Origin of the sequence: Rhodanobacter sp. C05, assembly GCF_002001165.1 — a bacterium.
GTDB lineage: Bacteria > Pseudomonadota > Gammaproteobacteria > Xanthomonadales > Rhodanobacteraceae > Rhodanobacter.
This window is the reverse complement of sequence record NZ_MUNQ01000005.1, coordinates 228,753-286,423: the sequence shown is the minus strand read 5'-3', so window position 1 is coordinate 286,423 and position 57,671 is coordinate 228,753. Positions and strand designations below refer to the sequence as shown.

Below are 57,671 nucleotides of genomic sequence, written 5' to 3'. Positions count from 1 at the left end.
CTTTGCGTTCATCGCGTTCGGGCACATTGCCGTAGGATTGCTGTCAGTGGCATTTATCAAGAGAGTCGACGCCACCAAGCGCGCCCTTTTAGTATGAATGAGTCTTTCCGTACAAGCTTTAGACGTCCTGTCGTCCCCGCCCCGTGGCGGCGAGGTATGAAAGCCGGCATTGTCAACCCGTCCGGCAACGCTGCTGTCATACATGGGAACAGGCTATCCACCGGGATCCTGCACCTTGCAGAGGACTTAGGCGGCGGCGTGTTGTGCACTGTTCCCGATCAGCCATTTAACTCTTACCGCGCCCTCAGTCCACAGGCGGCGGCCAACGAGCTTCATGGGTATTTCAAACGCGCCGACGTGGCACTTATCTTATGCAGCATAGGTGGGTTCACTACCAACGCCGTTCTCAAGTACATTGACTGGGATATTCTTCGCGCTTCGCCCAAACATATCTGTGGCTACAGCGATGCGACTGCATTATTGCTTGCCATAAAGGCTATGACCAATCAGGTCGTGCTAATGGGGCCCGCTTTGATGCCTCAGTGGGGAGATCCTCGTGGCCCTATGCCGTTCACGCGCCAGAGTTTCATGAATGCCATTACTCTGAGCGGCGGGTCGTGGTTGTCGCGGCCGTCTAGCGAATGGGTAGATCCGAGAATTCCTTGGGATGGTAATCCACCGGAAAGCATTCACGAGCTAATCAAGCGACCTACATCGTGGCGCGCACTCAGAAGCGGCACTGCCACTGGACAGCTTGTGGGAGGTAACGTCGAGACGTTGAACATGTTGATCGGCACGCCCTACCTTCCGAGCTTCCGGCAGTCTTTGCTTTTCCTTGAGGCGACGGGAGCGGAGGCGCACCCACCGCGGTTCCATCGCGCACTCGTTCATATGAGGGATGCAGGACTGCTGGACGACGTTCGGGCTGTTTTGCTGGGCAGATCGCCAGAGTTAACCGTCGATGGCGTTGACCTTGTGGAATCCATTCTACTCGACGTTTTCCCGAGCCAAGATGTTCCCGTGGTGATCGATGTTGATTTTGGGCACACCGAGCCCGCCCTCACCATCCCGTTCGGTCTCGTCGGGACGATTACATGCGGCAAAAACAGATCGGAATTGATGATTCATGCTGTCTAATGCCGGTTGCAATAATGTATCCGACAACCAGACAGATGCTTATGCGTTGGCCTTGGTTCGGGCGCTGATCGCACGATTCGGGACGCTGGTCGCTTGCGTGCCTCGTTTCTTCTGCGTCCCGACAATGGCCTGGTCTTCACCAGTCGTCACTACACGCGGCTCGTACGCAGCTACGGTTTGCAGCAGGAATCCATCACGCCGCACTGCCCGCAGCAGAGTGGCATGGTGGAGCATGTGATCCACGCCTTGAAAGAGCGACGCGGGCATCGGCATCGCTTCGAAACTCAGCAACACGCACTCGCGTGCTCCGCCGTGTGTCGCGTCCGCGATTCGCACGTTTCCATGACCTTCGCCCCGTCTGGCTTCTCCGCAACAGTCGCGCAAAGTTTCCCATTTTCGCCGTTGCTTTTTGTCTGGAAGTCGATAAAGCTACAGCGAATGCATGGCCCATGTTCTTACGGCGGGAATTAACTGACTTGCAGGCAACTGAGTAGTCGTTGTATCGTGAAAATTGGAAGGCGTCCTAATCGCAAATATTCTTCGTCGCGAAGCGCTGCGTGTTTCGATCCATGTGATGAACGAAGTTGCAGGACATTGCGATGAGCGGGGGCTTCGCGCAATAGAACCGATTACGCACACAACCTGGAAGGCACAGCTCTGGAAGGCACAGCAATGGCAAATCGGTTGAACGGACGTGCCGCGCTCGTGACGAGCCGAAGATTGGGCGCCGCGGTTATGTTCGCTTGGTTGCCCAAGAATGCAGCATCGCCGTACATTACAAATACGAACGGGGCTGCGTCTAACTAAAATGTTGGTACTTTTCCATCTACCAGAACGTATCTAATAATCCATTGGCAAATCTGCAAAGGGAGTCTCATGAATACGGACCAGTCGGTGTCATCATTTCTGCCGAAAAGTTGGTACAACGTTATCCCCGAACTCGATTTCGAGATTCCGAAGCCGCTGCATCCAGTCGAGGACCGCCCCGCAACCGTTGAAGAGTTCAATTGGTTATGGTCGTCGGAAGCGCTGAGAATTGAATTCCTCCAGGGCGAATATGCATCCAACCCTTGGATCGATATACCGCAACCGATACTTGAAGCCTATTCGCAGTACCGACCGACTCAGTTGTATCGCGCACATGCGCTCGAAAAGTATACCGGTACCAAAGCTGAAATCTATCTGAAACGAGAAGATCAGAATCCCGCAGGCAGCCATAAGCTAAATACGGCTCTGCCGCAGGCATTCTATGCGAAGAACGACGAGGGAGTTTCCACTCTGGTCACCGATACGGGAGCAGGGCAGTGGGGATCCGCGCTGTCAATGGCTTCTAGCAGGTTTGACTTGGCGACGAAAATATTCATGACTCGGAAGAGTTATGATGACAAGCCGTATCGGCGCTACATGATGCGCATGACAGGCGCAGAAGTTTATCCTTCGCCGAGCACTCTGACTCAGATCGGTCGCGATCTGCTCAAAGAAGATCCGAATCAGCCTGGTAGCTTGGGTATCGGAATGAGCGAGGCCATCGAGCTAGTGCGCTCTTCCCCAGACCATCGACTTGCTCTCGGATGCATGTCTTATTACGCGGTGTTGCATCAGACGGTCATTGGTATCGAGACAAAGATGCAGCTTGAAGCGCTTTCACGGCGTCCGACTCATCTCGTCGGATGTGTAGGCGGAGGGAGCAACTTCGCCGGTTTCATCGGTCCGTTTGTCAAAGAAAAGGTAACCGGATCAAAGATGAAGTTCGTGGCCTGCGAGCCGGATAATATTGCGACCTTGTCAAGCGGCGACTATCGTTATGACTGGGCTGACTACGGCAAGTTTACGCCGCGCATCTCAATGTATACGTTGGGTCATGATTTCCAACCTCCTAAAATTCACTCTGGAGGACTGCGCTATCATGGCAAAACGCCAGTATTGTCGGCGTTAGTCAAAAACAAGATCGTTGAAACGCAGACCGTTTCGCAACCAAGAGTGTTTGAGGCCGGCCAGATATTGCTCAAGACAGAAGGCATTCTGCCGGCGCCTGAGAGCGCCCATGCGATCAGGGTTGCACTAGACATCGCTTCCAACGCGAACGCGGGAGATGTGATCGTAGTGTGCCTCTCAGGTAACGGCTACCTGGACCTCAAGGGATATGCGGACGAGTTGTCGCTTGAGTAGCGTTATGGAAATTAGTACGCCAGCGAGGATTCATATCGATCTGATCGATATGTCCGGCGGGTTGAGCCGTATCAATGGAAGTGTCGGCTTTGCGGTGGATCATCCGCGTCTTCATTTGCGAATCGCCGCGGCGCCTGAACTAACGATCGTAGGAACCGAACCGGACGAATACTCTTACATTCGGCGCGAACTTGAGTATGCGGCCAGCAAGCTCGGGCTGCCGGATATGAATTTGCGACTCGAAGTATTGAGCTCGATCCCTCGGCACGCTGGTCTAGGGTCAGGCACTCAGTGGCAGCTTGCATTGTTGGCTTTACTGGGCCGGTTTTGCGATAAACAGGTGTCCGTGGAAGAGACTGCGTTCTATTCAACGAGAGGGCGTACGTCTGGAATCGGGGTTCACACGTTTCATAATGGCGGATTCATTGTTGACGGCGGTCGTCGCATCGAATCATCACGCCCCGCGTTTAAGCCCAGTAGCTTTGCAGATCCAGGAAAGCTCCCACCGCTGCTCTTTCATAGTGCGTTTCCAAGCAATTGGGGGGTTGTGGTGTTTATTCCTGACGGCTTTCGAGGTCTTTCAGGCGAAGAAGAGCGGTCATTCATGGAGCGCAACACGCCTATCGCAAGCGAAGAAGTAGCACAGGTCTGTCATTCGCTCTTGATGGAAGCTATGCCGGCAGTTGTCGAGATGGATCTCGACAGCTTCTGCAACAGCGTCACACGGCTTCAGAACGTGGGTTGGAAGGCAAGACACTGGGGCAGGAGCGATCTGGAAGGGCTAAAGGACGTCGCGGAGTCGCTGGTGCGGCTTGGCATCCGGGGCGTGGGGTTGTCCTCGACCGGTCCGGCACTTTTCGGCTTCTACTGCAAGACGGAGTTTCCAGACCGGGAACACGTGCGATCCAGGCTGGTTGACGGCCTGCGCTCTGTGGCACCGGGTGATTTGTATGTCACCGACGGAGCAAACCAAGGCGCGAACCTGACACAACGAGTCCGCTCATAGGGAGTGACATCAACGTATGGAAGCTATCGGACTGTTTGGAGGGACTTTCGACCCTATCCACTGCGGACATTTGCGGACTGCGCTTGAAATCTCACAAATTGGCTCCCTAAGCGAAGTTCGATTCCTGCCCTGGCCGACACACGCATTGCGCGAGGCGCCATCGGTCGGTGGGACGTTACGTCTGGACATGGTAAGAGCTGCGGTGTCGTGCCACCCGACTTTCAAAGCGGACGATCGCGCGTTTTCAAGAGAACTGCCGGTCTACACATACGATGTTCTCGCTGAGATACGAAGTGAACATCCCTTGGCCTCTTTATGCTTTCTATCAGGAACAGACTCGTTCGCACGCATAGAAAAGTGGCATCGCTGGCGGGAGATCCTGGATCTCGTGCATATTGTCGTCGCGCACCGGCCCGGCAGTGATCTGCCTCGGTCGGGGGCAGCGTACGACTTGTTGCAAGAACGTGGTGTCTGTACCCCTGATGCTTTGCGAACATCCAGGTCCGGGCATATTTTCGTTGCATCGGTAACGCCGTTGGAAATCTCGGCTACTGCTCTCCGGCAAACGATAAAGGCGGGTGTCGATCCACGCTTTCTTGTGCCCGAGCCTGTACGCGACATCATTATCGAGAAATCTTGCTACGGTTGATGAAACGCTCTTAGTTCAGTGTTCTCACACAGCAATCTGCTGGACGTCCTTACAGAACGGATGCATCGGAGGGAAATCGTGCTAAACCTCGATACTGTTGAACGTGATTACGTGCGCTGGTACCCGACCGCCCTCGAAGCCTTCGGGGAGGAAGATGTACAGCGGGCCACGCCCATCAAGCCCTTCTCCACCGGGCTATATGTTCACATACCGTACTGCGATAAAAAGTGTTCATTCTGCAACTACAACGTGCAGATAAAGAACAGGAACGACGCTTCGACGCGTGAAACCGTTCGCACGTACATTCGTGCACTCAAGGATCATGCTCTTCACTGCAAGAAGCTGGGGTGGCACGAGAATGTGCGTATCGACAGCCTGTATATGGGAGGTGGGACGCCCTCCTTCCTCAACGCGGAAGAGCTTTACGATCTGATCAAGTTTTTTCGCGCCGAGTTCGACTTTGTCGACGGCGCCGAGATCTCGATAGAGGGCAACCCGATATCCCTTGATTCAGAGAAGGTTGACGCTCTTGCCAAGGCGGGGACGACCAGACTGAGTCTCGGAGTGCAGTCCTTTGAACCGAGGTTGCTTGAGATTCTCGGTCGAGGGGTCACTCTCGAGGAGAATATCGAAGCCCTCAGATTGGCGAAGGCCTCGAGCATTCCGATCTTGAATATCGACCTCATTTACCGCAATCCTTCGCAGAGCACCGAGGAGCTCATCGACTCGATTCGCATCGCACACGAACTCGGCGTTAACCAGGTGTCTCTTTACCCGCTTTGGGTTCGGCCAAAGACTGAGTTTCACAACGCCTTTGTCAAACAAAAGCTAAGCTTACCGACCGAAGACGATGAGTTCCGCCAGCTCGTTTCCGCTCAAGCTGAATTCAAGCAACGTGGCTACGAGCAGTACAACGTTTTCGACTTCGTCGACCGCCGCGCCAACACCTGCGTCAACACGTTCTTGCAATGGCAAGATGGAGAGTGGATCGGCATCGGTCCAGGCGCAACTTCGTACTTTCGAGGCTCATTCTTCATCCACACATACGATACCGCCGAGTACGTAAAGAAGATCCAGCGTGGGGAGGATACCGTTAACACGGGCCTGACGTTGACCCGGCAGGAGCGCATGGAGCGCACGATGATATTCGGTCTGAGAATGTTTCCTTTCCTGAAGGAAAGATTCTTCGGTCAGTATGGAGAACGGGTTGAATCGGTCTTTGGCGATAAGTTGAAATGGCTCGAGGACCAGGGTCTGCTAGAGCAGAGCGCACGTGAGATTCGATTGACTGCGCGCGGCATCTTCCACATCAACGGCATCAGTAAGCTGTTCTATTCGCCGTCAAGAAAGGGATCCTTGCAGCCACTGGGACGAAAGAAGGACGGCACACTCATACTCGAAAGGGATCTGTGAGGTGAGCACATCCCGATATAGGGTTTTGATTTTCGACTTCGATTACACCCTGTTTAACACGTCGGCAGGCGTCGTCGAATGCATGAAGCGCGCTTTTGCCGAGTTCAACAAAGAGATCCCGGACGACGCATCGATACGAGAGACAATCGGTCTTCCGCTTCCGCGTGCCATTCCATCGTTGAGTGCCGCTTTGTCCAAAGCTGAGATCGATGGAATAGAACAGCAGTTTCTTCGATTTGCTGATCTGTACATGGTAGAGAAGACGGTACCGATTCCCCCTGTGCCTACCCTTCTGCCGGAACTAGCGAGCGAAGGATTCCATCTGGCTCTCCTGACCGGAAAATACAGAGCCAGAGTGGCCCGAACATTGGAGGCGCATAGCCTACTGGACTGCTTTGATTCGATCGTCTGCGGCGACGAGGTTCGAGGCAAACCCGATCCCGAAGGCCTATCGAGAATCTTTGAAAAATGGAAGGACTACCCGCGCGACGAGTTTGTCATGATTGGTGACCACTACCTAGACATCTTGACAGCAAAGAACGGTCATATCGACTGCATCGCGGTCAGTTCAGGCAAAACCTCGCCGCAAGTGCTGTCCAGCTACGAGCCGCTCGCCGTCATCCCTGATCTGGGCGGCTTGCGAGCGGCGCTTTCGGGATCGACGTCAGCGCGCAGGGATCCAGCCTGAATATCCCTAAAGAAACATCTCCGGCTGCTGCACGGGTGGCGACGCTATGTATCAATTCTCAAACTGAGGTCGAACGCGGTCACAGAGTGCGTAAGGCTACCCATTGAGATGCGGTGCACGCCTGTACTTGCATAGCCAAGAACGTTTTCGGAGGTGATGTTGCCCGATGCCTCCAACTGCAGCTCAGCGCCGAGCTTTCTGATCAGCTGTACCGCCTCTTCAACGTCGACCTCCGAGAAGTTGTCCAGCATGATGTAATCGGCCCCGCTACGGACCGCATCTAGAAACTCGCCCTTCGTTTCGACCTCGACCTCAATGCGAATCGACCTGCCAACATCGTGCATCCGTTCCTTTACCCGTCGGACCGCGTTGCTGATGCCGCCGGCGAGGGCCACGTGGTTCTCCTTGATGAGCGCCATGTCATAAAGGCCGGATCGGTGGTTGCATCCGCCGCCCTTCGTCACCGAGTATTTATCCAGCGCACGAAGCCCTGGTGCGGTCTTTCGGGTGTCCAGAATTTGCACATCGCAGTGCGAAACGATATCGCAGATCTTCCGTGTGTGTGTTGCGATCCCGCTCATCCTCTGCAGGAAATTCAGCGCAACACGTTCCCCGGTGACAATGCTGCGGGCTCGGCCGCGAAGCTCAATGATCGTATCGCCCGGAGCGACTCGCTCCCCGTCCTCGCGGAGAGTCTGGATTTCAAGCTGGGGGTCTACGAGTTTGAATACCTGTTCCGCTACCCAGCCACCGCAGATGGTACCGGCCTCTTTCGACACAATACGCGCATGTGCCTGTTGGCTATCGTCGACGGTCGCCTCGGTTGTGAGGTCGCCCGATCCAATATCCTCACGGAGCGCCGTTTCGATCGTTGCTATCAGCCATTGAGAATCGATCTGAGCAGGGATCGCCATTACTTTTCCTATATCAGGTCAGATTTGTCGCGTGATCGACCGCCATGCCAGGCTCGACCTCTATTGAAACGTCCGTGATCTTAGCTACAGTGATCTCCGGAATACATTCCCTGAAACCGGATGCAATAGGGTAGCGCCGCTCCCGACCAAATGCGCGCTCGGTAATCTTCACCCCCGGAGCGCCCTGGCGTCGTTTGAATTCGTTCCGGTAAATCTTGGAAATAACGTTGCCAACGACCTCGGCCGAGAAACCTTCGCCGACAATGTCTTCTGCGCTTTGGTCCAACTCGACATACCTCTCGATGATCGGGTCCAGTATGTCGTAGGGCGGCCTCGAGTCCGAATCCAGCTGATTGGGCCTGAGCTCGGCGCTGGGCAGGCGGTCAATCATTCGTTGCGGAATTATCTGATCTTTCGAGTTCCGCCAGCACGCGAGCTCGTACACAAGCGTTTTTGAAACATCTTTCAAGGGTGCAAAGCCGCCGGCCATATCGCCATATATCGCCGCAGCACCCACCGCCATCTCGCTCTTGTTGCTGGTTGTAAGGAGCAGCTTGCCTGTTTTATTCGAAATCGCCATCAACAACACCCCGCGACACCTGGCCTGAATGCTCTCCTCAGTCGTGTCCACAGGTAGACCCATGAACAACGTTGACAGCGCGTCGGTGAACGCTGCGAAGGGTTTCTCGATCGGAATAATGTGATGAGGAACCCCAAGTGTTTCCGCCATAGCTATCGCATCCAGGGTGCTCATGTCTGCGGTATAGCGTGAAGGCATGAGAAGAACACTGACGTTCTCGGTGCCAAGGGCGTCAACCGCGATAGCCGTAGTCAAAGCGGAATCTATTCCCCCCGACAGGCCTACGATCACACCTTCAAATCCACTCTTTCGAACATAGTCTCTGACTCCCAAGGTGAGACATCTATAGATACTACTCAGGGTCGACCGCTTTTCAGCAGACTCCGTTCTTGAGTGGAATTTCAAACCATCAACCGATTCAGAGATCTCGATGAGGTACTGACCCTCCTCGAAGTCGGGCGCTTGGAAAACAGGTAGACCATGGTCATCGACGACCATTGATCCCCCGTCGAATACGAGCTCATCCTGTCCGCCAACGAGATTGACGTAAAGGATGGCCAAGCCCGTCTCTACCGCTCGCGTCCTCAGAAGCTCTTTCCGTTGTTCGGAAACATTCGTCCGAAAAGGGGATGCATTCACACTTATCAGCAACTTTGCACCCGCGTCGCGCGCTGAGCGTGCATGCTCCGGCTCCCATAAATCTTCGCAGATGCACAAGGCTATCGGCATGGGCCCGAGGACTATTGTCTTGGTTTCACTTCCGGGGGCGAAGTAACGTTTCTCGTCAAATACACCATAATTTGGCAGGTGCTTCTTGTCGTACGTTTCTTGAACCTCACCGTCGCGAAGGTAACTCAGGCTATTGAACAGCTGCCCTTCCCTGACTCGCGTATGGCCAATCACGACGCCGATGCGCACTGCGTGATTGGCAATTTGTGCCAGCGCGCGATTCGCCTGGTCCAGGAACGCTGGCCTCAATAGCAGGTCTTCAGGCGGGTAGCCTGTAATCGCCATCTCCGGAAATACAATGAGGTCGGCAGAGTCTTCGCGGGCTTTAGTGATGCAACTAATTATCTTGCGCGTATTGGATTCAATATTTCCAACGTGAAGGTTGAGCTGTGCAATCGATACGAGCATTCCGCTTAGACCTCTCGTCAGACCAGTCTTCGGTGAGCGTTGCAAATCGTCGAGAACTGACCAGGTATTTTCGTTGGAAGTTAACCAAGGGGGGGGCGGCGGAGTGCCGCTCAGCTATGGACAAGCATACCTCCTGCATGGCCGAAATTTTTGGCAAGGCATCCGCGTTGGCGCTGTCGACTCCATTCCGCGTACATCCACTTGCTTGCTGTGCTCGGATTCTAGGTCGTGCAGGCGGCGTACGTCGGCCTGCCCCTCCAGATAACCGTACGGCGCAACGACGCCAATCCATCTGACAAGCCCCGGAAAAGCTTCGATTACAGCGGTGGCGTCAGCCGGAACGCCAACGGTCATTTCAGTCTGAATTCCCCAAATATAGGGTAATGATGGCTCGTCTCTTTGAACAGGAGATACTCATCATCGACTACTGCATAATAATCTCTATCGTCCTCTCGTCCGGAATGCCGCGTCTGCTCACCAACCAAGTCCGTTTCGTGTAGCTTGTAGGTGACCACACACTTTCCCTGCGCAGACGCAGTTGGCTTTTGCGCACAGCCTCGGTCGTCCCTTGTAAAGTCCGGATAGATCACCTTTCCCTGAAGAACCTCGATATTCTTCGAAACAATTATATAATCGAGAACCAAGCGCAACGGATCTGGTGCGAAGTGAGGCGCTTCATTCGTAAAGGTAATGTCGTCGGCACTCATCCACGAACGCGACTTTTCCATGATTCTCTTCAGAACATGGCTTCCTTCACAATCCCGATTGTTAATGTCGACGTTGAGATCGCCAGCGATTATATAGTAGCTCCCCGCCGGCAACGGGGACGTGCCGGCAATGTCGACCCCGTACTCCGTGCTGCCTGATACGTACCACTCCAGGAACCTCAACTGCTCGGCATTCCTGAAGCCGTTGATAGATCTTGGGTTTCCGAAGTGGTGGGAGGGCGTGGTGTGCAAGAGGATGAGATGGAGCTTCTTCTCCTCAACGTCCAGCGTTATATCGGAGAAGCTTTTGTCGAACAATTTCATATTTTCAGGAAAGTCAGCCCCACCGGGGGTTTTAAAGGGGCTCAAATCCACCCCTGAATTGAATGCTTTCCATATAAGGTCCGTATAGACCTTCCGATCCAAAACTCTGTAATTGAACGCCGCGCCTGTTGAGAGCTGACCGGGTACCGTTGCAAAGTTCAGATCGTCAGCGTGAGCCAGCGCCTCCGGCCCGTAGGTGTTGATAGAGTAACAACCATCGGCTCCTGGCTTCGCTCCCATTCCCAGGTTGGAAGGCGTGAAGAAGTGATCTTCAAAACTCAAGTTCCACTTTTCGAGTAGCTTGCCAAGGTTCAAGCCAGTCGTCTTGAAGCACTTGGTTGGAACATTCTCGAAGTCGTACTGAATCCCATTCAGAGACAATATGTCGACTTTGTACTTCTTGATTATTTCAGCTGCAGTCCGTATCTGCTTTGCGTCGTTGCAGATCTTGACGCTGTCAAGATTTGTCAGGTAGTAATGAAGCATTCGGAATGTATGATCATGTGTCACTGGCAGCTCCCCCTGAAAGATTTTCCTCGCGGGGCCGGACCCCTCTGATACCCGTACCAGGCTGGACCGGTTCGGCTAACTCACAGGCAAGATGCGGCGCGCGTCGTCCCCGGCCGGTAACGTTCCATAGTCGTCGCCTCGACAGGCTGGGGCTTCGTGGGGAAGCGAAATGATCGGTGTCAAACGATGGCTTCCCATCTCCGGACAGCTGGCCGCTCTTTAAAGGTGGCATTTCTGATCTTCCTTGTATGGATCTACATTCACTGCCATTGCGCTCGAGACTGCCGACACTCACGTGCGATCGTCGGCCCGCGTCACGCGAAGTAAACCTCATGCCACGCGCAGCCGTCCAGCGACGGGTACGCAAGGAAGGCGAGGTCGGTCCGCCATCGTTTGACGCTGCCCACAATCGAATACATCGCCGGGACCATCGGCTATCCCGACGGTTGCCATCGGCAGCCGGACAGGCGAGTTAACCCGACACCCTCGCTAGCCTATTGTGGATCGCCGGTCGTTGTAGCATCGTTGTACGCTGGGGACTGCGCGTTGCTCTGGCTGTGATCGCCGCACTTTATTCCGCTACAAGGAGGAGCAGTATTGGAATCGATAGTATTCCCGACAAGTACGGCGGATCCTGCCGACTTGTGGCTGAAAGACAGTTACGTCGTTGCGGAGGACGCCGGCCTCGTCGCTTTGGTTCCCGAATTCGTCCGTGTGCCGGGTTCCGTCATCATCGTCCCGCGCAGCAACGCACGCTGCGTCATGGAGCTGACGGAAACGGAGATGGGAGCACTCGCCCGTCTTATCCCTGCGATGGCACGCAGAATAGAAGCGGCATTCGATCCCGATGGCTTGAACGTCTGGTGGGCTACGGGGCAGCTTGCCGGGCAGCTCGAACCCCGAGCACTTGCTGAACTCGTGCCCAGATACAAGGACGCTGCATATCAATACACAGATTCTACAGCCCTGCCGAGAGCCGACGCAGCATCCCGTTCGCGAATACTTGAAGCGCTCTCGGTCACTGCAGGCTAAGGCCAGGCCGATGAAGTTTGGCGAGCGCACTGACAAGAGCGATGGCGTCGATCCCGATCGAGAGAATTTGCTCATCGAGCAATCGAACAGAGAGTTATCCGGCTGGCCCGCTTGCTCCCCACGGCACGTTCCAGTTCCGCTGCCGTCTTGTACATGAGTATTCTCAGAGTCAGCACTGTCTAGCGAGCATACAAACCACGCCACAGGGAATTGACGCATATGTATCAAGAGTCTGAAGTCGCGACTGCGCGTAGCCATGTTAAGCCGGTAACGTGGGACCATCCGAATCGCTTTATCTCCATCATTAGCGACCCGTTGTATCGACTCCTGATCAAGCTACAGCATCGCACCTCGATTTCGACATTCGCGTTCTGGGAAAAAAAGCACTGCCAGACGCTCCACCTGCCGATCACGACAAACGCGGTGTCCAGCCCGATGGGCCTTGGCAGTGACTCGCTCCCGGTTTCCGTCGATTTATTCGGGCAACCCACTTACCTGGCAGACTCGATGCAGTTCATGCTCGAGTACGGGTGTCGCTTTAACGAAGCGGGTTGCTTCTATCTGATGCCGTCGTTTCGCGGCGAGGATACGGACACTACGCACCTGTCTCAGTTCTACCACAGCGAAGTCGAACTACAAGGCGATCTGGTAGATGCGATGGACGTGGCCGACGAGTACTTTCGGCATGTGGTACGCGACGTCCTCAGTCACTGTCGTTCGGACTTGGAACAATTGGTAGGAACCTGTGAACACTTGGACGCTGTCCTCGCCATCGAGACGTATCCAAGGATCACTTTTGAACAGGCGGATAGCATCCTTGGGCACAATCCAGAGCACATCAAGGACAATGGCAAGTGGCGCACGCTCACGAGGCCCGGTGAACTTGCACTGATCCAGCATTTCCAAAGCCCGCTCTGGGTAACGCATTGGGACCACCTATCTGTGCCGTTCTACCAAGCCTACGCCGACGAGGACGGCTACACTGCCTGCAATGCGGACTTCCTCCTAGGCTTCGGAGAAGTGATAGGGCTCGGCGAACGCCATGAGTCCGAGGCGGAAGTAAGAAGGGCGCTGGCGCAGCACGATGTTGCCGCGGATCCGTACCAGTGGTACCTGGATATGAAGAAGCACTATCCGATGAAGACGGCGGGGTTCGGCATGGGTGTCGAGAGATTCCTGCTCTGGGTTCTCGATCACGGTGACATCCGTGACCTGCAACTGCTTCCAAGAGCAAATGGCAGAAACATCATTCCCTGAGTTGTTTCCTGAATCTGTCAACGTAACCGTCGTGAGGTAATCGAATGCTGGTCGGATTAGATTGCGAGACAACCGGCTCAATAGCGAGCCGCCACAGTCTGGTTCAGATAGGAATTTACCTGCCGGATGGCCAACAGTTCTTCGCCCAAGTAGGCTGGGACGCGTTCGAGGCAGATCCTGAATCCTTGGAAGTCATTCGCATGTCTGAGGATGATATTCGGCGAGGTCCGGCCGCGTCGGATGTTGAACGGGATTTGCTTGCGTGGTGTGAAGGGCACGGTATAGGTGATAAGGCCTTAGTCCCGGTGGGGTGGGGTGTTTCAACCTTTGACCTTCCTTTCGTAACAAAAACCTTCCCGGAGTTCAGGAAACGGTACCTGTCTCATCGCACGGTGGAGCTGAACGCGCTCTGCTACGCTCTCGCCGGTGTCAAGACTTATAACGACGAGCTGAGGGACTTCGACTTTTGGAAGCGCACCGCAAAATGGGCAGCTGAATTCGAAGCCACGGCCAGCATGAGGATTACGCCCGACTGGCACAATGCCGGCTACGATGCAGTAACTTCCTTGTTGGCGTTCGAATGGCTTCGCAAGATTATGGGCCATCCCGCACCATCAAGCGCCAAGTTCGTGCTGCCGCACAACGGCCCATGAGAGCGCTCCGCGTACTTGGCGAAGCCGCTGTGGCACGGCTCAACTCACAACAGCTGATGATGCTCGAAGCCGTCACCGTGGGCGTGAAGGCCTACGGCTCCAGCACACTGCTGGTGACCGGTAGCGTCGTGGCGGGAGGGGTCGATCAGTACTCCGACTTGGATCTTATTGTTGTCTCGGAATCGCCGTCCGACTGCGCGACCACCGTTCGCGCCGCGATCGAGGAAGCCGGCGAGTTGATCTCCTGCTTCACAACGGATCACTTGGTGACACACCAAAGTTCGATCTACTACATTGCAGTTGAACGATCCCTTGTCAAACTCGACATCGTCTACGAGGACAGCACCAAGTCTTTCGAGATTCCGGCTACCGCAGAAATAGTGAGTGGCGATATACATAACCTTGAGCGAGCGACCTTCCATTCGAACGCCGGATTGCCTGAATCCGCCTTGGAATTGTCCGCAGCGAAGCTTGCAGCGTGGCTTTGGTTTACGTACGCGCGCGCTGCGCGAGGAGAATTCTTTGCGGCCGCCCGCTCAATCGATTTTTCCAGGGAGAATGCTCTTCTTCCTCTTATGCTTCACCGACTTCGACTGCCCCAAGACGGTCACCGGAAACTGGAAAGCCGTTTACCCAAGTCGTTGTTGCACGACCTGGCGCTGACTCACCCGTCCGATCTGAATTTTGAATCCATATTCGATGCGTTGGTGGCTATGCGATCCATTTTTATGAAGGAGCTTAGTCTCTCCTCTCTGCCTCTCAAGAACGAGATCTCGGAGACGGCGAACAAGGTGTGGGATTTGGTGCTCGAGGACAAGCTGCGATCGCGCTCGTGACTTGGACCGAAAGATAGCGAACTAGAGGGATTCCATTCGATGCCATACATATACCCAAAGCGAGAGCTATGTCCGCTGTGCGAGTACATGGAGGGAAGGCTATCTTGCAGTAAGATTTTCAGAGGCAAGCACGTGTCTGCCTTCATGAATCTGCGGCAGCGCAGCGTTGGCTCAGTGCTTGTCGCACCTCATCGCCATGTGCAGTCGCTCACGATGCTAAACCCGGACGAAGCTCATGAACTGATCAGTCTGAGCAATCGGATAGGACGAGCGATCGTTGATGTGTTAAAGCCGCAAGGGCTTCATTCCTGGTGCAACGTCGGTGAGCCTGCCGGCCAGTCCCTGCCGCATCTGCACTTCCAGATAGTTCCACGGTACGAGGATGTACCATATACGTTCGTTGGAAGTGCGGAACTTACAATCACCCCTCCTGCCGACCTCGATGTGCTTGCCGCAAGGATGGCGGGGTCTCTGAATGGCTTCGACTCAGTATTCGTGGGCGGTTAGCCGCTGGAATTCGCGTCAGTTGCGTCGAACATCGTTGGCGCTATGCCGGCCAGATGTTCTGCGTCATTTCGGCGAGCACCTTTCCAGAATCCCATCGCCCCTGCTTTCCTATTCGGTTCCGAGGTTTTGTCGGAAGTTTTTGCTAGCCGTCTTCAAGGGCGGCGCGCGTTTCCTTGACCATGACGTCGTGCGCGCCACCTTCATGAATGGTGACCGCTGACACTGCCGTAATGCGTGCGGTACGCTGCAACTCGGAAATGCTCAGGGCACCGCAGTTGCACATGGTCGAACGCAATTTGAGCAGCACTCCATCGAGATTTTCCTTGAGCGGGCCGGCATAGGGGACATAGGCGTCCACTCCCTCTTCGAAGGCGAGCCCGTTCTTGTTGCCGCCGCCGTGGTCGTAGCGCTGCCAGTTGCGCGCACGGTTGCTGCCTTCGCCCCAATACTCTTTGACGAGGGTGTGGTTGAGCCGCAGCTTGCGGCCGGGCGCTTCCTCGAAGCCGGCGAAGTAACGCCCCATCATCACGAAATCGGCACCCATCGCGAGCGCCAGCGTAATGTGATAGTCGCGCGTGATGCCGCCATCCGAGCAGATCGGCACGTACGTGCCGGTTCTCTGGCAGTACTCATCACGAGCGCGAGCAGCCTCGATCACAGCTGTCGCCTGGCCTCGGCCGATGCCTTTCTGCTCACGAGTGATGCAGATCGATCCACCACCGACGCCCACCTTGACGAAATCGGCGCCGGCATCGGCCAAGTATTGGAAGCCCTCGCGATCTACCACATTGCCCGCCCCGATCGGAATATGGGGATAGTTAGCTTTCACGAATTCGATCGTGTCGGCCTGCCATTCCGAATAACCGTCGGAGGAATCGATGCATAGAATGTCAACACCAGCCTCCACCAGCGCCGGCACGCGCTCGATGTGGTCGTGCGAACTGATCCCTGCGCCAACGACGAGGCGCTTCTTGTCGTCCACTAGCTCCAGCGGGAACTCCTGCGCTGCATCGTAATCCTTGCGGAACACCATGTAGTGCAAGTGCTCCTCACCATCAATGACCGGCAGACAGTTGAGCTTATGCGACCAGATGAGGTCATTGGCGGTTTCGAGATCGATGCCGACGCGGCTGCAGGTCAGATTTACAAACGGTGTCATCAGCTCGGTAACGGGCGTGCTCAGCGGCGTTCGTCCGGGCCGATAGTCCCTGCCGGCAATGACGCCGATCAGGCGGCCTGTGGGCGTGCCATCTTCCGTCACGGCAACAGTGGAGTGCCCGGTACTGCCAGTTGTCGCCAGCACGTCGGCCAGCGTCGCCGACGGGCGAACGTTGCTGTCACTTATTACGAAGCCGGCTTTGTGACTCTTTACGCGTCGTACCATTTCGGCTTGCGACACGATGGATTGCGAGCCGAAGATGAAGGCGAGGCCGCCTGAGCGCGCGAGTGCGATGGACAACTTCTCGTCAGAGACGGCCTGCATCATCGCAGAGGTGATCGGAACATTGATGCTGAGCGGAGAGGCGCCGCCATGCGGAAATCGAACTAGCGGAGTGGTCAGATCGACAGCGGACGGGACCATCCCCTTGCGCGTCAGATTGGGCACCAGCAAGTACTCGCCGAAGGTGCGGCTCGGCTCATCATATATAGTCATGCGACACTTTACAGCAAAGCCTCTCCGCGATCAATCTCTCTGCGTCAACCGTACGGCGACACGCCGCTGACAGGGGTCCAAACCCAGGACACCAGCTAGGGTCAGTTGCCCAAGCGTCGGCTATGTGTTTTCAAGACAGTCTGTTTTGGCTTTAGTGTGAATCAGAGCCCCGCTGGCAGGCTCGTGGCAGTGCAACAGCGCGATATTGCAATTCGGTATCGGCGAAGAAAATAAATGCTGCGTCGTCTTACTTGGATACAGGTCGCACATTCGAGCGCGTTGCAAGATTGCTTCTGGAGTTACAACGAAACCTGCACGTCTAGCGGCCACTCTCACATTCGAGTAGTCGAGCAACAGCGCGGGTACGTAACGCAAGCCTAGCAATTTCGAGGCAGCCAGGCGATGGTGGCCGTCCATTACGGCGAGACTCTCTCGTTCCAAGATGATTGGAATTTGCCAGACACCAGTCTCGCGCATCGAAGTAGCGAGATTCACAGCGTGAGATGGGTCGTGCTCCTCGCTTGGCAGTATTGCGCACCTTTCAACCATCCAGATCGAATCCGCACTCAATGCTTTAGGCCTTGTTTCTGACATGCTGGCTGTCTCGAAATCGGCACTGTCCTTCGACCGACCGCGCCCGGAAATAAGTAATTCTTCGTTTATAGAATGCAGCGAGCTTTCCTGTCAAGGAGACGCTTTAAAATTGGGATAGCGTTTCCGCAGGGATTGCCGCTGTCTTCTTCCTGCAACTGTGGCAGCTGGCCCAGTTCGGACTTTCCGAGTCCGAGTAGATAACGGACTCAGAGCAAGACCGGCTCGCTGCATGAATCAGACATCGGAAGCTGAGGATTCGGGTACTTATCCGTCTTGTACAGCGTCCTGAGATTGGATAGTCTCCGATCCCGTAGGGATCTCACACGCGCGGTTGCTTCTGTGATCTCTGAAATCAGCGAATCGCCACTGTCTCCCATTTCTTAGTAAGGCCAATTGGCGTTGACAAGTAGCCAACTACACGGACGGAATATGAAAGATATAGAAACATTGATTGAGGTCGATGCACCCACAGTAGGATGGAGCAAGTTTGCCCTATCCCGCCACCGACCTGGCACTGGCTATTCTTTTTTTACCAATTATACAGATGCCGATGTTGTTGATTTAGTGCGACGGAATTGGCCTTCTGCGACTCCAGGTGGTGGCGAGAAGGATCTTGCGCGAAAAGTAGTGATTCCTATACCTGCAAAGAATTTTTACTGCACATCTGTTCCTTTGAGAAAGGATATGGTGTTGCAGTCCGAGGTATATCAACACAATAAGCAGTTTGCTATCAGGACTGTCGCTAAAGCAGAGGCTGTCCCCTCAGAATTTGTTAATGTTGTCTGTTTTTCCGCCGACACAGTTGCACAGGATTTTGGAGGAAGAAGTAGCGATTCGGAATGGGAAATCATTGTGCTTCTTGCTGCTCAGGCGCAGCATGAGCCGATGCACCCCCTGTCAATGGCTAGAAGCCTGCTCGAAATTCCCGATGGAGTAGAGGCAAAATACACCGCGAGGGAATTCGCAGAATCAGTTCTGTATTGGTCGCAGAGGGTTCAAGTCAATGGCGGCGATGAAAGCTGATATTAAAGGCCGTATGAACCAAATGCGTAGACGTTAAGGAATGCACCCCACTTGAGCTTGGTGCCTGTTCATGCAGCAAGTTTGTCCGATTGGGATGCAATCGTCTGCTCGGATTTTTGAGAACTATCGGCGGTAGCTTGTCGATGTCCGCCGCTTCGAAAGGCGTAATGACGGATCTGCGAACCTTGAGCAAGTAGCCTTGATTGTTGGGAACAAATTGTTGTGCTAGAAAGCTAGTTTGGAAGTCAGCGAGATAGCGGGAGAAAAGTATATGGAATTAGAACTGTATGTAAGAGAAGGGTGTTCGCGCTGCAAGCGCGTACGGGAAACACTGGACTCAATGGGTATTGAGGCGTCAGTGGTTGACATTGATGCTCCCGAAGTTACTGCCAGGGCCAGGGCCTTAGGTATCCGAAGTGTCCCTGTCTTGCATAAGCTGGGTACTAAGGAGATGAAAGTAGGTGATGTTAGTGAAGATGAGTTGCGTGCCTTTTTAGGCTAAGTCATCCGTTCCTAAGCATCTTTTGGCGTGCGGTTAGCCGAAAAACTCACACAGATATAGGGTGAATGACAATGAGTTATGAAGACTCGATGAGGAAACGGCTAATCGAAAATAATCTCGAGTTGGCTGGATGCTCAAGTGATATGCACGAAAGGATTAGCTCAGAGGACGTATTTTATGACGCCTCACTGATTTGGAAGCACTCTATCACGCCGGAGATTTGTGATCAGTGGTTAAGCGATTTTCAGTCTAAGTATGAATACACCGAAGGCACGTTGTTTACCAAGGACGGACCACAAAATAAAAATGACTTCCGTAATAATAGCAGATTGGAGATATGGGATAAGGACTTAGCCTTCGAAATGTTCTACGGAGCTGGACGTCTCGGCACGAACACGCCAAATTATCTTGGGAGCAATGTACTAACAGGTCCATCCGAGTACGTCCGTCTCTATAAATATATTCCAGGCCAATATTTCAAGCCACATTGTGAACACCCGTGGAGGAAAAACGACAACGAGAGGACGCGCGCTGTAATTCTTGTTTATCTTAACGATGATTTTGAAGGCGGAGAGACAGTTTTTTCGGACTACGGTAGAGTAATTCAGCCCAAGAAAGGCCTGGTATTAGGATTCCAGGATCAGCTACTTCATGAAGGGAAGGAAGTTACCAAAGGTGAAAAGTATGTCCTCCGTTTCGACCTCCTCTACAGACGAACAGACCTCATTTTATAATTCTAATTTACGAACTACGGTGCCGAAGGCTTCCCAAACAAGAACTATCCGCTGGCTGTCGTCTAGCCGACGTCTTCCCGCTTTCAGTAGCGCAGGTCTTCAGAGTCGAAGTGCGAACGACTGCTCCTGGCCGATTCTGTTGAAAAACTCACTTCAAATATTTGAGCTCGTCTGAAGCGTGAAAAATCGGACGCGGCAATCGCTTTCTGTCAGACCTCGCGTGCAAATTTGTACAGAATCGAATTGTCACGGCTGTCGTGATCGAGAATTTGGACGTCCATTCGTTAAGACGGAGTTTTTCAACAGAATCGGCCGAAGTCGGACAGTCGACTAACCTGGTCAGCGTTCCTGACGAGCCTGGTTGGTTTCGCTGGCGAAGCTGGTCAGCTGCTGTGGCGAAGGTGAGCAGGTGGCTGGCGTTTTGCACTAGACGCGAGCCCGAAGATCCAATGCCTTCATGAACAGGTATGGCCACATGTTCATGGGTTACACGAAGCCCCCATCTACGGCACGCTTCCATGCCTCTTGAAGCTTGATGAGACGGAATCCCTTGAAGCCGAAGCTCGAAACAGCTGTTGTCCGTTCGACGAGGTCACTCTCGTCAGGAGTGAGGATTTCGGCAGCCTTATTCCATTCGTGAAGGCGTGCCCATGTTCCGTTTTTCCAAAGCTCTGCAGCTTTATCGCCCCAGCGGACAGGTGACTTCCTCAGCGTTGTTGTTGTTGTGAGGGTTTCAAGGAACTCGGCGGAGAGACTTATGCCACTGCTCTGCACACGTAGCCAGCACGCTTCGCGTTTCGCCCATTCGGTTACAAGACGGTTTTTGGTCTGTTCCGATGGGATCTCCTGAAGCAGGGGAAGTATTTTCTTCGCGATCTTCATGGCTTCTGCCACGAAGCTGCGGGGAGCATGTTGAGCGCGCCAGACGGCATCAAAATCGGGCTGGAGCTGTGCTCCCAGCATTCGATCGCTCATGAGTGACAGCGTATAGGTGGCAAGCTGCCGGAGAATGGATCCGGGATACCAGTCTTGGGCGGGAATTTCTGCGTCCAGTGCTTTGGTCAGAATCGCCTTGACCACAAGCCGCTTGAAATAAGGCCTCTCACCCGGCTACGTGAAGTACCTGATTGACGGCCGCCCGATGGGCAATTTCCCCGCGCTCTACAACGGCAGTGATGTTTTCAACAATCTGAGCAGCATTCCGGTCGAGATGGTCGACCACATCGACATCCTGCCGGGCGGCCAGTCGTCATTGTACGGTTCGGACGCGATTGCCGGCGTGATCAATATCGTGCTCAAGAAGAAGATCGACGCACCGGTTTTGGACGTGCGCTACGGCTGGAACAGCAACGGCGGCGGCGCGGCGCGGCGGGTCTATCTGGCCGATAGTTTCAATGTCGGCAAATTCAACCTGATTGCCGGCGTGCAATTCGAGAGTACGCAGCCTATCTGGGCCTACGATCGGCCGCTGACCGCCCAGGCTGATCTTAATGCCGTTGGCGGACCCATCGCGGAGCGGGATTATCTGGCCACGGATCCCACGCTGGGCATTGATAGCTATAAATTCGCGGATCCCAACAATTGCGCCAACACGACGGCTGGGTTCGGCGGAACGACGGGGTACAGGTATCGCGCCAATAGCGGAAATTATTGTGGGTCGTACTACGGGGAACAGGCCTATGTCACGCTGGCCAATGAAAGCAAGACTGCAAACCTGTATACCCACGCAACCTTTGACGTCAACGATAACCTGCAGTTGTACAGCGACCTGCTCTACAACTACCAGGAGCAGAAATACCAGCCGGGAGGGGCCACCGACTGGCTGACTTCAAGTTCAGGCCTGACATTTTACGACCCCATCCGGGCTCAGTATACGGATCTGCAGCGTATCTTCTCGCCGGAAGAAGTGGGTGGCTACCAGAACTCCATGAACAAGCAGATCGAAAACGCCTATATGTTCAGCCTGGGTGGAAAAGGCACGTTCGGGCAGTCGAACTGGGACTACGATCTGGGTTTTACGCATTCCAACGACAAGACCGACGAACGTGATTACGTCGCTTTCACGAATCCCATCAATGCTTTCTTTACCAATCGTGTGCTGGGCTCGGACTTGACATCGACCCTGGGACCGGATCCTGATGGTTACGGGGTGCCCGTTTTCGAGCCCAACTACGCTGCTTTCTATACCCCGATTACGCCAGCGGAATATCATAGCTTCAGCGGTTATGCCACGACCTTGGGCAAGACCTGGGACAATATGTTGCGCGGACAGGTGACCAATGCCTCGCTATTCACCTTGCCTGGTGGCGATGCCGGCCTCGCGGTCGTGCTGGAAGGAGGCAACCAAGGCTGGGGCTATGTGCCCGACCCGGGTTATTTCAATGGGGATATCTACAATTATACCGCGGACCAGGGTGCGGGACATCGCTCGCGCTATGCCGCCACGACCGAGCTGAACTTTCCTCTGCTGCAGCAGTTGACCGTGGATGTGTCCGGTCGTCGGGACGGATACGAAGTATCCGGCCAGCAAGTCAAGCACAATACGTATACGGTGTCACTGGAATATCGCCCTTTCGAGAGTCTGCTGCTCAGGGGCAAATACGGCACTGCGTTCAAGATGCCCACCTTGGCTGATGAGTATTCCGGGCCGAGCGGCTACTACAGCTCGGTCACCGATTACTACAACTGCGCCAAGTTGGGGTTCACGGGCCCCACCTTGGGTCAGTGTCCGGGCGTCTATTCTCAGGCAAGCTATTTCAACAGCACCTCGGGCAATGTCAATCTGAAGCCGATCACGGCGAAAGACTGGAATTATGGCGTCGTATGGGCGCCGACATCGAAGCTCTCGGTGACCGTCGATTATCTGCACTTCGACATCCGTAACGAAGTGGGGACGGTGCCACCGGACACGATTTCACAGGAGAATTCCCTTTGTCTGCAGGGGATTCTCAATCCCACTACGCCCAGTTGCATCAATGCGATCAATGCGATTACGCGCAATCAATTCGGCACGATTGAGGATATCTATACGCCGAATCAGAACATAGCGCGGGAACGGGTCAATGCCATCACCGCCAATCTGAATTATCAGGTAGATATCGGCGCTTATGGCAGCTTGAAGTTCTCCGGTAGTTACAGCGACGAGTTGAAGCATGAAGAGCAGCCGCTCGCGGGCGACCCGTTCATAAACTACCTGGACAGCCCGCTGTACAGTACCGACTTCAAGACCAAAGCCAATGCCTCGGTGACCTGGAGTCTAGGCGAATGGACCGCGACGTTATTTGCCAACCGTGATGGTCGCTCGCCCAACTATCTGGCGACCACTCTTGATAATTATTCGGCCCCCGGTACGGGTTATCTGGCAGCTTGGGTTACCTATAACGGCAGCGTGCAATACAGCCCGACGAAAAATCTGACGCTGTCCTTCATGGTGAACAACTTGTTCAACAAGATGCCGCCAGTGGATAACAGTTATCCCGGTTATGTATTCGGCCCTTACAACTCAGCGAATTACAGTGTGTATGGACGCCAGTTGTATCTGGAGGCGACGTACAAGTTCGGCATCCCCTCTGCCCAGTAATTGCCCGAGTCTGCTTGCAATTCAAACGGTCCGCCTTCGCGGGCCGTTTTTATGCGTGGGTATTGGCCTCCATAGCTTGTGATATGCCCATCTTCCAGCCCACCTCCTCGACAGTGGCCCGGCCTCGGACTGCTTCAGATTGAACGCAATCTGCTCTTCGGTGAACTTCGACATCTTTATGGCGACAGGCTCATGGAGGAAGCCAACCGGCACAAAGGTTTGCTGGCGCAATACCAGGTCATGCGTTACGCCTATGCGACCGAAAGAGATCCCGCTTTTCGTCTGCTCTTCAACCAGTACCTGAGCTTGCATCAGACCTTCGTTGGCGGCCGCAGCCAGCTTCTGCATCAGGCAGGTTGCATCGGCGGATGACAGCCCGTCGCCACTGTCCGGCGCCGACAATGTCGCTCGCCCCGCGCTGGAGGTCATTCCCGAGCTGGCCAAGAACTATCGGGCTGTGTTCTTCAACGAGGCGCACAAACGCGCACGCAGACCGCGCAGCTGCTCGGCAAACTGCGCGCAGAAGGCTTCAACTACTTCGCTGTCGAAACGTTTTATCAGAGCTACACCCAACTGCAATCGCGTGGCTAAGGCCCCTCACCTGCTAAAAGCGATTAACGGAGTTCTCGACGTGTAGGAGTCCGTTGAAAAGAGCCGGTCGTAGTTCCTCAAAGCCTAGCTCGTCGACCTTCCATGAGCGCCCACTACTACATTCGTCGAGCTTCTTGGAATCAGTGCTGACTGATTATGAGTTAGTTGAGCGGCCAATTTATGGTTAACCGCACATAGACATGGTCCGTAGTTGCGGACCAGGTCTCGCTGATGTGAGTGCTGTGGCCTGCAGCTGCCTGCGCCTGGTTCACCGGCAAGACCGGATCAGGGTTTGGCGATCTCGAAATCCTGCGTAGCTACCGGCTTGCCATCGAGCGAGATCTCGACCTTGTACTTGCCTTCCGGCCACAGATCCGGGTTCTGCACCATGAACGTGGTGACGGCCGGGCCATCGGCGGCGATTGCCTGGTTGATATTGCTGATCAGCAGGCCCTGGCCTTCCAGATAGCTCCATCTGGCATTGAGCGTGGCTCCGCTGCTGCGGCCTGTGGTGGCGACGCTGGCATAAATGACCTTGTCGCCGGGAGCGAAGCGGTTGCTGGCCTGACTCACCTGATGCGCGGCGTTGACGGTGTCGCCCAGGGTCACGCCGGACACGCCGAACGTTGTGCTTGCTGCAACGGCAGGTGCGACGGAGCTGGTCGCCGTGCTACCGCTGGCTGGCATGGCCGGTGTTGTGGCAGCTTTGCTCGTGGTGGCGGTCGGTGCAGGTTTGGCGATGGGCGCTGTGCCGGCGGGTTTGGCGGCGGGCGGGCTGGCCGGCACTGGTACCGGATGTTTTCCGCAGGCACTGAGCAGGAGTCCGGCAAGGCAGGCGCTGTACAGCGCGACGTAGCGTGCGGAACGTGTCATGCGAAACTCCAGGGGCGGTGACGCGGCCAGGTCGCCGCGCTGTCCGGATACTTCGGCCAGCCTGTCGAGGCTAGCGCCGCCCATGTGAAGCGTGGATTACCGGAAGATCGTGCTGTTGCACCGGCCGCGTGGAACTTACTGACGAACCGTGCGCGAGTTGGCCGGAGTGGCTGGCATGCTGCTGCGAAAGGGGTTGATGTCCAGTCCCCCGCGGCGGGTGTAACGCGCATGGACGCTGAGTTCTTGCGGAGCGCAGCGCTGCATCACGTCGACGAAGATGCGCTCCACGCACTGCTCGTGGAATTCATTGTGATCGCGGAACGAGACCAGGTAACGCAGCAGGCCAGCGTAGTCGATCGGTGCGCCACGATAGGCGATCTGCACGCTGCCCCAATCGGGCTGGCCGGTGACCGGGCAGTTCGAGCGCAGCAGGTGCGAAACCACGGTTTCCTCGATCGGGTTGGCGCTGACATCCGCATGCAGGAAATCTGCCTGTGGTGGGCCGTAGTGGTCGATGGCGATGTCCTGGCCGTCGAGCGGATGGCCGTCCAGATCGGTGACGGCGTATGCAGCCGCATTCGCGTCCCGGAGCTTCACATCGACCACGGCGCCCGCAGCGGCGGACAGATCCCGTGTCAGCGTGGCGGCAAGGGTGGTGGCGTCAGCGATGCGCTCCTGCGCGAAGCCGTTCAAGTACAGCTTGAACGATTTCGATTCGATGATGTTCGGCGAAGCCGCCGGCACGCGGAATTCGGCCAACGCCACGACAGGCTTGCCGCGCAGATCGAGCCATGACAGTTCGTAGGCGTTCCAGATGTCGACGCCGTGGAACGGCAGCGGTTCGGCCACGCCAATTTCTCCGCGCTTGCCGGCGCGCGGTATCGGAAACAGCAGGCTGGGGTCGTAGCGGTCGGCATAGATGGTGCTCTTGCCGAGCGGGGAATGTTCGGGGGTACTCATGTCCACAAGTTTAGCGGTTTTGGCTCCTCCCCCTGCGCGTTCCGAAAGGGGACTCCCTTCGGTCGCAGGGGAGGGAGCACGCGAGCACGCGTTACACGTTGACCATCTGCATCATGGCTCCGGCATAGCGCTCGCCGGCCACGGCATCCGGTGGAAACACCGCATCGATCGCCTTGAGTTCGGCAGCGCTGAGCTGCACGTCGAGTGCGCCGAGGTTCTCGTCCAGCCGCGAACGCCGCTTGGTGCCGGGTATCGCCAGCACATCGTGGCCCTGCGCCAGCGCCCAGGCCAAGGCCAGCTGCGCCGGCGAACAACCCTTGTCGGCAGCCAGCGTCTTCACCTGTTCGACCAGTTGCAGGTTGCGGGTGAAGTTGTCGCCGATGAAGCGCGGGCTGCGGCGGCGATAGTCGTCGGCATCGAAATCGTCCGGCGTGCGGATCGCGCCGGTGAGGAAGCCACGGCCCAGCGGCGAGTAGGCGACCAGGCTCACCCCCAGCTTGCGGCAGGCGTCGAGCATGCCGTTCTGCTGCGGGTCGCGGGTCCACAGCGAGAACTCACTCTGCAGAGCGGCGATCGGATGCACCTTGTGGGCGCGCTCCAGCGTGGCGCCGGACGCTTCGCTCATGCCGAGGTAACGCACCTTGCCGGCGTGCACCAGTTCGGCCATCGCACCGATGGTTTCCTCGATCGGCACGTTCGGATCGACACGGTGCTGGTAGTACAGGTCGATCGTTTCTATGCCGAGCCGCTTCAGGCTGGCGTCGCAGGAGGTGCGCACATACTCCGGCCGGCCGTCGACGCCGCGCGCCTGCGGGTTCGCGGGATCACGCACGATGCCGAACTTGGTGGCGATGAAGGCTTGCTGGCGACGGCCCTTGATCGCCTTGCCAACAAGTTCCTCGTTGGTGTGTGGGCCATACACATCGGCGGTATCGAGCAGGTTGAGGCCGCGCTCCAGTGCATGGTGGATGGTGGCGATCGATTCGTCGTCATCGCGCGGACCATAGAAGTCGCTCATGCCCATGCAGCCGAGGCCGAGTGCGGAAACCTGGGGGCCCGGCTTTCCGTGGGTATCTTTGCCGAGAGTGCGGGTTTGCATCGCGTTGCTCCGATGGGTGAAGGTGGGTGCATGGTGCGCCGTGTCGGCATTCGGATAAATGCTCAATAATGGCCATCACCATTCCATTGACGACAACAATCATCATGGATCGTCTCGAAGCCATGCGGCTGTATACGCGGATTGTCGAACTGGGCAGCTTCACGGCCGCCGCGGACGACCTGAACCTGCCGCGCGCGACCGTTACCCATGCGATCAAGCGGCTGGAAACCAGGCTCGGTGCGCAACTGTTGCAACGAACCACCCGCCGCGTGCGCACCACCCGCGACGGCGAGGTGTATTACGGCCACTGCGTGCGTCTGCTGGCTGACATGGACGAGGTCGAGGCCGATTTCCGTGAGGCCGCGGTGCAGCCGAAAGGACGTTTGCGCATCGACCTGTCCGCCGCGCTGGCCAGGTTGTTGGTGATTCCGGCACTCCCCGCATTCTGCGCGCGCTTTCCGCAGATCGAACTGGATATCGGTACCGGTGACCGCTACGTCGATCTGGTGCGCGAAGGCGTCGACTGCGCGGTGCGGGTCGGTGAACTGGGCGATACCGGCATGATCGGTCGACGCGTTGCCCTGCTGGCGCAGGTCACCACGGCCAGTGCCGATTACGTACGCCGGCATGGACGCCCGGAATCGCTGGCGGCCTTGCATGACGGTCACTACGCAGTGAACTGGGCCTCGCCGACGACGCGTCGTGCGGAACCACTGGAGTTCATGGTCGGTCGCAAGCGTCGCGAAGTGAGCCTGCCCGGAAAAATCACCGTCAGCGGTGCGGACGCCTATCTCGGCTGCTGCAAGGCTGGTCTCGGCATCGCGCAGTTCTCGCGCTATCGGATCGAACAGGAGCTGGCGAACGGCACGATGTGCGAGCTGCTCGCGGCAACACCGCCGCCATCATTGCCGATGACCGTGCTCTATCCGCCGCAGCGGCAGATGCCGGCACGGCTGCGCGTATTTGTCGACTGGCTGGTCGAGCTGACCGCCCATCAGCGCTGAGGCTTGCTGTGTATGGCGGTGACGTTGATGGACCTTGCTGCATGGTCAAACGATATGGATCCCGGGATGCGTATCGATAGCAGCTATGCTGGGGGTAGGGCGGAATCGTCAAGGTCATCAGCCAAAGCTGCCACTTGAGCCATTCGGATACGGTGGCTCGCTAGCTGCGCCGTGCGTTCGTCCTGCGCTGCACTATTACAAAGATCTAACGGGTGTCTAAGTGCAGCCTAAGCATAGTGTGAACAAATGGTCACGCTGGCACGCGAATCCATCGGTCCAAGGGTTCGTTGGTGCGGCTGCGGTCGATGTCCGGAACATCCGCCAAATTGGCATGCCCCCGACAAGGCCGTCGCCCATCTTCACGGTGAATCTTGAACACAGCTTGCTCTGCCCCCCCTCGGGGTCTCCTGCCGAGGGACGGGATCTACCGCATCCTGGTATGCCGGCCAAATCATCGCCTCGGCAATATTCTTCTGATGACGCCATTGATCGCCGAGCTTGAGCGGCTCTACAAAGGGGCGGAGATCGATATCGTTGCGGAAGGCCCGGCGGCCGCCGACGTGTTCGCCACGTTCTTCAGCGTCAAGAACATCTACTGTCTTCCGACGCGGGGCTTCAAGCATCCCATCGCATTTCTCTCGTTGATATCGAGAGTGCGGAAGAACCACTACGACCTGGTCATCGACCCTTGTGTCGGATCGAATTTCAGTCGCGTCCTGACGAGAATATTCAGGGGGCGGCACAAGCTTGGCTTCCACGACGCACCCAGCCTTCGTGGCCTGACCCACGGCGTGCCGGAATCGTTGGCGCCACGACACATGGCAAAGCGCCCGGTGAGCCTGATTCGGGGGCATGGACCGTCCGAGGATGGCGTTTTGAGGGATTTCCCGCCGCTCGACATACGCCTGAGTGATGCGGAACGCGCGCAGGGTCGATCCATCGTGCGCGAGCTTCTCGACACCTCGGGGCAGTCTGCGGCGAAGGTGGCGATCGGCATCTTCGCCAACGCAACGGGCGCGAAACGCTACCCGGGCCTGTGGTGGAGCGAATTCATCAACGCACTGAAGGAAACATGCCCGCAAGGGGGCATTGTCGAGATCATTCCTGCGAATGGCCGGTCGATGCTCGATTCACGCTGGCCGGGCTATTACTCAAGCAAGATCCGGCGCATGGGCGCCATCATGGCTGGTCTCGATCTGATGATCAGTGCCGATTGCGGTGTCATGCACCTTGCGGTGGCTTCGCACGTTCCGACCGTAGGCATGTTCTCGGTCACCGACGCCAACGTCTATGGCCCTTATGGTCTCGGCAATCGTCTGTTGGTCACCAACGGCAGCACCGCCAGCGACGTGGCGAGAAGCGTGGTGGCAGCCTGCTCGCAGTTGATGGATCCGTGCGCAGCTATTGCTGAAAACGTAGCGCAGGTACTGAGTCAGATCCAGGCTGCGCCCGATCAGATTCCGGGTTGACGGGTAGCCGTCATGCTGATGCCAGCAGCGTAGCTGGACGAGTGGCTGTCAGTTCCACGGGAGACGCAGATCGCATGCAGGTCTGCCTCTGCTGAAAGCTGGAGAGGTGCCTCATCCGCGCGACACGCCATGGCGCGGCGTGCTGGTGCCGTAGGTATCGACGCTCAGCGGAGCACCGATGGTGTTCAGGGCGGCGCGTTGCTCGGCCAGCGGAAGACGCAGCATGCAGTCCTCGTAACGTGCAAGCTTCTGGAACACCGGTTGCGACTGAACCAGCTCGACCAGGGCAGCTGTACGTGGCCAGCGCGTGGCGTCGATCGTGTAACGCACGAACGAAGCGGTGCGGAAGAAGCTGGCGATGCTGATGTCCGCGATCGAGAGCGTGCGGAACAGGAAGCCATCATCCGGCATCTGGTTTTCCAGATAATCGAGTGCGGCGGGAATCTCCACTTCGCGCGCCTGCTTCACCACCGCTTCGTCGGTGGCTTCGCCGAAGATGTGGCGCTGGATCGCCAGTTGATAGAACAGCCGCCAGATCAGCCCGTCGGCCAGCCGGGTGTCGGCGTATTCCTCCAGCCAGCGCGCCAGTGCGCGATCGTTGATGTCACGTGGATACAGCGCAGGCGCGGGGTAACTGTCCTCCAGGTACTGGCAGATCACCGACGAGTCGTTCAGCACGAAGCCGTCGTCGATCAGTACTGGAATGCGCCGCAGCGGACTCAATCGTGTGAAATGGTCGTCGCCGACGAAGGGCGCGATCGGATCGATCTCGTAGTCGATGCCTTTCAGTTCCAGGCATACCAGAACCTTGCGCACGTAGGGCGAAAGGTAATTGCCGATGATCTTCAGACGAGACATCGCAGCATTCCGCACGGTACGAAGGTGGTCAGCGTGTGCGACGTTCCAAGCATGCGTCAAGCGGAAAGCATGCGCTCAAGATCCTGCGTTCAGACTGGCGACAGGGAGTGCCGGCACGGCGGTCGGTGAACCGTTGGAATCCAGCGCGATCATCACGAAGCGGCCGGTGGTGCAGACGCGGCGGTCGCCGGTGAGCGGGTCCTCGGCGGTCATCTCCACCTCGATCTGCATCGAGCTGCGGCCGACCGCAACCACGCGGGCGACCAACTCCACCAGCTGGCCGGTGCGCACCGGTACGCGGAAGTTCACTTCCTCCGAGCGCGCGGTGACCACGCTGCGTCGCGCATGACGCGAGGCGACGATGAAGGCGGCCTTGTCCATCCACGCCAGCGCCTGGCCGCCGAACAGGGTGCCGAGGTGGTTGGCGTGATCGGGGAAAACCATTTCCAGCAGGCGGGCTTCGGGCAACGCGGTCATCGGGGCGCTTCCATGTGAGGAGATGTCATCGCCTGTACATGCAGACGATTCGGCCGACCATTGTGCCGCAGGCCGCATGGCCATGCGCCGGATCGGGACCTCTGGCAGAGGTTGCAGGCGATTTGCGGGGTTAGCATCGGCGATTCGGTACCATCGACGCCATCATCCCGGCGCCTGCCGGCATGGCGACCAACAACACAGGCGGGATCTGCAATGAATTCAATGATCGGCAAGTCGTGCCTGTACGGCACACTGTTGCTGGGACTGTTGTCAGCCGGAGTCATGGCGCAGGGCAGCACACTGGGGGCAAGCGACTATGCGCAGGCCGAGCGCTTCATGGGCTACAACGTTGCCCCACTGGTCGATCATGCGGTGCAGAAGGTCGATTGGCTGGATAACGCCCACTTCTGGTACCGCGACCATGACAGCCACGGCGATCATTTCATGCTGATGGATGCTGCCAGTGGTCGCGCCGCACCGCTGTTCGATCAGACCACATTGGCCAGCGCGCTGGGCAAGCTCACCGGCAAGCCGGTCGATGCGAACAAGTTGCCGGTCACCGGCTACAGCGTGAAGCCGGATGGCCGTCTCGGGATCACGGTTCGCGACAAGCCGTATCTGTGTGACATGAAAGCGGCTGCATGCGTGGACGACAAGAGCGTGCAGGCTGCGAACAACGAACCGATCGTGCTGTCGCCGGACAGGAAATCCGCGGCCTTCATCCGCCACTGGAACCTGTGGCTGCGCGACGTGGCGACGGGCAAGGAGACCCAGCTCACCAGTGACGGCGTGGAGAACTTCGGCTACGCCACCGACAACGCCGGCTGGAAGCACACTGACAACGCGATCCTGGTGTGGTCGCCGGATTCGACGCATATCGCCACGTTCCAGCAGGACCAGCGCAAGACCGGTGACATGTACATGATCAGTACCAATGTCGGGCATCCCAAGCTGGAGGCGTGGAAATACCCGCTGGTCGGCGACAAGGACGTGACGATGATCGAGCGCGTCATCATCGACGTGCCCACGCACAAGGTCGTGCGCCTGCAGATGCCGCCGGACCAGCACCGCTCCACCCTGTGCGACGACGTCAGCTGCGGACCGGACGGTGGCTGGGACGACGTGCAGTGGGCACCGGACGGCAAGACGCTGGCCTTCGTGTCCACTTCGCGCGACCACAAGAGTGCCACCTTGCGTGTGGCCGATGCAGGCAGCGGCAAGGTGCATGACGTGCTCAACGAAACCTTGCCGACCTATTACGAAAGCGGCAACGACAAGGTCAACTGGACCTATCTGCCACAGTCGAACGAGGTGATCTGGTTCAGCGAACGCAACAACTGGGGCAATCTGTATCTGTACGATCTCGCCAGCGGCAAGCTCAAGCATGCGATCACCACCGGCGAAGGCAACGTCACCCAGGTGCTGCGTGTGGACGACAAGAGCCGCGCGCTGTGGTTCCGCGGCGTCGGTCGCGAACGTGGCGAGAATCCTTATTACCGACAGTTCTACAAGGTGGGTTTCGACGGTGGCCAGCCAACCCTGCTTACCCCGGAAGACGCCGATCACACGGTGATGTTGTCGCCGGACGGCAAGTATTTCGTCGATGCGTATTCCACCACCGACACTCCGCCGGTGACCGTCCTGCGCAGCAGTGACGATGGCAAGACGGTGGCCAATGTGGCCAAGGCCGACATTGCGCGCCTGCGTGCCGCCGGCTGGGTGCCACCGCAGGTGTTTTCGGTAAAGGCGCGAGACGGCAAGACCGATCTTTATGGCGTGATGTTCAAGCCGACCCACTTCGATCCGCACAAAAAATATCCGGTCATCGACTACATCTATCCCGGCCCGCAGACCGGTTCGGTGCGCAGTTTCGGTTTCCTGGCTGCCAACGGCGACAACCAGTCGCTGGCCGAACTCGGCTTCATCGTGGTCGCCATCGACGGCATGGGTACGCCGTGGCGCTCGAAGGCCTTCCATGATGCGTATTACGCCAACATGGGCGACAACACGTTGCCGGATCAGGTCGCCGGTCTCAAGGAGCTGGGCAAGCAGCACGCGTGGATCGATCTGGATCGCGTCGGCATCTGGGGCCACTCCGGCGGCGGCAATGCCACCGCGGACGCGATGTTCCGCTACCCGGATTTCTTCAAGGTGGGCTGGGCCGAAAGCGGCAACCACGACAACCGCAATTACGAGGATGACTGGGCCGAGAAGTGGCAGGGCCTGCTGGTGACGAACAAGGACGGCAGTACAAATTACGACGACCAGGCCAACCAGAATCTGGCGAAGAACCTCAAGGGGCATCTGATGCTGGTACACGGCACGATGGACGACAACGTGCCGACCAGCAACACGCTGCTGGTCGTCGACGCGCTGATCAAGGCGAACAGGGACTTCGATCTGTTGCTGATCCCGAACGCCCATCACGGTTACGCCGCCGCCACGCCGTACGCCACGCGCCGGCGCTGGGACTACTTCGTGCGCAACCTCGCCGGCGATACGCCACCGAAAGAGTACGAGTTGAAGGCGTGGCCCTGGATGTGAGGTCGCCAGTGAGGCCAGTGGCATCAGCGGGATGCTTGAGCGGCATCCGTTGATGCTTCACCAGGTTGATCACGCCATGCCGGTCAGTCCGCCCGTGTGGCCATCACTGGCGGCACCGCTGCAGCGCGCAGCGCCGGGCCGAGCACCGCGCCTTGGCCGAGCAACCACAACAGTACGGCGCCGATGGGCAGATAAAGGAACGGCAGCTGCGGCAGTTCATAATGCGTCATCAACACCATGTTGAGCGCATAGGCCAGCAGCATGCCCAGCACGATGCCGCCGCTGACGATCAGGAAATTCTCGGTCTGGAAGTAGTGCAGGACGTCATTCCGCGTGGCGCCCAGGGCGCGCCGGATGCCGATCGATCGCCGCCGCTGCTGTACCCAGAAGCTGGCCAGGCCAGCGATGCCCAGCGCGGTGACGAACAGCAGTCCGGCCGCCGCTGCCAGCAACAGGCCGATCATGGTGCGATTGCGACGGAAGAAGTCGGCGCGCAATTGGCTGAACGTCTGCGCCTGCCGCAGGACGCGGTTGCCATCGAGCCGGTTCAGCGCATCGGCCATCTGCTTCAGCACACGCTCGCGTTCCTGCGGTGCCGTGCGCAGCACGTAGGTGACGTCGTTGCTGTCCGGCAGCATTGGAAACAGCGTGCTGTAATCGTTGCTGGCGGCTTCGCGCAGATGTGGCCGCAGCAGATGATCGACCACGCCGACGATGCGCACCGGGTTGTCGCCGGGATAGATTTCCTTGCCCAGCGCGCTCTGGCGGGGAAACAGCCGCTCGGCCAGCGCGCGGGTAATGATGGTGACCGGCACACGGTTGATACCGGCCCAGTCGTGTGCGCTGTCCATCGGCAGGTATTCGTCGGGCAGGAAATCGCGCCCTTCGACCAAATGCAAGCCCAGTGTCGCGAGTTCGCCGGGAGTGCCATCGTAGGCCGTGGCGGTGAGATCGGTATCGACGTTCGGTGCGGTGGCGATGCCATTGCTCCAGTCGTTGCCATTGAATGGCAGCGCATCGATGGCTGCCACGGCGGTCACGCCGGGGATGTTGCGCAACGCCGCCAGGTCCGCCGCGTGCCGGGCCAGCGAGTTTTCGTTTTCGTCCAGGCCGATGCTTTCGATCGTTACAAGCTCGTCTTCGACCAGTCCGCTGGACTGGCGCATTTGCGCAGTGCGGTTGGCGATCATGAACACCACGTTGCAGACGATCGCGCAGGTCAGGCTGACCTGCAGCACCAGCAACAACACGGTGAGCTTGTGACGGGTGAGGCTGGAGATCAATGGTCGCAGTGACATGGGATCACCTCATTGGGTCTTGAGCTGCAGGGCCGGCGCGATGTGGCAGGCGCGCCAGGCCGGTAACAGTCCAGCCAGCACGCTGGCGCATACCGCCAGTGCAAACGTGCCCAGCAACATGGCCGCATCCATCTGCGCCAGTTGCGCATAGCCATCCGGCCGCTGGCGCACGCTCCACAGGCCGAGCTCGGCGATGGCCAGACCCAACACGCCACCGGCCAGACCGATCACGGCTGATTCGATGCCGAACTGCAGGAAGATGTCGCGCCGCTGCGCACCGAGTGCCCGGCGAACGCTGACCTCGCCACTGCGGCGCAGGAATTTGGCCAGCAGAAGGCCGACGATATTGACCATGCAGACGCCGAGGAAGCCCAGTGCCAGCCACAACTGCAGACGCAGGTCGGAGGGGATCACCTGCTGTCGGGTGAGCCAGTCCATCAGGCCGTAGAGCTGGGCATCCGCGGGTCGAGGAAAGCGACCATGCGTTTGCTGCTCGCGCCAGTAGTCGCCGAGGAACTGACGATAGCTCTGCGCCTTGGCTGGATTGTCCAGCTGCACCCAGAACTGCAACCATGTGCAGTGATCACTGGTGCGGCCGCTGCTGCCGTTGCCCCAGCACATGAAATTGCCGCTGAAATCGAATTTCAGGTCCAGCGCCGTCTGCAGTGGCAGGAAAAACTGGTCGGTCTTGCCGAAGGAGCGATCGTTGACCTGGGCATAGAAGGTCGGCTGCGGATACCAGTCGTCCAGGACGCCGATCACCCTGAAGTCGGTGTTCTTCAGTCGTACCGTACGGCCGATGCCCGGCGTGTCGCCGAACAGCTTGCGATTGAGTTCGGCGTTGAGCACGACCACCCGCGCGCGCTGCTCATCGTCCTGCGCGGTCCAGCCGCTGCCGGCGCGGAACGGCGCACCGAACATCGGGAAGAAATCCGCGGTGACGTAATGTCCGGGCTGGAAGAACGGTCGCAGCGAGCCCTGCGCGGGGCGGATCGGTGCCGAGCCCGCCACCATCGCGGCCTGCCGGTCTGCCTGGTGGGCGCGCAACAGGTTCATTGCATCCGGCCAGGTCAGGTTGCCGTTGGGAGCACTGTCCTTGGAGGTCTTGCTGCGTTCCAGCGGGAGGGCGTCGAGCCGCGGCACAAACAACTGCGCGCTACGTCCGGGCAATGGATCGCCCGACATCACGTGCAGTACGGTGATCATGGTCATGCTGGCGCCGATCCCGAGGCCGATCGCCAGGATCATCAACGCGGTGAGTACCTTGCTGCGTTTCAGGCTGCGCAGCGCAAGAGCGAGGTAGTAGCCGAACATCGTGGAATCTCCTGGCCATCTGCGGACGCACTTTCCCGGCACCACCTGCCGAAGCAGGCGGCTCATTCAGTCTTCGAACTGACTGCCGGCGACATGGGTGGCCGCACGCGCCGGCAACGCACGGGTAACGGCAATCCGGCCGCTGCGGTGTTACTCAGCGCCGGCTGACGTTCTCGGCCAGACCTTTCGCCAGTGCTTCGTTCAGCAGCTTGTTCATCGCCTGCTCGGCATCATGAGAGGCTTGTTGCTGGCGTTGCTCCAGCGCGTGCTGCTGCTTTTCAAGCCCTGCCTGCTGCGATTCCAGGGTGCGTTGACTGGCATCGAGTTCACCCCGCAATGCCGCGTGGCGTTGCTCGAGCCGTGCCTGCTCTGCCTCGAGTGCTCGCCGTTGCGCGTCGAGCGCTCGCTTGTCGTCGGTCGTTTGCACTGCCTCTTGTGCCGAGAATTGCGCCTGTTGCTGTGCAAGCTCGGCCTGCTCCTGGGCGAAGCCGGCATCACGCGCGGCCAGGCCGGCCTGCTGGCCGGCAAGCCGGCCCTGTTCGCCTGCAAGCTGACCTTGTTGGCGGGCCAGTTCGGTCAACGGTGCATAAATGTTCCTGGCGTGTTCGAGGAATGCCTTGTCGCGAATGATGTAGGCAGCGCTGCCGTGGCGGAACCACAACATGGGGCCCTTGTTCGCCTGGTGCAGATCCTTGACCGCGGCGAGGTCGGTATCCGAACCGTTGATCGTGATGGTGTCGCCATCAAACAGTGCAAAGCCATCGCTGGCGTTGGCGCGGGTGTCGATGTCGATGTGCCGGGCCGAGAAGTCGCCGAAGCTCGGTGGAACGGGAGGAGGTGGTGGTGCGGGTGGCGCCATAGGCGGAAGCGGCGGAAGCGGTGGTGGTGGCGGAGCCAGAGGAGTCGGCAAGGTGCCCGGTAACGATGGCATGGCGGGGAGTGCTGCAGGAGCCGGAGCAGGGTGAGCAGCAGGAGCTGCTGTCACAGCCGTGTCCGGACTTGCCTGTGCCTGATCCGTGCTGCCTGCGGTGACGCGATAAGGAAGCACGCCGGCAAATGCGACGAGTGCGACGAGTACCCAGCCGCGCGTACGCGACATGGCGTTGGTGTTTTGCTGCAGCATGATCAGTCGCCTCTTCAGGTTCTGGAATGTTGGAGATGCACCGGCGAGACCGGAGTGCATGGGATGGGCCACGCCGAGGCGCAACAGCAGGCGCCCGTAGTCCTGCGGCGCCGCACTATGCTGCTGCAGCACCTGCGCATCACAGGCGGCTTCGCGATGAAGTGCGTACTCGCGCATCGCCCACGCCACCAGTGGATGGAAAAAGAACAGCCGTTGCGCAATCGCCGGTGCCCAACCGAGCCAGAGGTCGCCGCGACGCAGATGGGCCAGTTCGTGGGCGAGCGCCATCGATGATTCTTCCGGCGTCAGTACCTCGTTGGCTGGCAGCAGGATGCAGGGGTGCCACAGACCGGTTACCTGGGGCGACGTAATCGCATGTGACATGCGCAATTGAGGACAGTGGCGCAAGCCGAGCGTGCGGGCCTGCTGCGAGCATGCTGCCTGCAGCGTTGCATCGTGCAGTGGCGTGGATTCGCGTAGCGCCTGGTGCGTTTTCCGCCATTGCCGCGCGACCAGCAGCAGCTGCGCAAGCAGGCCGGCGAGCCACAAGCTCACCACGAACGAAGGCCAGGGGAACGGTCGCGTCGGCATCGACGCAGGCGCTGTGGTCTGCGCGGTCGTCATCGTCGAAGCGATGGGCAAGGACGGCGCGGCGATCTCCGAGGGTGTGGCGGATTCGTCCGATGGCGCGATCGCGGTGACCTGCGGGCTGGCCGTTGCTGCGATGGATGCGGGGGGCGATGCCGGCGACAGCAACCGAAGTTCTATCGGCGTGCCGGCGACCAGGCCGACGATCAACTGCACGCTGAGTATCCACCACAGCATGCAGCGGATCGCCGGTGACAATCGCGGCATCCAGCGACCCAGCAGCCATAGCGCGCCAATCAGCAATATCGCCTGTGCGGATGTCCAGGCGAGGCGGATGAGCAAGGTATCGGTCAGGGTGTGAATCGCGTTCATCTCACGACTCCTTGCGCTTGGACTGCAGCTGCGTGACCAGCGCTTCCAGCTGCGCCAGTTCGGTGTCGGAGACCTCGGCGTGCTCGGACATCCACGCCACGAACGGCGAGACCGAGCCGCTCAGTGTCTTCTCGACAAAGCTGCCGACGGCGCTGCGCATTGCCTCGCCGGGTCCGGTGGCGGTGCTGTAGCGATACATGCCCTTGACCTGCCGGCGCTTGAGATAGCCCTTGCCGCGCAAGCGTTCCATCATGGTCAGCACGGTGGAGCGCGCCAGTCCGCGCGGCTCGCCGTAGCCGACGGCCACTTCACCGACCGAGGCGTGACCGCATTCGTCGATGTGATGCAGTAGCGCCAGTTCCTGGTCGCCGATGGTGGATTTGCGCATGGCTGATGGTTCGCGTGACTACAGATGTAGTTACGCTACGCCATGCCTACACGTGTAGTCAATAGGCCGGACGATACCCCAACGCTCGCTGCGCGACACAACGGGGCCGATCAACGAAAAGGGCGTGTCAGAACGCCATATCGAACGCCACTTCACCCTGCACGCCAACCTGATACGCCGACACCCGGCGCTCGAAGAAATTGGTCACTTCCTGCACGTCCTGCAGGTCCATGAAGTCGAACGGGTTCTTCGCGCCATACTTCTTCGGCATGTCCAGCTGGGCCAGGCGCTGGTCGGCGCAGTATTCGAGGTACTGGCGCATGTCCTTCACCGACAGACCGACCACGCCGCCGGAGAGCACGTCCTCGGCGAACAGGGTCTCGCAGGCGATCGCGTCTTCCATCATCTGCTCGACCTGCGCGCGCATGGCGTCGTCGAACAGCTCGGGTTCCTGCTCGCGCACCGTGCGCACGACATCGAACGCGAACGCCATGTGGCCGCTCTCGTCGCGGAACACCCAGTTGGTGCCCGCGGCGAGGCCGTGCAGCAGACCGCGCGAGCGCAGGTAGTAGACATAGGCGAACGCGGCGTAGAAGAACAGGCCTTCGATGCAGGCGGCGAAGCAGATCAGGTTGAGCAGGAACTGCCGCCTCTGCTCGCGCGTCTCCAGCCGACGCAGGTCCTGCACCGAGTCGATCCACTTGAAGCAGAACTCGCCCTTGGCGCGGATCGAGGGGATGTTCTCGATCGCCGCGAACGCCATGTTGCGTTCGGCCGGATCAGGAATGTAGGTGTCGAGCAGGGTGAGATAGAACTGCACGTGCAGCGCTTCCTCGTACAGCTGGCGCGATAGGTACATACGCGCTTCGGGCGAATTGATGTGCTGATACAGATTCAGCACCAGGTTGTTCGACACGATGGTGTCGCCTGTGGCGAAGAACGCCACCAGGCGATGGATCAGGTGGCGATCGGCGGCGGACATCTTCGACGAGAGGTCCGCCGTGTCCATCGAGAAATCCACTTCCTCGACCGTCCAGGTGTTCTTGATCGCGTTGCGGTACATCTCGTAGAAGCCGGGGTAGCGCATCGGGCGCAGGGTGAGCTCGAATCCCGGGTCGAGGATGTGGGCGTTGCGGATGGGTTGGGCGGACATGGGTTTTCCTTGTGTGGTTCGCAGCCAGTGAGGCGCGGGTGCTTTGGCTCGTCATCCCAGCGAAAGCTGGGGCCCAGTGACTTCAGTTTTCATCGCGCTGCCATGTAGGCCAAAGGCTCTGGATCCCAGCTTTCGCTGGGATGACGGGTGTTTCATTGATAGGTTTCCAGACACTTGAGCTGCGGGAATGGATTTGCCTAATGCGAGCGCGCTCACCTTGCGTTTACCTTCTCGCCAGTGGTCGCAACGGCACACTGTATGTCGGCGTAACTTCCAGTCTGCCGGCACGTATCTGGCAGCACCGGAACAATGTGGTCGATGGCTTCACCCAACGTCATCACGTACACAACCTTGTCTGGTTCGAGTTGCACGAGACGATGGATTCCGCGATCACCCGCGAGAAGGCGATCAAGGCATGGAAGCGTGCATGGAAGATCGAGCTCATCGAGAAGTCCAATCCGTATTGGCGGGATTTGTATGCGGAGGTTTGCGACTGAATTCCCACTCCCTCACCGTCATTCCAGCGAAAGCTGGAATCCAGCGCCCATGCTTTGTTTGAGCGAAAGACGCTGGATCCCAGCTTTCGCTGGGATGACGAGCATGGCGCTACTGACAAGCCTCGCAGTACTCGGGATTTTCCAGCGAGCAGAACACCGCGGCATTGGCCTGCACCTGATCCACGACCAGCACGGTCTTGTCCGTCGACACGGTGGTCTTGGTGATCCTGGTGGCCGGGCGCGAGCGCAGGTAGTAGGTGGTCTTGATGCCGGCCTTCCATGCGTACATGTACATCGAGCTGAGCTGGCCGATGTTCGGGTTTTCCATGAACAGGTTCAGCGACTGGCTCTGATCGATATAGGCGCCACGCGCGGCACCGAGTTCGATCAGTGCCTTCTGCGGCAGCTCCCACACCGTGCGATAGATCGCACGCAGGCGTTCCGGAATCGCCGCTATACCCTGGATCGAGCCTTCCGCCAGCTTGATCGCGTCGCGGATTTCAGAGGTCCACAGGCCGAGTGTCTTCAGTTCGTCGGCAAGGTAACGATTGACCTGCAGGAAATCGCCCGACAGCGTCTCGCGCTTGAACAGGTTGCTGACCTGCGGCTCGATGCACTCGTAGCAGCCGGCGATCGAGGCGATCGTGGCGGTCGGCGCGATCGCGATCAGCAGCGAGTTGCGCAGGCCGTGCTGCTTGATGCGTTCGCGCAGCGCTTCCCAGCGCGCGCGGTCTTGTGGCGTGGCATTCGGCCAGTAGTCGAACTGCAATTCACCGTTCGCGGCGCGGCTCTCGGCGAAGCCCGGGTGTGTGCCTTCGACTGCGGCCAGTTCGGTCGACATCGACAGCGCGTGGAAATAGATCTCCTCGGCGATGCGGGTGGACAGTGCCAGCGCTTCGGTTGAATCGAACGGCAGGCGAAGTTTGAAGAACACGTCCTGCAGGCCCATCACGCCGAGACCGACCGGACGCCACTTCATGTTGGCGGTGCGCGCGGTGTCGATCGGATAGAAGTTGAGGTCGATCACCCGGTTGAGCTGGCGCACGGCGGTACGCACGGTCGAGGCGAGCTGCTCGAAATCGAACGCGTAGCTTTCATCAGCGGCGCGGACCACGTGCCGCGCCAGGTTCACCGAGCCCAGATTGCACACGGCCGTCTCGCTGGCCGAGCTCACTTCGAGGATCTCGGTGCACAGGTTGGACAGGTGGATCACATTGTCGGGATGGGCGGTCTGGTTGCTGGTGGCGTTGCAGCGATCCTTGAACGTCATCCAGCCGTTGCCGGTCTGCGCCAGCGTGCGCATCATGCGGGCATACAACTCGCGTGCCTTCACCGTCTTCACGGCGAGGCCATTCGCCTCGGCTTCGCGATAGGCGCGATCGAAGGTTTCGCCCCAGCTGTCGACCAGATGCGGCATCACCTTCGGATCGAACAGCGACCAGTCGCCATCGCTTTCGACGCGGCGCATGAATTCGTCGGGGATCCAGTTCGCGATGTTGAGGTTGTGCGCGCGGCGCGCGTCGTCGCCGGTGTTGTCGCGCAGCGCGAGAAAATCCTCGATGTCGGCGTGCCACGATTCCAGGTACACGCAGGCCGCGCCCTTGCGCTTGCCGCCCTGGTTCACCGCGGCGACCGAGGCATCCAGCGTCTTCAGCCATGGCAGCAGGCCATTGGAATGCCCGTTGGTGCCCTTGATCAGCGAGCCGCGCGAACGTACCCGCGAATAAGCCAGGCCGATGCCGCCGGCGAACTTGCTGAGCTTGGCGACGTCGGCGTACTTGTCGTAGATCGACTCCAGCGAGTCGAGCGGCGAGTCGAGCAGGTAGCACGAGCTCAGCTGTTCGTGTGCGGTGCCGGCGTTGAACAGAGTGGGCGAGCTGGCGATGTATTCCAGCGAGGACAGCAGCCGATAGAGTTCCAGCGTTTCGCCGATCTCGTTGCCACCGAGCGCGCAGGCGATGCGCATGAAGAAATGCTGCGGCGTCTCGATCACGAAACGCAGCTGCGGATGGCGCAGCAGGTAGCGGTCGTACACCGTGCGCAGGCCGAAGTATTCGAAGCGGCGTGTGGCCAGCGGATCGATTGCGTCGTTCAACTTGCGTGCGTTGATGGCGACGAAGTCGCGCAGGCGCGCGTTGAGGATGCCCAGTTCCGCGCCGCGCGCGATCGACTGCGAGAAACTCTGGATTTCCTGGCCGCTCACTTCCTTGTCGATGTAGGCACCGAGCAGGCGTGCGGCAAGCTGGCCGTACTCTGGCTCTTCAGCCGTCAGTGCCGCGGCGGTGCGGATGGAAAGCTGGTCCAGCTCCTGGGTGGTGGCGCCGTCGTACAGGCCGCCGATGGTCTTCAGCGCCACGCGCAGCGGGTCGACGCCATGCAGGCCTTCGCTGCTGCGGGTCACCGCGCGCACGATCTTGTTGACGTCGACGGTTTCCTGGCCGCCGTTGCGCTTGGTCACACGCATCTGGCCGGGGTTGTGCGGCGGGGTCAAGGTGAATGAGTCGTCGGGTGACGCCGCCTCGGTGGCGGCATCAGCGGGTGAATCGACGCGCGCGGTGGTGCGCTCGCGGGTAGCGGTATTCTGAGGTTGCATGGCTGTGGGCTCCCGGCATGGACATCAAACACCTGCTCCCGCGCGCAGGGCCTGAAGCGATGGATTCCGGGAACGGGTCACAATGCAGGCGCCATGCGGCCTACTGCACTGCGACGTGCCTCCCCGCGGAAGCCGTCACTACGCACCGGGACACGTTCGTCCCGATGTGCCGGCAGGTCTTCGGACTTGCGGACATGGATCTTGCGATCCGCCTACTTGTCCCCGCTTCCCAGTCGTGGACGACCAGTGCATGTGGTGACGTTCGTTTCCGCTTTACCGCTGCGGGGCAGTTCCGGATTTACACCGGATTCCCTTTTAAGCCCGACCGACGATCGCGTCTGGACGGGCACCGACGGACACAACATATCGGGTGCGCCAAGCAGGGTCAACCCAACAAGTTGTGCACAAGTCGGGGGATAACCCGCGTGCGGCAAGGTGCAGCGCGGGTTGCCACGGGCTTACCTTTTTCGTGCCCGGGGTTGCTGTGGGGCTGGAACACTCCGGCGCGGTCAGGGTGCGTCGACAGGGATCAGAGCGCGTCGTGATCCAGTTCGCCGGTGCGGATTCGGATCACCTGTTCCAGCGTGCTGACGAAGATCTTGCCGTCGCCGATCTTGCCGGTGCGGGCGGAGTGCTGGATCGCTTCCAGCACGCGATCGAGCTGGTCGTCGGCGATCGCCACTTCCAGCTTGATCTTGGGCAGGAAGTCGACCACGTATTCGGCGCCGCGATACAGCTCGGTATGGCCTTTCTGGCGGCCGAAGCCCTTCACCTCGGTCACCGTCACACCCTGCACGCCGACCTCAGCCAGCGCCTCGCGCACATCGTCCAGCTTGAATGGCTTGATGATCGCCACGACTAGCTTCATGGGTTATTCCTTGAATCGACGGATATCGACACGATAAACCCGCATTCTGCCTGCCTCTTGGTGTGTTGTCGCCTGAGGGAGGCTCGTGTAGGACAATCCTTACGTTTATTGATGGAGCATACCGATGGTGTACCCAAATTCCATTCACCTAGACTTCATTCCGACGAGTTCGAGGCGCTATCCATGATGGATAGGCAGGATATCGACCAGATTGCCCTGCGACTTGTGTCGTTGGTACCGCCAGGACTGGCACAGGCGCAACAGGATTTGCGAGCCAACTTCCAGGATGTTCTGGCGCAAGGATTGCGCCGCCTCGACCTGGTCACCCGCGAGGAATTCGAAGTCCAGACGCAAGTGCTGGCGCGTACGCGCGCCAAGGTCGACGAATTGGAGCGACGCGTGGCCGAACTCGAGGCTGCCGTGGCTGCCCGCGGGGGCTAGCAACAACCAACCTCCCGGGAGCCGCCCCCGATCCGTCACCCTCACCCCGAGAGTGATCGGGGGCGGTTATTTATTCAAATGCGGATGGAGTCGCCCGATGTCCCTGCATGGCAGCGACCCTTCCGTGCAGCAGCGACCCTCGGCCGCATGAGCCTTGCCGTCACCCTCAGCCGCGCACAGGAAGGCATCGCCGCACCGCAGGTGATGGTCGAGGTGCATCTCTCCGGTGGCCTGCCCGCCACCAATATTGTCGGCTTGCCCGAGGCTGCGGTACGCGAAGCGCGTGATCGCGTGCGCGTGGCGATCCAGAACACCGCGTTCGAATACCCCAATCGCCGGGTCACCGTGAACCTGGCGCCGGCCGAACTGCCCAAGGATGGAGGTCGCTTCGACCTGTCGATTGCGCTGGGCATCCTCGCGGCCAGCGGTCAGGTGCCGCGCGAAAAACTGGACGATTGCGAATTCCTCGGCGAACTGGCGCTGACCGGCTCGCTGCGCAGCGTCTCCGGCGTGCTGCCGGCACTGCTGCGCGCGCGGGCACGTGGGCGCAGGATGGTGGTGCCGCGCGAGAACGCCGCCGAGGCCGCCTTGGTGCCGGATGTGGATGTACGGGTGGCCGACACGCTGGCCGAGGTATGTGGTTGGCTGCGTGGCGCGCAGGAGTTGTCCGCGCCGATCGGCATTCCCAGCGATGGTGGTGCCGACAGTGGACCGGATCTGAGCGACGTGCGCGGTCAGTTGCAGGCGCGACGTGCACTGGAAATCACCGCCGTCGGCGGCCATCACCTGCTGCTGATGGGGCCACCCGGCACTGGCAAGACCATGCTCGCTGAGCGCCTGCCTGGCATCCTGCCGCCGTTGTCGGAGTCGGAGGCGCTGGAAACCTGCGCGGTGCTTTCGGTGGCCGGGCAGAACGCCGATCTGGCGCAATGGCGTCGGCGCCCGTTCCGCGCGCCGCATCACACCGCGTCGGCAGTGGCGCTGGTGGGCGGTGGTTCGTATCCGCGGCCAGGCGAGATTTCGCTGGCGCACAACGGAGTGCTGTTCCTGGACGAGTTGCCGGAGTTCAGCCGGCACGTGCTGGAAGTGCTGCGCGAGCCGATGGAGTCCGGTCATATCGTGATCTCGCGAGCTGCACGGCAGTCGACATTTCCGGCCCAGTTCCAGCTGGTGGCGGCGATGAATCCGTGCCCATGCGGCTACGTCGGCGATCCGCGCCAGCGTTGCCATTGCACACCGGACCAGATCCAGCGCTATCGCTCGCGCATCTCGGGGCCGCTGCTTGATCGTATCGATCTCTGCGTGGAAGTGCCGCAGGTGCCACTGGCCGACCTCGGCTCGCCGCGCAGCAAGCGTGATGAGGATTCCGCCACGGTGCGCGCGCGGGTACTCAAGGCACGGCGGCAGTCGCTGATGCGGGCCGGACGGCCAAACGCGGAAATCAGCACGCGCGAGCTGGAACGCGACTGCGCACTGGGCCCGGCCGAACGGCACTGGTTCGAAGCCGCGCTGGAACGGCTGGGTCTGTCCGCGCGTGCCTATCATCGGGTGCTTCGGGTTGCCCGCACGATTGCCGACCTTGATGGTGGTGCGGCCTTGCTCGAGCGTGAGCATCTGGCCGAAGCACTGCAGTACCGGCGATTCTGAGTCAGGCTCCGTGGCGTGTCGGCTGGACGCGTGTACATGGCGCGTGCTCCGATAGCGCTCCGACCTTGGCCCAGGGACAGCGATGACTATCGAACTCGGCCTGATGCTCGCTGGCATGCTGATGATCGGCTTCCTGTCGCAGTGGCTGGCGTGGCGGGTGAAGTTGCCGGCAATCCTGTTCTTGTTGCTGGCCGGAATTTTGCTCGGACCGGTCAGCGGCTTGCTCGACCCAGACAAATTGCTGGGCGATCTGCTGTTCCCGATCGTGTCGCTGGCGGTGGCATTGATCCTGTTCGAAGGCAGTCTCACTTTGCGCTTCCACGAGTTGCCGGGTATCGGTCACGTGGTGCGTGGCCTGGTCAGTTACGGTGCGGTGACCGCGTTGCTGTTGCTGGCGCTGGCGGCGCACATCGTGGCTGGGCTGAGCTGGTCGATCGCCTTGCTGTTCGGTGCACTGGCCTGCGTGACCGGGCCGACGGTGATTGCACCGATGCTGCGGACGCTGCGGCCGAACGCGCGTATCGCCAACACGTTGCGCTGGGAAGGCATCGTGATCGATCCGCTGGGCGCGCTGTTCGCCGTGTTGATCTTCGAGGCGATCGTGTCGCGGCAGGAAGGTCACACCATCGGCATCTTCGTCGCCACGATCGGCTGTGGCGCAGTGACCGGCGCACTAAGCGCATGGCTGACAGGATCCCTGCTGCGCCGACAGATGATTCCCGAATACCTGCAGAACTACGCGGTGCTGGCGGCGGTGCTGTTCGCCTTCAGTGTCTCCAACGTGATAACGCATGAATCGGGATTGCTGGCGGTGACCATCATGGGCATCGCGCTGGGCAACATGCGCGGCGTGCACATCGACGACATCCTCGACTTCAAGGAAAGCCTGACCACGGTGCTGGTGTCGGTACTGTTCATCCTGCTGGCTGCACGGCTGCACTGGCCGCTGCCCGACGGCATGCTGGGTGCGGGCATCGCGCTGTTCCTGATCGCGCAGTTGGTGGTGCGGCCGTTGACGGTGCTGCTGTCGAGTCTGGGCAGTGCGCTGACCTGGCGCGAGCGCGCCCTGATCGGCTGGGTGGCGCCACGTGGCATCGTGGCTGCATCGGTATCGGCGCTGTTTGCCCTGCGGCTGGACGCGCTGGGCGTGACCGGGGCTGAGGCGCTCGTGCCGCTGGTATTCATCCTGATCATCGGCACGGTGGTGTTGCAGAGTGCGACTGCACGACCGTTGGCGATCTGGCTGAAGGTGGCGGAGCCGGAGCCGCGCGGCCTGTTGATTTTCGGCTCCGACGAGGTAGCCCGTGCAATCGGCAAGGCGTTGGACGAAGCCGGATTTCGCGTGATGCTGGCCGACGATGACTGGGAAGGCATCCGTCAGGCGCGCATGGACGGCTTGCCCACGTTCTACGGCAATCCGGCGTCGCCGCATGCCGAGCGTCATCTGGATCTCACCGGCATCGGTCGCTTGCTGGCGGTATCTACCCATCGGGAGCGCAATTCACTGGCCTGCGTGCATTACCGGCAGGAGTTCGGCCGTGACAAGATCTACCGATTGCGTAACCTGACGCCGCAGGAGAATACCGATCGCGCGGCCTTGTCGGGCAGCCTGTTGGCGCCGCCGCTGTTCGATGACGAGATGACCCATGGCCGTTTTGCCGAGATGCTCGGACAGGGCTGGCGGATCAAGTCGACCCGATTGAGCAACACGTTCGACTGGTCGCATTTCATCGAGCAATACGGCTTGAATGCCGTGCTGATGTTCGGTGTGGAGGAAAAAGGTGCTTTGCGGGTGGCATCGACCAAGCGTGGACTGGAACCGCGACCGGGCTGGCTGGTGATCGCGTTGGTGCCGCCAGCCCCGCAGGAAGCGGGCGCCAAGACGCCCACTTCCGTGTGAACGCGCTGCCCTGTGTGCAGGGCAGCGCTTGGCTTCAGGCAGCCGCGTGGCGCGGTGCGAACTGCGCTTCCTCGGTCGACCCCTTCAGTGCGGTGGTCGAAGACTGGCCCTGCTGGATCGTCTGCGTCACGGCATCGAAGTAGCCCGTACCCACTTCGCGCTGATGCTTCACCGCGGTGAAGCCGTGCTCGGCGGCAGCGAACTCCTTTTCCTGCAATTCGACGAAGGCCGTCATCTGGCGGCGCGCGTAGCCACGGGCAAGTTCGAACATGCCGTAGTTCAGGCTGTGGAAACCGGCCAGGGTGATGAACTGGAACTTGTAGCCCATTGCGCCCAGTTCGCACTGGAAGCGGGCGATGGTGGCGTCGTCCAGGTTCTTCTTCCAGTTGAAGCTGGGCGAGCAGTTGTAGGCGAGCAGCTTGCCCGGGAACTTGGCGTGGATCGCTTCGGCGAACTTGCGTGCGTCCTCCAGGTTCGGCTTGCTCGTCTCGCACCAGATCAGGTCAGCGTATGGCGCGTAGGCGAGGCCGCGGCTGATCGCCTGGTCCAGGCCCGGGCGTACGCGGTAGAAACCTTCCACGGTGCGCTCGCCGGTGATGAATGCCTTGTCGTTGTCGTCGATGTCCGAAGTGAGCAGGTCGGCCGCGTCGGCATCGGTGCGCGCTACCAGCAGGGTCGGCACGCCGGCGACGTCGGCGGCGAGGCGTGCAGCGTTCAACTTGTCCACCGCTTCGCGCGTCGGCACCAGCACCTTGCCGCCCATGTGGCCGCACTTCTTCACCGAGGCCAGCTGGTCCTCGAAATGCACACCGGCAGCGCCGGCCTCGATCATCGCCTTCATCAGCTCGAACGCATTCAGCACACCGCCGAAGCCGGCCTCGGCATCGGCCACGATCGGTACCAGCCAGTCGGTATCGTCCTTGCCTTCGGCATGGTGCAGCTGGTCGGCGCGCAGCAAGGTGTTGTTGATGCGCTTGACCACCAGCGGCACCGAGTTCGCCGGATACAGCGACTGGTCGGGATACATCTCGCCGGCCACGTTGGCGTCGGCGGCGACCTGCCAGCCGCTGAGGTAAATCGCCTGCAGGCCGGCCTTGACCTGCTGCATCGCCTGGTTGCCGGTCAGCGCACCCAGCGCATTGACGAAGTCTTCCTTGTGCAGCGACTTCCACAGCCGCTCGGCACCGCGACGGGCCAGCGAGTGCTCGACCGCGACGGTGCCGCGCAGACGCACCACGTCCTCGGCGGAGTAGTTGCGCTGGATGCCGGTCCAGCGGGTGTTGTTGTTCCAATCCAGGGTGATCTGTTCGGCGGTGGGCAGCGTGGTGTTTTTCATGGCGTGGCTCCGTGGAATCGAAGATGGTGCGAGGCTCGGCAGGTAGGCGTCAGCCGAGCTGGTCGTAGGCCGGCAGGGTGAGGAAGTTGCCGAGCTGGTCGGCATGTGTCAGGGCGGAAAGCAGGGCGGCGGCGGCATCGGCGCGTGCGGCGCCGGGGTGCTGGCTGTCGCGCAGGCGATGGGCATGTGCAGCGAGTGCGTGATCGAACAGGGCGAAGTCGATCGGTGCGTGGTCGGGAAACTCCAGCGCACCCCCGGCCGACGTCCCGTCGTCCGGAACATCGGCATGGTGCAGCCATTGCCACAGCTGCGCGCGGGCGATCTCGGCGGTGGCGGCGTCTTCCATCAAGTGATGGATCGGTACGCAGCCGAGGCCGCCCAACCATGCCGCGGTGTAGCGCAGGCAGACCTCGACGTTGTTGTCGAAACCGGCGCGGCTGATGGTGCCGTTCGGCGCGGCGAGCAGTTGCTCGCGGCTCACCTGCACATCCGTGCGCAGTACGTCGAGCTGGTTTGGCGCGGGCATGTACTGGTCGAAAATCTGCTGCGCCACCGGCACCAGCGCGGGGTGTGCCACCCAGGTACCGTCATGGCCGGCCTGCACCTCGCGCAGCTTGTCGCTGCGCACCTTGGCCAGTGCGGCTTCGTTGGCGGCGTCATCACCCTTGATCGGGATTTGCGCCGCCATGCCGCCCATCGCGAACGCGCCGCGGCGGTGGCAGGTCTGGATCAGCAGCTCCGAATAGGCCTTCAGGAACGGCACGGTCATCAGCACCTGGCCGCGTTCCGGCAGCAGGCGGTCGCGATGGCCGCGCAGGGTTTTCAGATACGAGAAGATGTAATCCCAGCGACCGCAGTTGAGGCCGACGATGCGGCCACGCAACGCGTGCAGGATCTCGTGCATCTGGAACGCCGCCGGCAAGGTCTCGATCAGCACGGTGGCTTTCATGCAACCGGTCGGCAGGTTCAATTCACTTTCTGCCAGCGCCATCACCTCGTCCCACAGCGCGGCCTCTTCCATCGCCTCCAGCTTGGGCAGGTAGAAGTACGGGCCGCGATCGCGGGTATGCAACGCACGGGCGTTGTGGAACACGAACAGGCCGAAGTCGACCAGCGCGCCGGCCACCGGCTCGCCATCTACGCTGAAGAACTTGTCGTGCAGGTGCCAGCCGCGTGGACGCACCACCAGCACGGCGGGATTGGCATTGACGCGGTACTGCTTGCCTTCGGCCGTAGTGAGTTCGATGGTGCCGTTCACCGCGTCGCGCAGGTTGAGCTGGCCGTCGAGCTGATTCGCGAACGTCGGTGCCGAGGAATCCTCGAAGTCGGCCATGAACACCTTCGCGCCGGAGTTCAGCGCGTTGATGATCATCTTGCGCTCGACCGGGCCGGTGATCTCGACGCGGCGATCCTGCAGTGCAGCCGGAATCGGCGCCACGTGCCAGTCCGACTCGCGGATCGCGGTGGTATCGACGCGGAAGTCCGGCAGTGCGCCGGCATCGTAGCTGGCCTGGCGGACGCGTCGGGCCTGCAGCAGGCGCTGCCGCGTGGACTCGAACTGACGATGCAGCTGCGCCAGAAAACCCAGTGCAGCGGGCGTCAGGATGCTTTCGTAACCGCTGCGATCGGCATGGATTTCAACCGTGCCTGTGTCGAGTCGTTCCCTGGGTACTGCCATGACTTCGCTCCGTTCTCTGGGTGGCTCGAAGCTAGGTCATGAATCATCTATTTGACAAAGTGAATGTTTCAATCATTTATATGAGCATTGACAATAACTATCCTAAAGTATTGAAATGATGGAATGAAACCATCTGCCATTTCGCTGAACAAGGCCAAAAAAAGCCGCCGCAGTGCAACAAAAAAGCCTGGCGGTGGTGATTCGACGCATGAGGTCGGCGGTCGCTTCTACTACAAGGGCAACCGTCACAAGCAGCTGCGTGCCTTCGTCAGCGTGGTGAAACTGGGCACGCTGACACGTGCCGCGGAGGCGCTGTATTTGTCGCAACCCACGATCAGCCTGCTGCTGCAGGCGCTGGAGCGGGAATTGGGCGTGAGCCTGGTCGAGCGTCGGCGCCGCCGCATCAACCTCACCGATGCCGGCGAGGCGCTGTATGAGCTGGCGCGGCCATTGGTCGAGGGCTGGGAAACGCTCGACCGTGATTTCCAGAGTCGGGTGCAGGGACTGCAGGGTGGCCGGCTGACCATCGCGGCCGGTACCTCGACCATCCAGTACCTGCTGCCCGAGCTGGTACGCCGCTTTCGCGAACGCTTTCCCGCGGTGCAGCTGCAGCTGGCCAATGTCACCGGCAAGGACGGCATGGCGCTGCTGCGCGCGGACGATGCCGATTTTGCAGTCGGCTCGATGCTGGACGTGCCGAACGACATCGCCTGGGCGCCGGTGCATCACTACGACCCGATGCTGATCATGCCGCCAGATCATCCGCTGGCGGCGAAGGAGAAGATCACGCTGGAGGACCTGTCGCCGTACGGGCTGATCCTGCCGCCGCAGCGGCTATCCACCTATCGTTTGGTCGACCTGGTATTCCAGCAACGCCAGGTGCCGTACCACGTGGCGATCGAGGTGGGCGGCTGGGACGTGATCAAGGAATACGTGGCGATGGGCATGGGTATCTCGATCGTCACCGGCATCTGCATAACCGAAGCCGACCATGCCCGGCTGGCCGTGCGCAACATGAAACAGTACTTCCCGCAGCGCAGCTACGGCGTGGTGATGCGCAAGGGCAAGTTCCTCAGCGCGGAGGCGCGTGCCTTCATCGACTTGATTCGTCCCGGTCTGCTTACACGGGACTATGACGAGCCAGGACATTCGGGGCGGTGACCCCTGTGTTCCTGGCGGCAAATCACGCAACGCCCGGTTAGGGTTGCATCGCCACGAGCCTCAGGGGGCTGTCCAGGGCGACCGGGATGTCGGCGAAATGAGTCACGTCGATGCTGTCCTTGCCAACGTTGTCATGAGGGGCATCTGATGCATGGCGCAGATTGCCTGCATCATGCCCAACAATGGCAAAGTTGAATGGCACGCGCATGTGAGTGACCACGGGCCGGCCATCGACCAGTTCCGGCAAGAACATGTCTTTCTCGGCTGCGCTGATCGATGCCTTGTAGAGCGCGGCACCGCTTACGCCATAACTGGTCTCGGCGGTGGCAACGTGAACATTGGATACGTTGCCGTCGCCATTGACGTCGAATGCCACGATGACCGACCCCCCGACGAGCTGCTTGAGCATTTCCGGGGGATATACGGGCGGTTCGAAAAAGACCTGGCCGGGGCCATGCATCATGTAGTGCAGCCGCAATTGCTGGTTGCCATCGATCTTGCCCATCTCCACACGAAACAGTGCGTAAGTGCGGGATGGCACAGGCTTGCCGCTTGCCGTTGCAGGTATAAATCGCCAGTTGCGGGTGGTTTGGCCTACCAGTTCCTGCAGCTGCGGCAAAACATCCTTGCCCAGGAATTGCGCGTGCACGACTTGCCCCTGGGCATCGACGTCCAGGGAGGCGGTAACCGGTGGTCCAACGGCTTTCCAGTCCTGTGCGGCCATGCAGGCCGGCGTCAAGACCAGGATCAAGACCAGCATCAAGACATGTAGCAGCATGGTTTTCATGAGCCTTCCGTCCCTGAGTATGTCGCCAGTCTAATCCACGTTGCGATGTTTGCCCTTGAACGGCGCGTACCACGCATGCAGGCGCGTCATGTCCGAATCCATGTCGGCGCTGGTCTCGAACAATGGGCCCAGGTGGATGGTCTTGTCGGGATAGTGGAAGGCAACCGGGAAGATCGGTACGCCGGCGTCGTGGGCGATGTGCCAGAAGCCGCTCTTCCAGCGCTTCACCGGTTTGCGCGTGCCTTCAGGTGCGATGCCAAGCCAGAGTCTTTCGCGTTGGCGGAACTGATCGATCATCTGCTCAACCACGCCCTTGGCGGCACCACGATCGATGGCCATGCCGCCTAGTCGGCGCAGCAGGCCGCCGAGCGGCCAGCGGAACAGCTCCTGCTTGGCCATGAAGTGCACATCGGCACCGATCGCCACCTTGATCAACAGGCCCCAGACGCCGTCCCACCAGGACGAATGTGGCGCGGCGATCAGCACCAACTTGGGTACATCCGGAAACTCGCCGACCAGACTCCAGCCGCCTAGACGAAGCACGCCACGGCAGACGCGGCGCTGCCATCCATCGCGCAACGACGGCATCTGCAGTGGCAGTTGGGTAGGCGTCAGAAGATGACCGTTCATTCGAAATCCGGTTTTCGCGAACGTGCCTGCTTGATCTTGCCGCGCTGTTGCTTGCCGACCAGCCTGCGTTCTTTCGAGGCGCGGGTCGGTTTGGTGGCGACGCGTTTCTTCGGCGGGACAAGGACGCCGCGGATGATCTCGACCAATCGCTCACGCACGTCATCACGGTTGCGTGCCTGATCGCGGAAGCGGCGTGCCTGGATGACCAGCACGCCTTCGCTGGTCAACCGGCGGTCGCGCCGCGCCAGCAACCGCGTGCGGATTTCTTCCGGCAGTGACGGCGAGTTGATCACGTCGAAACGCAGCTCTACCGCACTCTCGGTGCGGTTCACATGCTGGCCGCCGGGGCCGTCCGCGCGCAGGAAGCGCTCGACCAGTTCGGACTCGGGCAGGGTGATGCTGGGGCTGACGATCAACATGGCGGCAGTCTAGCTGGCGACCGGGTGGCTTGTAGAGGCAAGCGCGTCCTCGTCGAAGGGTGGTCGCGGCCAGCCGAAACGATCGAGCAGGGCCGTGTATTCATGATCAAGCGGTGCCTCGATCTGCATCGCCTGACCGCTGAGCGGGTGTGCGAAATGTAGTCGCCACGCATGCAGCAGCATGCGGTGACATCCGAAGCATTGCTTGTACAGCCGGTTGTGATCGCCGCGGCCATGCTGGCAGTCACCGATGACCGGGTGATGGATATGCGCCAGATGCTTGCGGATCTGCCGGAAGCGACCACTCTCCGGCTCGGCCAGCACCAGCGCGTAACGCTGCTGCGGATAGCGGCCCAGCTCGATCGGTACTTCGATGGTGGCCAGTCGCTGGTACTGCGTGCGTGCCTCGCGCCGCGGCCCGGTCTCGCGCGAGCCGGGCAGCGGATAGTCGATCACGCCTTCCAGCGGGTCGGGCCAGCCGCGCACCACCACCAGATACTGCTTGCGTACCGAACGGCCCATGAACTGTTCGCCGAGCGCGGCGGCGACGTCCTTGCTGCGCGCGATCAGCAGCACGCCGCTGGTGGCGCGATCGAGCCGGTGCGCCAGATACACACTGTCGCCGATCTGCTCGCGCATCTGGTCGATCAGGAATTCCTCCGCGTTGCCGACCATCTTCGAGCGATGCACGGCGAGGTTCGCCGGTTTGTTCACCGCGATCAGCGCGTCGTCCTGGTAGAGAATTTCAATCGGTGTCATGGCGGTGCCGTATTTATTCCCTCCCCTGCTGCAAGCAGGGGAGGGGCAAAAAGTTAGCGGCGCGGCCAGCCGATGGCGAAGGTCAGCAGACCGGCGACGCCGGCAAGCAGTGGCGGCCAGCTGCCGTATTGCGGTGCCCTCGTCCATAGGAGCGCGGAGGCGATCAGCAATGCCATCCCAAGCAGACTGCAGGCGAGCAGCTTGTGCAGACGCTGGGCATTCTCGCGCAGCAGCTGGAGTGCCTGCGGATCGCTCACGCTGCGCTGTTCGCCGCGGCCGATCTGACGCAACGCATCGCGCACGAGTTCCGGGAGTTGTGGCGCAATGTGCAGCCACTCAGGCAGCCGCTTGCGCACGTCGCGCAAGGTGCGCAGCGGGCTGTAGCGCTCGCGCAGGATGCGTTTGAGCACCGGATGCGCGACTGCCCAGATGTCGATGTCCGGATCGAGCATGCGGCCGACGCCTTCGATGTTCAGCAGGGTCTTCTGCAGCAGGATCAGCTGTGGCTGCAACGTCAGCTCGAAGCGGCGCGCGGTCTGGAACAGCTTCACTACCAGCTCGGCCAGCGAGATCTGCGACAGCGGACGGGTGAAGTACGGCTCGCACACCGTGCGCACCGCGGCTTCGAGTTCGTCCATTCGCACATCGGCCGGCATCCAGCCGGCGGCGACATGCAGCTGCGCGATGCGTGCGTAGTCGCGTTCGAACAGGGCGATGAAGTTCTGCGCCAGCCAGTACTGGTCGGCCTCCGGCAGCGAACCCATGATGCCGAAATCCAGCGCGATGAAACGCGGCTCGCCGGTACGTGTCGGATCGACCCAGATATTGCCGGGGTGGGCATCGGCGTGGAAGAAGTTGTCGCGAAAGACCTGCTCGTAGAACACCCGCACGCCTTTTGCTGCGAGTGCCTTGCGGTCGAGACCGGCGGCATCGATCGCGGCAATGTCGTCGCTGCTGATGCCATGCACGCGCTCCAGCGTCAGCACGCGCTGTGCGGTCAGCTCCCAGTGCACGGCCGGCACGTACAGATCCACGCCGCTCTCGAAGTTGCGCTTGAGCAGGCTGGCGCTGGCGCCTTCGCGCTGCAGGTCCAGCTCGTTCTCCAGCATCTTCTCGACTTCGGCGACCACGTCGAGCGGACGGATCTTGTCGGCGTTCGGATGCCAGCGCTGGGCCAGCTCGCCGAGTGAGTGCAGCAGTTTCACATCGCGCGCGATCTGTGCGTCGATGCCTGGGCGCAGCACCTTCACCACGACCTCGCGACCGTCGTGCAGCGTGGCCGCATGTACCTGCGCGATCGAGGCGGAGGCCAGCGGCGTTTCGTCGAATCGGGCGTACAACTGGCCAACCGGTGATTTCAGTTCGCGCTCGACGATTGCGCGCGCTTCGCTGCCGGGGAACGGCGCGACCTGATCCTGCAGCAGTGACAATTCGTCGGCGATGTCGGCCGGTATCAGGTCGCGTCGGGTCGACAGCACCTGGCCGGCCTTGACGAAGATCGGCCCCAGTTCGGTCAGCGCCAGTCGCAGCCGTTCGCCGCGCGGCAGCTGCGCCACGTTGACGCGCGGACGCGCCAGCAGCGGCCGCAGCAGTTTCAGCGGACGATACAGATGTGCGGCGTCGACCAGCTCATCGAGCCGGTACGCCAACAGGACCGAGGCGACCCGCAGCAGTCGTGGCACCACCTTGAGCGGCGTCACGCGGCGTTGCCTTGCAGGCGTTGAATCAATCGCTGCACACGCGACTCCAGCCGCTCGCTGCGTTCGCGCAGATGGTCTACGCCATCGAGAAAACCCTCGACTTCGCCCGGCGCCAGCGCGACGCGCGCTTCGTCGCGCAGCCAGTCGGCGCTGTCTTCGGTGAGATGTACCGCGGTTTCGCGGGCGTGAGCGAGACCCTTGCGCACCGCCTTCGCCAACGGCACGCCGAGCACGTCGCCAAACGTGCGCGCGAACGCCTCCTCGAAATCCGGGGCGAACTTGCTGGCGAGTTTTTCCAGTCGGCGTGCCAGCTCGGCGTCACCGGCGATCTCCACCTTGCCTGGCGCGATGCCGTCGTCGTCGCGGCGGAACATCATCGCCAGCAGGCTGCCCGGTGTGGCGGCGACGCGCAGCTGGCTGTCGTCCTGTGGCGGCCCGACTTTCAGGCGTGCGTCTTCGACAGTCACTGCCAGTGCGATTTCCGGCCCGCGCAGATGCAGTTGCACATTGCGGCCGTTCAGCGCGGCGAGCCTCTGCTGCGTGTCCGGGTCCAGCGACAAGGTGTGGTTCAGCGCGGTTTCCAGTGCACGGCCGGCGAGCTTGCGCAGCGGCTGTGGCAACCAGTAGTTGGGAGTGGCGGCATTCATCCGGCGATTGTAGCCGGCCGCCGGGGTCAGACGTTCGCGGCACCGGGGAAACCGAGCTGGCGCCAGGCCTCGTACACCGCTACGGCGACCGTGTTCGACAGGTTCAGGCTGCGGCTGTCCGCACGCATCGGCAGGCGCAGTCGCTGTTCGACGGGGATCGTCTCCAGTACCTCCGCCGGCAATCCCGCGGTTTCGCAACCGAACAGCAGTGCATCACCATCGGCAAATTGCGCATCGACATGGGCAACCCGGCCGCGGGTGGTAAAAGCGAACACACGTGGTGTGCCAATCGCATCGAGGCATCCGGCCAGATCGTCATGCACCGCAACGCGGGCGTACTCGTGGTAATCCAGGCCGGCGCGGCGCAACCGTGCATCGTCGAGCTCGAAACCGAGCGGGCGGATCAGGTGCAGCGCAGCGCCGGTGTTCGCGCACAGGCGAATCACATTGCCGGTGTTCGGCGGGATCTCGGGACGAAACAGGATGACATGCAGCATCCGGTCATTATCACGTGCCTGCACGGTGCAGTGGTGATTCGCGGGGTGCGCTCAACCGTTTTGCCGCGGGCAAACCACGCCGTCCGCCGGCAAAGCGCAGGTGGTCGGCGCGGACAGCAGGATGGAACTCACGGTCCGGTTGGCGGCTAGCTGCGCGCTGGATGGAGTGGCGGTCAGCATGGCACCCATGATCAGCGAGCAAACGGCCATGCAGGCAACGAACAGTGTGCGCAACATAAAGGTTTCGAATTTCATGGTCATGTCTCCGATTGAGTGTGTGTGGTATCCCTGCTAAATCTGTAAGAGCAATCGTCGTGCCAAGCCTCTGTTTTATTTTAATTCATTGATTTTGTTTATTATTCTATGACGAGCGCGGTGAGGGGTGGAGTGTCCG

General features: G+C 59.8%; 49 protein-coding genes, 1 pseudogene and 1 riboswitch (1 of these 51 only partly in view). Of the genes and pseudogenes, 23 read left to right on the top strand and 27 right to left on the bottom strand.

Annotated features, from left to right (window positions below):
- From B0E51_RS01265 to B0E51_RS01230, 6 genes are all read left to right on the top strand, one after another.
- Positions 1-97: the 3' end of a hypothetical protein gene (locus B0E51_RS01265; protein WP_077443009.1), read on the top strand. Its footprint begins 1,229 nt before the window's first position; 97 of the gene's 1,326 nt are visible here — the last part of the coding sequence; the start codon falls outside the window, past its left edge; it ends in the stop codon at positions 95-97.
- A gap of 59 nt (positions 98-156) precedes the next feature.
- The gene (locus B0E51_RS01260) at positions 157-1,137 is read left to right on the top strand and encodes a S66 peptidase family protein (RefSeq protein ID WP_168172545.1); all 981 of its coding nucleotides are present in this window, start codon (positions 157-159) and stop codon (positions 1,135-1,137) included.
- Between the two features lie 876 nt (positions 1,138-2,013).
- On the top strand, positions 2,014-3,306 hold the full coding sequence (locus B0E51_RS01250) for a TrpB-like pyridoxal phosphate-dependent enzyme (protein ID WP_077443007.1): 1,293 nt from the start codon (positions 2,014-2,016) through the stop codon (positions 3,304-3,306).
- Between the two features lie 4 nt (positions 3,307-3,310).
- Positions 3,311-4,312: a beta-ribofuranosylaminobenzene 5'-phosphate synthase family protein gene (locus tag B0E51_RS01245; RefSeq protein WP_168172543.1), complete on the top strand. Its 1,002-nt coding sequence runs from the start codon at positions 3,311-3,313 to the stop codon at positions 4,310-4,312.
- 727 nt (positions 4,313-5,039) lie between these two features.
- Positions 5,040-6,374: a coproporphyrinogen-III oxidase family protein gene (locus B0E51_RS01235; protein ID WP_168172542.1), complete on the top strand. Its 1,335-nt coding sequence runs from the start codon at positions 5,040-5,042 to the stop codon at positions 6,372-6,374.
- Between the two features lies 1 nt (position 6,375).
- The gene (locus tag B0E51_RS01230) at positions 6,376-7,062 is read left to right on the top strand and encodes an HAD family hydrolase (RefSeq protein ID WP_168172541.1); all 687 of its coding nucleotides are present in this window, start codon (positions 6,376-6,378) and stop codon (positions 7,060-7,062) included.
- A 44-nt stretch (positions 7,063-7,106) separates the two neighbouring features.
- On the opposite strand, the gene nadC is transcribed toward B0E51_RS01230, so the two are convergent.
- The 3 genes from nadC to B0E51_RS01215 form a co-directional block, all read right to left on the bottom strand.
- Positions 7,107-7,976 (bottom strand): carboxylating nicotinate-nucleotide diphosphorylase, encoded by an 870-nt coding sequence (nadC, locus tag B0E51_RS01225; RefSeq protein ID WP_077443002.1) that lies wholly within the window; start codon positions 7,974-7,976, stop codon positions 7,107-7,109.
- Positions 7,977-7,989: 13 nt separating this feature from the next.
- Positions 7,990-9,693: an NAD+ synthase gene (locus tag B0E51_RS01220; protein ID WP_077443001.1), complete on the bottom strand. Its 1,704-nt coding sequence runs from the start codon at positions 9,691-9,693 to the stop codon at positions 7,990-7,992.
- Between the two features lie 350 nt (positions 9,694-10,043).
- Positions 10,044-11,210: an endonuclease/exonuclease/phosphatase family protein gene (locus B0E51_RS01215; protein WP_077443000.1), complete on the bottom strand. Its 1,167-nt coding sequence runs from the start codon at positions 11,208-11,210 to the stop codon at positions 10,044-10,046.
- A 666-nt stretch (positions 11,211-11,876) separates the two neighbouring features.
- Here B0E51_RS01215 and B0E51_RS01210 point away from each other — a divergent pair.
- The 4 genes from B0E51_RS01210 to B0E51_RS01195 all read left to right on the top strand — a co-directional run bounded on the left by B0E51_RS01210 (position 11,877) and on the right by B0E51_RS01195 (position 15,012).
- Positions 11,877-12,266, top strand: a complete 390-nt coding sequence (locus B0E51_RS01210; protein ID WP_168172540.1) for an HIT domain-containing protein — start codon at positions 11,877-11,879, stop codon at positions 12,264-12,266.
- Between the two features lie 219 nt (positions 12,267-12,485).
- Complete coding sequence (locus B0E51_RS01205; protein ID WP_217333049.1) at positions 12,486-13,523, top strand: asparagine synthetase A; 1,038 nt, start codon at positions 12,486-12,488, stop codon at positions 13,521-13,523.
- A gap of 44 nt (positions 13,524-13,567) precedes the next feature.
- Positions 13,568-14,176: a hypothetical protein gene (locus B0E51_RS01200; RefSeq protein WP_077442998.1), complete on the top strand. Its 609-nt coding sequence runs from the start codon at positions 13,568-13,570 to the stop codon at positions 14,174-14,176.
- Positions 14,173-15,012: a hypothetical protein gene (locus B0E51_RS01195; protein ID WP_077442997.1), complete on the top strand. Its 840-nt coding sequence runs from the start codon at positions 14,173-14,175 to the stop codon at positions 15,010-15,012. Before B0E51_RS01200 ends, B0E51_RS01195 begins: the two co-directional genes overlap by 4 nt.
- A 649-nt stretch (positions 15,013-15,661) precedes the next feature.
- Here the strand turns inward: B0E51_RS01195 and B0E51_RS01185 are convergent.
- Positions 15,662-17,173, bottom strand: coding sequence for an IMP dehydrogenase (locus B0E51_RS01185; protein WP_077442995.1), 1,512 nt, complete (start codon positions 17,171-17,173; stop codon positions 15,662-15,664).
- Positions 17,174-18,196: 1,023 nt separating this feature from the next.
- On the opposite strand from B0E51_RS01185, the gene B0E51_RS19060 reads away from it, so the two are divergent.
- Entirely contained in the window at positions 18,197-18,790 is a 594-nt protein-coding gene (locus B0E51_RS19060) for a DUF3228 family protein (protein ID WP_143525747.1), read from the top strand.
- A 573-nt stretch (positions 18,791-19,363) separates the two neighbouring features.
- Complete coding sequence (locus B0E51_RS01165) at positions 19,364-20,026, top strand: 2OG-Fe(II) oxygenase (protein ID WP_168172538.1); 663 nt, start codon at positions 19,364-19,366, stop codon at positions 20,024-20,026.
- 486 nt (positions 20,027-20,512) lie between these two features.
- On the opposite strand, the gene B0E51_RS01160 is transcribed toward B0E51_RS01165, so the two are convergent.
- Positions 20,513-21,106: a hypothetical protein gene (locus B0E51_RS01160; protein WP_077442990.1), complete on the bottom strand. Its 594-nt coding sequence runs from the start codon at positions 21,104-21,106 to the stop codon at positions 20,513-20,515.
- A 28-nt stretch (positions 21,107-21,134) separates the two neighbouring features.
- On the opposite strand from B0E51_RS01160, the pseudogene B0E51_RS19700 reads away from it, so the two are divergent.
- The 3 genes and pseudogenes from B0E51_RS19700 to B0E51_RS19055 all read left to right on the top strand — a co-directional run.
- Positions 21,135-21,296: pseudogene (locus B0E51_RS19700) on the top strand (Plug domain-containing protein); the annotation flags it as partial.
- A gap of 657 nt (positions 21,297-21,953) precedes the next feature.
- Positions 21,954-23,606: a TonB-dependent receptor gene (locus tag B0E51_RS01155; protein WP_343124653.1), complete on the top strand. Its 1,653-nt coding sequence runs from the start codon at positions 21,954-21,956 to the stop codon at positions 23,604-23,606.
- Positions 23,607-23,798: 192 nt separating this feature from the next.
- Entirely contained in the window at positions 23,799-23,978 is a 180-nt protein-coding gene (locus B0E51_RS19055; protein WP_143525745.1) for a hypothetical protein, read from the top strand.
- A 504-nt stretch (positions 23,979-24,482) separates the two neighbouring features.
- On the opposite strand, the gene B0E51_RS01145 is transcribed toward B0E51_RS19055, so the two are convergent.
- From B0E51_RS01145 to B0E51_RS01135, 3 genes are all read right to left on the bottom strand, one after another.
- A complete protein-coding gene (locus tag B0E51_RS01145) occupies positions 24,483-25,070 on the bottom strand; it encodes a hypothetical protein (RefSeq protein ID WP_077443273.1) in 588 nt (195 codons plus the stop codon).
- A 135-nt stretch (positions 25,071-25,205) separates the two neighbouring features.
- Complete coding sequence (gene queF / locus B0E51_RS01140; RefSeq protein ID WP_077442987.1) at positions 25,206-26,030, bottom strand: NADPH-dependent 7-cyano-7-deazaguanine reductase QueF; 825 nt, start codon at positions 26,028-26,030, stop codon at positions 25,206-25,208.
- Positions 26,031-26,121: 91 nt separating this feature from the next.
- Positions 26,122-27,129, bottom strand: a complete 1,008-nt coding sequence (locus B0E51_RS01135) for an aldo/keto reductase (RefSeq protein WP_077443272.1) — start codon at positions 27,127-27,129, stop codon at positions 26,122-26,124.
- Between the two features lie 104 nt (positions 27,130-27,233).
- Between B0E51_RS01135 and B0E51_RS01130 the strand changes: the two genes are divergently transcribed.
- Together B0E51_RS01130 and B0E51_RS01125 are read left to right on the top strand one after the other, a co-directional pair.
- Entirely contained in the window at positions 27,234-28,133 is a 900-nt protein-coding gene (locus B0E51_RS01130; RefSeq protein WP_077443271.1) for a LysR family transcriptional regulator, read from the top strand.
- A gap of 485 nt (positions 28,134-28,618) precedes the next feature.
- Entirely contained in the window at positions 28,619-29,602 is a 984-nt protein-coding gene (locus B0E51_RS01125; RefSeq protein ID WP_168172537.1) for a glycosyltransferase family 9 protein, read from the top strand.
- A 111-nt stretch (positions 29,603-29,713) separates the two neighbouring features.
- On the opposite strand, the gene B0E51_RS01120 is transcribed toward B0E51_RS01125, so the two are convergent.
- Both B0E51_RS01120 and B0E51_RS01115 read right to left on the bottom strand, forming a co-directional pair.
- Positions 29,714-30,460: a glutathione S-transferase family protein gene (locus tag B0E51_RS01120; RefSeq protein ID WP_077442985.1), complete on the bottom strand. Its 747-nt coding sequence runs from the start codon at positions 30,458-30,460 to the stop codon at positions 29,714-29,716.
- A 75-nt stretch (positions 30,461-30,535) separates the two neighbouring features.
- Entirely contained in the window at positions 30,536-30,937 is a 402-nt protein-coding gene (locus B0E51_RS01115) for an acyl-CoA thioesterase (RefSeq protein ID WP_077442984.1), read from the bottom strand.
- Positions 30,938-31,150: 213 nt separating this feature from the next.
- Between B0E51_RS01115 and B0E51_RS01110 the strand changes: the two genes are divergently transcribed.
- Positions 31,151-33,481: a S9 family peptidase gene (locus B0E51_RS01110; protein ID WP_077442983.1), complete on the top strand. Its 2,331-nt coding sequence runs from the start codon at positions 31,151-31,153 to the stop codon at positions 33,479-33,481.
- An 83-nt stretch (positions 33,482-33,564) separates the two neighbouring features.
- Here the strand turns inward: B0E51_RS01110 and B0E51_RS01105 are convergent, their stop codons facing one another.
- The 5 genes from B0E51_RS01105 to B0E51_RS01085 form a co-directional block, all read right to left on the bottom strand.
- Positions 33,565-34,779 (bottom strand): FtsX-like permease family protein, encoded by a 1,215-nt coding sequence (locus tag B0E51_RS01105; RefSeq protein ID WP_077442982.1) that lies wholly within the window; start codon positions 34,777-34,779, stop codon positions 33,565-33,567.
- A 9-nt stretch (positions 34,780-34,788) separates the two neighbouring features.
- On the bottom strand, positions 34,789-36,093 hold the full coding sequence (locus B0E51_RS01100; protein ID WP_077442981.1) for an ABC transporter permease: 1,305 nt from the start codon (positions 36,091-36,093) through the stop codon (positions 34,789-34,791).
- A 154-nt stretch (positions 36,094-36,247) separates the two neighbouring features.
- Positions 36,248-38,176: a M56 family metallopeptidase gene (locus B0E51_RS01095; RefSeq protein ID WP_077442980.1), complete on the bottom strand. Its 1,929-nt coding sequence runs from the start codon at positions 38,174-38,176 to the stop codon at positions 36,248-36,250.
- 1 nt (position 38,177) lies between these two features.
- Entirely contained in the window at positions 38,178-38,564 is a 387-nt protein-coding gene (locus B0E51_RS01090) for a BlaI/MecI/CopY family transcriptional regulator (RefSeq protein WP_077442979.1), read from the bottom strand.
- A 127-nt stretch (positions 38,565-38,691) separates the two neighbouring features.
- A complete protein-coding gene (locus B0E51_RS01085; protein WP_077442978.1) occupies positions 38,692-39,717 on the bottom strand; it encodes a ribonucleotide-diphosphate reductase subunit beta in 1,026 nt (341 codons plus the stop codon).
- Between the two features lie 200 nt (positions 39,718-39,917).
- On the opposite strand from B0E51_RS01085, the gene B0E51_RS01080 reads away from it, so the two are divergent.
- Positions 39,918-40,214: a GIY-YIG nuclease family protein gene (locus tag B0E51_RS01080; protein ID WP_077442977.1), complete on the top strand. Its 297-nt coding sequence runs from the start codon at positions 39,918-39,920 to the stop codon at positions 40,212-40,214.
- 109 nt (positions 40,215-40,323) lie between these two features.
- On the opposite strand, the gene B0E51_RS01075 is transcribed toward B0E51_RS01080, so the two are convergent.
- Complete coding sequence (locus B0E51_RS01075) at positions 40,324-42,807, bottom strand: ribonucleoside-diphosphate reductase subunit alpha (protein WP_077442976.1); 2,484 nt, start codon at positions 42,805-42,807, stop codon at positions 40,324-40,326.
- Between the two features lie 153 nt (positions 42,808-42,960).
- Positions 42,961-43,176: riboswitch (cobalamin riboswitch) on the bottom strand.
- Between the two features lie 160 nt (positions 43,177-43,336).
- The gene (glnK, locus tag B0E51_RS01070) at positions 43,337-43,675 is read right to left on the bottom strand and encodes a P-II family nitrogen regulator (protein ID WP_077440644.1); all 339 of its coding nucleotides are present in this window, start codon (positions 43,673-43,675) and stop codon (positions 43,337-43,339) included.
- Between the two features lie 183 nt (positions 43,676-43,858).
- On the opposite strand from glnK, the gene B0E51_RS01065 reads away from it, so the two are divergent.
- From B0E51_RS01065 to B0E51_RS01055, 3 genes are all read left to right on the top strand, one after another.
- Positions 43,859-44,116, top strand: coding sequence for an accessory factor UbiK family protein (locus tag B0E51_RS01065; RefSeq protein ID WP_077442975.1), 258 nt, complete (start codon positions 43,859-43,861; stop codon positions 44,114-44,116).
- Between the two features lie 147 nt (positions 44,117-44,263).
- Entirely contained in the window at positions 44,264-45,763 is a 1,500-nt protein-coding gene (locus B0E51_RS01060; protein WP_077442974.1) for a YifB family Mg chelatase-like AAA ATPase, read from the top strand.
- A gap of 82 nt (positions 45,764-45,845) precedes the next feature.
- Positions 45,846-47,663, top strand: a complete 1,818-nt coding sequence (locus B0E51_RS01055; RefSeq protein WP_077442973.1) for a sodium:proton antiporter — start codon at positions 45,846-45,848, stop codon at positions 47,661-47,663.
- Positions 47,664-47,697: 34 nt separating this feature from the next.
- Here B0E51_RS01055 and aceA read toward each other — a convergent pair whose 3' ends face one another.
- Both aceA and aceB read right to left on the bottom strand, forming a co-directional pair.
- The gene (aceA, locus tag B0E51_RS01050) at positions 47,698-48,999 is read right to left on the bottom strand and encodes an isocitrate lyase (RefSeq protein ID WP_077442972.1); all 1,302 of its coding nucleotides are present in this window, start codon (positions 48,997-48,999) and stop codon (positions 47,698-47,700) included.
- Between the two features lie 49 nt (positions 49,000-49,048).
- Positions 49,049-50,677 carry a malate synthase A gene (gene aceB / locus B0E51_RS01045; protein ID WP_077442971.1) on the bottom strand — a complete coding sequence of 543 codons (1,629 nt, stop codon included), beginning with the start codon at positions 50,675-50,677 and terminating at the stop codon, positions 49,049-49,051.
- Positions 50,678-50,800: 123 nt separating this feature from the next.
- Between aceB and B0E51_RS01040 the strand changes: the two genes are divergently transcribed.
- Positions 50,801-51,838 (top strand): LysR family transcriptional regulator, encoded by a 1,038-nt coding sequence (locus tag B0E51_RS01040; RefSeq protein ID WP_077442970.1) that lies wholly within the window; start codon positions 50,801-50,803, stop codon positions 51,836-51,838.
- Positions 51,839-51,875: 37 nt separating this feature from the next.
- On the opposite strand, the gene B0E51_RS01035 is transcribed toward B0E51_RS01040, so the two are convergent.
- Genes B0E51_RS01035 through B0E51_RS01000 form a run of 8 tightly spaced genes read right to left on the bottom strand, consistent with a single transcriptional unit; the run spans position 51,876 to position 57,532 of the window.
- Positions 51,876-52,625 carry an energy transducer TonB gene (locus tag B0E51_RS01035; RefSeq protein ID WP_077442969.1) on the bottom strand — a complete coding sequence of 250 codons (750 nt, stop codon included), beginning with the start codon at positions 52,623-52,625 and terminating at the stop codon, positions 51,876-51,878.
- A gap of 30 nt (positions 52,626-52,655) precedes the next feature.
- Positions 52,656-53,255, bottom strand: coding sequence for a 1-acyl-sn-glycerol-3-phosphate acyltransferase (locus B0E51_RS01030; RefSeq protein WP_077442968.1), 600 nt, complete (start codon positions 53,253-53,255; stop codon positions 52,656-52,658).
- A complete protein-coding gene (arfB, locus tag B0E51_RS01025; RefSeq protein ID WP_077442967.1) occupies positions 53,252-53,674 on the bottom strand; it encodes an alternative ribosome rescue aminoacyl-tRNA hydrolase ArfB in 423 nt (140 codons plus the stop codon). Before arfB ends, B0E51_RS01030 begins: the two co-directional genes overlap by 4 nt.
- Before the next feature lie 9 nt (positions 53,675-53,683).
- Entirely contained in the window at positions 53,684-54,433 is a 750-nt protein-coding gene (locus B0E51_RS01020) for a pseudouridine synthase (RefSeq protein ID WP_077442966.1), read from the bottom strand.
- Positions 54,434-54,486: 53 nt separating this feature from the next.
- Positions 54,487-56,133, bottom strand: coding sequence for a ubiquinone biosynthesis regulatory protein kinase UbiB (gene ubiB, locus B0E51_RS01015; protein WP_077442965.1), 1,647 nt, complete (start codon positions 56,131-56,133; stop codon positions 54,487-54,489).
- Positions 56,130-56,780, bottom strand: a complete 651-nt coding sequence (locus B0E51_RS01010) for an SCP2 sterol-binding domain-containing protein (RefSeq protein WP_077442964.1) — start codon at positions 56,778-56,780, stop codon at positions 56,130-56,132. The genes ubiB and B0E51_RS01010 overlap by 4 nt, the downstream gene beginning before the upstream one ends.
- Before the next feature lie 26 nt (positions 56,781-56,806).
- Positions 56,807-57,277, bottom strand: coding sequence for a tRNA (uridine(34)/cytosine(34)/5-carboxymethylaminomethyluridine(34)-2'-O)-methyltransferase TrmL (trmL, locus tag B0E51_RS01005; RefSeq protein WP_077442963.1), 471 nt, complete (start codon positions 57,275-57,277; stop codon positions 56,807-56,809).
- Between the two features lie 51 nt (positions 57,278-57,328).
- On the bottom strand, positions 57,329-57,532 hold the full coding sequence (locus B0E51_RS01000) for a hypothetical protein (protein ID WP_077442962.1): 204 nt from the start codon (positions 57,530-57,532) through the stop codon (positions 57,329-57,331).
- Between the last annotated feature and the right edge of the window lie 139 nt (positions 57,533-57,671).

Bases quoted from the DNA above. Each gene is read 5' to 3' on its own strand.
- B0E51_RS01260 (WP_168172545.1), top strand. From the start codon at position 157: ATGAAAGCCGGCATTGTCAACCCGTCCGGCAACGCTGCTGTCATACAT.
- B0E51_RS01250 (WP_077443007.1), top strand. From the start codon at position 2,014: ATGAATACGGACCAGTCGGTGTCATCATTTCTGCCGAAAAGTTGGTAC.
- B0E51_RS01245 (WP_168172543.1), top strand. From the start codon at position 3,311: ATGGAAATTAGTACGCCAGCGAGGATTCATATCGATCTGATCGATATG.
- nadC (WP_077443002.1), bottom strand. From the start codon at position 7,976: ATGGCGATCCCTGCTCAGATCGATTCTCAATGGCTGATAGCAACGATC.
- B0E51_RS01220 (WP_077443001.1), bottom strand. From the start codon at position 9,693: ATGCTCGTATCGATTGCACAGCTCAACCTTCACGTTGGAAATATTGAA.
- B0E51_RS01215 (WP_077443000.1), bottom strand. From the start codon at position 11,210: ATGCTTCATTACTACCTGACAAATCTTGACAGCGTCAAGATCTGCAAC.
- B0E51_RS01205 (WP_217333049.1), top strand. From the start codon at position 12,486: ATGTATCAAGAGTCTGAAGTCGCGACTGCGCGTAGCCATGTTAAGCCG.
- B0E51_RS01200 (WP_077442998.1), top strand. From the start codon at position 13,568: ATGCTGGTCGGATTAGATTGCGAGACAACCGGCTCAATAGCGAGCCGC.
- B0E51_RS01195 (WP_077442997.1), top strand. From the start codon at position 14,173: ATGAGAGCGCTCCGCGTACTTGGCGAAGCCGCTGTGGCACGGCTCAAC.
- B0E51_RS01185 (WP_077442995.1), bottom strand. From the start codon at position 17,173: ATGACTATATATGATGAGCCGAGCCGCACCTTCGGCGAGTACTTGCTG.
- B0E51_RS19060 (WP_143525747.1), top strand. From the start codon at position 18,197: ATGAAAGATATAGAAACATTGATTGAGGTCGATGCACCCACAGTAGGA.
- B0E51_RS01165 (WP_168172538.1), top strand. From the start codon at position 19,364: ATGAGTTATGAAGACTCGATGAGGAAACGGCTAATCGAAAATAATCTC.
- B0E51_RS01155 (WP_343124653.1), top strand. From the start codon at position 21,954: ATGAACAAGCAGATCGAAAACGCCTATATGTTCAGCCTGGGTGGAAAA.
- B0E51_RS19055 (WP_143525745.1), top strand. From the start codon at position 23,799: ATGGAGGAAGCCAACCGGCACAAAGGTTTGCTGGCGCAATACCAGGTC.
- B0E51_RS01145 (WP_077443273.1), bottom strand. From the start codon at position 25,070: ATGACACGTTCCGCACGCTACGTCGCGCTGTACAGCGCCTGCCTTGCC.
- queF (WP_077442987.1), bottom strand. From the start codon at position 26,030: ATGAGTACCCCCGAACATTCCCCGCTCGGCAAGAGCACCATCTATGCC.
- B0E51_RS01135 (WP_077443272.1), bottom strand. From the start codon at position 27,129: ATGCAAACCCGCACTCTCGGCAAAGATACCCACGGAAAGCCGGGCCCC.
- B0E51_RS01130 (WP_077443271.1), top strand. From the start codon at position 27,234: ATGGATCGTCTCGAAGCCATGCGGCTGTATACGCGGATTGTCGAACTG.
- B0E51_RS01120 (WP_077442985.1), bottom strand. From the start codon at position 30,460: ATGTCTCGTCTGAAGATCATCGGCAATTACCTTTCGCCCTACGTGCGC.
- B0E51_RS01115 (WP_077442984.1), bottom strand. From the start codon at position 30,937: ATGACCGCGTTGCCCGAAGCCCGCCTGCTGGAAATGGTTTTCCCCGAT.
- B0E51_RS01110 (WP_077442983.1), top strand. From the start codon at position 31,151: ATGAATTCAATGATCGGCAAGTCGTGCCTGTACGGCACACTGTTGCTG.
- B0E51_RS01105 (WP_077442982.1), bottom strand. From the start codon at position 34,779: ATGTCACTGCGACCATTGATCTCCAGCCTCACCCGTCACAAGCTCACC.
- B0E51_RS01100 (WP_077442981.1), bottom strand. From the start codon at position 36,093: ATGTTCGGCTACTACCTCGCTCTTGCGCTGCGCAGCCTGAAACGCAGC.
- B0E51_RS01095 (WP_077442980.1), bottom strand. From the start codon at position 38,176: ATGAACGCGATTCACACCCTGACCGATACCTTGCTCATCCGCCTCGCC.
- B0E51_RS01090 (WP_077442979.1), bottom strand. From the start codon at position 38,564: ATGCGCAAATCCACCATCGGCGACCAGGAACTGGCGCTACTGCATCAC.
- B0E51_RS01085 (WP_077442978.1), bottom strand. From the start codon at position 39,717: ATGTCCGCCCAACCCATCCGCAACGCCCACATCCTCGACCCGGGATTC.
- B0E51_RS01080 (WP_077442977.1), top strand. From the start codon at position 39,918: ATGCGAGCGCGCTCACCTTGCGTTTACCTTCTCGCCAGTGGTCGCAAC.
- B0E51_RS01075 (WP_077442976.1), bottom strand. From the start codon at position 42,807: ATGCAACCTCAGAATACCGCTACCCGCGAGCGCACCACCGCGCGCGTC.
- glnK (WP_077440644.1), bottom strand. From the start codon at position 43,675: ATGAAGCTAGTCGTGGCGATCATCAAGCCATTCAAGCTGGACGATGTG.
- B0E51_RS01065 (WP_077442975.1), top strand. From the start codon at position 43,859: ATGATGGATAGGCAGGATATCGACCAGATTGCCCTGCGACTTGTGTCG.
- B0E51_RS01060 (WP_077442974.1), top strand. From the start codon at position 44,264: ATGAGCCTTGCCGTCACCCTCAGCCGCGCACAGGAAGGCATCGCCGCA.
- B0E51_RS01055 (WP_077442973.1), top strand. From the start codon at position 45,846: ATGACTATCGAACTCGGCCTGATGCTCGCTGGCATGCTGATGATCGGC.
- aceA (WP_077442972.1), bottom strand. From the start codon at position 48,999: ATGAAAAACACCACGCTGCCCACCGCCGAACAGATCACCCTGGATTGG.
- aceB (WP_077442971.1), bottom strand. From the start codon at position 50,677: ATGGCAGTACCCAGGGAACGACTCGACACAGGCACGGTTGAAATCCAT.
- B0E51_RS01040 (WP_077442970.1), top strand. From the start codon at position 50,801: ATGAAACCATCTGCCATTTCGCTGAACAAGGCCAAAAAAAGCCGCCGC.
- B0E51_RS01035 (WP_077442969.1), bottom strand. From the start codon at position 52,625: ATGAAAACCATGCTGCTACATGTCTTGATGCTGGTCTTGATCCTGGTC.
- B0E51_RS01030 (WP_077442968.1), bottom strand. From the start codon at position 53,255: ATGAACGGTCATCTTCTGACGCCTACCCAACTGCCACTGCAGATGCCG.
- arfB (WP_077442967.1), bottom strand. From the start codon at position 53,674: ATGTTGATCGTCAGCCCCAGCATCACCCTGCCCGAGTCCGAACTGGTC.
- B0E51_RS01020 (WP_077442966.1), bottom strand. From the start codon at position 54,433: ATGACACCGATTGAAATTCTCTACCAGGACGACGCGCTGATCGCGGTG.
- B0E51_RS01010 (WP_077442964.1), bottom strand. From the start codon at position 56,780: ATGAATGCCGCCACTCCCAACTACTGGTTGCCACAGCCGCTGCGCAAG.
- trmL (WP_077442963.1), bottom strand. From the start codon at position 57,277: ATGCTGCATGTCATCCTGTTTCGTCCCGAGATCCCGCCGAACACCGGC.
- B0E51_RS01000 (WP_077442962.1), bottom strand. From the start codon at position 57,532: ATGAAATTCGAAACCTTTATGTTGCGCACACTGTTCGTTGCCTGCATG.